Raw genomic sequence first — 55,852 nt, forward strand, 5'->3', positions numbered from 1 at the left:
AGTTTAAAAGGTTAATCAGCGAGTCGGAGCCGGAAATTGTTACTATGGAAAATGTTCCTGATGTAACAAAACACAAGGTTTACAGTGATTTTCATGATGCTTTGATTGCCATGGGATATCATGTATGGGCTAGTAAAGTTGAATGTGTCGATTACGGTATTCCGCAAAGCCGGACAAGGCATGTATTGTTAGCGTCAAAACTAGGGGAGCTGTCGCTAATAGCTAAAACGGTTACTCAACCAATCACGGTCAGGGAGTCGATTGGCCATCTTCAGGCTATAAATGCTGGAGAGGTAGCGCATGATGATCCAATACATCGTGCAAGTAAGCTTAGCGCCATAAACAAACAACGTATTATTCACTCTAAACAAGGGGGAAGTTGGCGTGACTGGCCAGAGGAGTTAATTGCTGCTTGTCATAATAAGCTTTCTGGGAAAGGTTACGCTAGCGTTTATGGTCGTATGTCATGGGATAAGCCGAGCCCAACTATCACCACTCTTTGCTATGGTTTTGGCAATGGTCGCTTTGGCCACCCAGAACAGGATCGGGCCATATCGCTTAGGGAAGCGGCATTACTCCAAACTTTCCCAATTACATATTCATTCTCTAAGCCAGATGAACAAGTTAAAATGAAAAATGTTGGAAGAATGATTGGTAATGCCGTACCTGTTAACCTAGGGAAAGCTATAGGGTTATCGATTTTGGAACATCTGAAGCTACATCAAGCAGTTGCTCTCAAATAAGCCTTCGTATCTAAGTACTCTTGTATGTTTTCAAGGATGCGGTTTAAATATTGATGAACCTCATCCTTCATTTCCTTGAGGGTGTCAATGGATGTCTCCCTTCCTTTGTTTCTAAATGAATCAGAACCATGAGCTAAATCATTTCTTGCTTTTTTTATCGGCAATAAATTGTACCCATTTCTGGTTGCTTCACTATCAGTGTCTGAGGAAAAACCATATCGCTCGGCAACTTCCCTTATTTTCTTTGCATCAACATTCCCAGAGAAAAGAGGGTTTTTATTTGCGTCGATTAGTTTCTTGTGCGCGTCAAGCCAAGTTTTTAAAATTGTTTTTGCTATGTCACCTTGTGAGAAATCTATTTCACTCTGTATCGATTTTATGTTTTTAAATGCAAGCTTTGTTAGGTTTTCGTTAATTGTGTCAACGCAGAGGTTGGCGTCGGAAGTAAAAACTGTATGAATGTCTTCGATTGCATTGGATATTGTTGCTTCAATCAAATTGTAGAGGATAATGAAAGCGTTAGCCTTTAAAATATGGGTCATCTCCTTATCTATAGGCATTATCGTTGGATTATCTTCCGGGGTTTCCTTGAAAACTAAGTTGGGCTTTTTATTAATAAGAAGATCGATGAATTCAAAATATTCATTGATATCCTGCATTCTTTCTGAAAAAAGTACTTTACTTGTCATGTTTACCATTCAAATAGCCTCACTCAGCATCTGCTTCTTCTGAATCATCATCATCATCAGTAGCTTCATTGACTGGTTCGCGACCAAGTAACTTATCTCTAACGTACTCAATTCTTGCTTTGACTTTAGGTTTGGAGTTACTTGCGTCTGATCTGGTGTGAGTAATAAACTCTTTGGAGTTTAACCATTCTTGTATATTTTCAGGTACAAGCTGAGGGTTTTCTCGTAGTGCTAATGTTGTTCCTACAGCTAATGCCTCAAACCTAATTCTAGGAACAGTGGTAGCACTTTTTGTTTTTCTGAATCCATGAGGGAAATGGGTGTTAATGAAATTACACATCTGGTGGAATTCACTGGCTAAAGCAGTGCTGTCATCACCATTATATTCTTTATTTTTTCTTATTAAGTAAGTGGTTAGGAATTCGTCAACGCTTTTCCTAAACTCAAGATATTCTTCAATATATGCAAAGTAGCGCAGTGCGAGCTCGGGATATTCTGAGCGACGTTTTCGGGCGTCACCAAGTGGGCAAATGCTTTGGAAGGTTTGATCTTCAGAAATACCGTTAACAAAGGCTAGGAATGGCCCGTCATTACTACCCTGTCTTTGCTCCATTGTTGTGAGCTTTTTACCGCCAGTATTTAGACGATCAAAAATTTCCCTTCGGGTTTCTTCATCACAATGCTCTGTTAACTCAATCATTCGAATTGTTTTTCTATCAAATCTTAGCTTTCTTGGTACGCTAAAATCAGAATATTTGAATCCGTTTGCTGAGGTTAGTTTATTTAATCCTTCCAATTCGAACATGTCAGTTTTAAATTGGTGTAGTGTCCTGATTCTTTGACTTCCATCAACTATTTCTAATCGTCCTTCATTGTCGCCTGAGCCAATGTCTGCAACAAAGATGTATGGGATTGGAAGGTTTAGAAGCAATGACTCAATAAACCTTGATTTCTGTTTGTTATTCCAGACAAACTCCCGTTGATAATCTGGGATAAATAATTCCGCTGAATCTTCTTCAATACCGTTTTGGAATTTGTCAACTATTACACTGATAGGGAACTCCCTTATTTCATGATCGGTAATTTTCTGCATTTCAACGATCATTTCATCTAAGCGGTTTTTTTCATCTATATTCTTGGGTTGATGTTCTGCCCTTCTTCGTGCCATAGCTTCCTCTCATATTGGTTTGCATGTGATTGCATTAAAATGCATGTAAAACAGAGCATTAAATTATACCACCCCTGCCCAATGTGGCAAGGTCATACACTACGAATGCAACTGCATTAAAACCGGCCCATGAAGCGGGCAGGCGTGGCGGGGATAGCATTGCGCGCAGGCATGTATTTAATTATCAGAATTGACGGCGTCAGCGCGTCGTGATGGCGTTGCGGGTCTTTGATTTGATTCGCGGGTACGTGCGGTGGCGCGTGCCGTGGTGGGCGTCTGAGGGCGTTTGCGGATGGGTATGAAAAGGCCGCCAATCTGGCGGCCGGTTTATCATTCGTCGTCGTTGTCGAGGCTGTACTTTTTAAACCGGATGACCTCGACGCCGACCCAGTCATTCACTTCTTTGATGCGCTGCTGGAGCGGTGTCAGCTCATTGCGGACAAACACCTTTGCGGCCTTTTCCACGTCACCTACTGACCCGACGTTCTCCGGCTTGCCGCCCATCAGCTGGTAGGGGATGCGGTGGGCGTCCAGCAGGTCGGCGGCGCTGACCTTTTTGATGTTGAAGAAATCATCCTTTGTCGCTACCTCGCTGAGCGGCACAATCTTGATACCGTCGGGCTTCCCGTTCGGTGCGTAGAAGAACAGGTTTTTAAAGTTCCCCATGCCTTTAGAGTCGCTCATGGCTTCGCGCAACGCCTCAACATCGGTATTGTTCTGCGCGGCGTCGGTCACATACATGATGTAGCCCGCGTGCGCGCCGTTCTGGTAATACTTGCGGCGGAACAGCGTGGCGGACTCGTTCAGCCACGCGGAGTTGAGCGCCGACAGATATTCCGGCATCCCATACAGCTCTTGATTGATATCCGGCTCCAGCAGGTGAAAAACGCTGTCGGGCGCGAACGGATGCGGCTCAGCGAACGATTGCACGAACCAGTAAACGCTCGGGTCAACGCCGCGCCGGGTGTATTTGGCCGGGGAGGTCTCCAGCTTCAACAGCTTGCCGGTCACGCTGAAGCGCTTTTCTAAAAAGGCGTTGCCGAACACCAGATAATCCAGCACAAACCGGCTGAAATCCTGCTGTGATAGCAGCGGGTGCGGGATGTAGGTGCTCGCCAAAATATTGCGTTTCACGTAGATGGGCGAGCTGTGGTGAACAGCGGCGCGCAGGCTTTTTGCCAGCCCGGAAAAGCTGATGGGCGGCTCAATCCATTTACCATTACCGACACATTCCGTGTAATCCAGAATGTCGCGGCGATCCAAAACGGCCGACGGCTCACCAAAGGTGAACGCCTGCATTTTCTGGTCCGGCTCGGTGGCGGCCAGATTTCCTTTTGCCTTGCGGCGATTGCGTTTGCTCATCGGTTGAAGTCCAGAATGGATTTAGACGGTTGGCCGTTGGCGGCGGTCAGCGGTTCATTCAGCAGGGCGTGCATGGTGGCCCACGCGACATCGGCGTGACTGGCTTCTTCGCTGCGGCTCGCTTCGTAGGTCATGCCCCTGCCGCTGGCGGTCATGGTTTTGCGGATGGCCATAAACGATTTGGTGATGTCGGTATACGCGGTGTCGTATTCGAGCCTGCCGCTGCCGATGGTATCTTTCGCCTTCAGTACCATGGCGGTCTTCACCTCGGCGCTGTAGCGGATTTCGCGGGCGGCCGGGTAGAACGCGCGCACCAGTTGGAAAACGCCTTGCCCGATGCCGGTGGCGTCGATACCGATGTATTCCACGTTGTATTTTTCGGTCAGCCTGCGGATGGATTCGGCCTGCGTGGCGAAATCCATGCCTTTCCACTGGTGGCGCTCCAGTATGCGGAATTTGCCGCCGGTGACCATCGGCGGGGCCAGCACCACGCAACCGGCGCTGTCGCCGGAGTGCGCCGGGTCATAGCCGACCCACACCGGCCGGTCACCGAAAGGTCGGCCTGCATAGGGGTTAACGTCCGTCCACTCGACCAGACTGTCGACCATGCAGCCCTGCAACTCTTCAAAGGGAAATACTGACGCGCTGTCGTCGACAAATTCGCACATGAACAGGTTGCGGAAGTCCTCGGCGCTGTTCTCCCGCTTCAGCACGTCGAGGTCAAACAGGTTACAGCCGCCGCGCAGGGCGTCCTCAATGGTGACGATTTGCCGCCACTGGCCGTCATCGCACAGCTTCCCGGCCGCTAATGCGCTGTGGCTGATATCGATCTCGACGTGTTCGCTGGCGCTTTTGCGGCCCTTGTTAAACAACTCGCCGGACCAGAAAGGAAACGCGCCATGCCCCAGCGTTGACGGGGTAGAAAAGTAGGTCGACCGGAGGTGCTTTTGCGAGGCCATGCCGGAAGCGACTTTGCGCAGTTTCTGGAAGTTGGGGATCCAGAAAATCTCATCGACCAGCAGGTCGCCGTTATGGCTTTGCGCGGTGTTGGAGTTGGTGCCGAGAAAAATCAGCTTCGCGCCGTTGTTGCCGAGCACAATCGGGTCGCCGGTCAGCTCAACGTCAACCCGCCGGGCAAACTGAATGATGTACTCGCGGAAGACATACGCCTGCGTTTTGCTCGCGGAAAGAAAAATCTGGTTGTGGCCGGTTTTCAGCGCGTGCAGCAGTGACTCGCGGGAAAAATAAAACGTGGCCCCAATCTGGCGCGATTTGAGGATGTCGCGAATACGGTGCTCAAGCCCGGCCTTGTGCCAGCCGAGTTGATATTCGAAAGACTCGTCATAAAAAATCTCCTCCAGCTTCGCAATAGCTTCCTCGCTGAAATAGTTCTTTGTCGGCTTTTTACGCTCGCCTTTGTTGCGGTTGGCGACGTTGGGATTGAGGTCGGCTTCGTTGCCGGAGTTCATGTAACGGCTGACGCGCGCGAGGCGCTCAATCTGGCGGCCCAGCAGGTCAATTTCTTTGTAGTCGCTGCCCTCTTTTTTTGTCTTGAGAACGAGCTGCACCATTCGCGCTTCAATGCTGGATTCGACGCGGGAAATCGGCGCGATATCGTCCCATTTTTCCCGTTGCTTCCAGCTCTGCACCGTGGGCGCTTTTTGCTTCAGCATTTCGGCGATTTGCTTCACGGAGAAGCCTTGCCAGTACAGCAAGGCGGCCTGCCTGCGTGGGTCGCTGAGTAAGGATGTATCTGTCTGGATTTGCATGGTATGCCCTCATTTGCATGACGAGGGCAAGGCTACGCAAGCCACGCCGGGCGTGCGCTAAGGTGCTGTTGTCTGAGGGATAGTCCGTCGGCAGTCGCTGGCCGCGAGGGTGATCAGTCGGGAAACTAGCCCCGACCTTAACCACTCAGGACAATGGCACATGGCAAAGAAAGTATCGAAATGGTTCCGCATCGGCGTCGAGGGCGACACCTGCGACGGCCGCGTGATTGACGGCAACGACATTCAGGAGATGTCGGAAATCTTCGACCCGCGCGTCTACGGCTGCCGCATCAATCTGGAGCACATCAAGGGACTGTTTCCCAACGGCGATTTTAAGCGTCTCGGCGACGTGGTCGAGCTGAAAGCCGAGAAGATTAATGACGACTCCATCCTTAACGGCAAATGGGCGCTGTTCGCCAAAATGACCCCGACCGACGAGCTGGTCTCCATGGTCAAGGCGAGCCAGAAAGTTTACACCTCCATGGAAATCCGTCCGAACTTTGCCAACACCGGCAAATGCTACCTCATCGGTCTGGCGGTTACTGACGACCCGGCCAGCCTCGGCACCGAATACCTCGAATTCTGCTCCCGCGCCAAAACTAACCCGCTGGCAGGTAAAAAAGCCGAGCCGGGCGATCTGTTCTCGGTGGCGACTGAGGTGCTGCTCGAGTTTGAGGAACAGCCTGACAGCCTGCTGACCAATCTGACCGAGCGCGTGAAGGGCATGTTCAGCCGCAAACAGGCCAGCGACGACGCGCGCTTCAGTGATGTGCATGACGCAGTCACCGCCGTCGCCGAGCAGGTTCAAACCAACGGCGACAGCGCCGAGCAGCGTTTTGCGCAGCTTGAGCAGGAAATCGCGGGGCTGAAAGGTGAAGTGACGACCGGTCAGGAAGCGCTTTCCGAGCTTCAGGCCGCGCTCGATACCACCGAAAACCTGAACCAGCAGCGCCGCCCGAAAGCGCCCGGTGGCAATGGTGAAGACAGCCTGTTGACCAACTGCTGAGAACAGTCAGGGCGGGGCGCACGGCGCGCCGCTGAGAGACGACCCGAATTTATCGAATCAGGACAATTCAATGAAAAAAACGACCCGCTTTAAATTTAACGCCTATCTGCAACAGGTGGCCAAGCTGAACGGCATCACAGACGTCGGCGACGTCGGCAAAAAATTCAGCGTAGAGCCGTCGGTGACGCAGTCGTTGATGAACGTCGTGCAGGAGTCTTCCGAGTTCCTGACCCGCATCAACATGACACCGGTTGCTGAGCTGAAAGGCGAGAAGGTCGGCGTGGGCGTCAATGGCTCGATTGCCAGCACCACCGACACCGACGGCGGCAAAGAGCGCCAGACCGCTGATTTCACCTCGCTGGAGTCCAATAAGTACGAGTGCCAGCAGGTGAACTTTGATTTCCATATGCGCTATAACCAGCTCGATTTATGGGCGCGTTATCAGGACTTCCAGTTGCGCATCCGCAACGCCATCGCCAAGCGTCAGGCGCTGGATTTCATCATGGCCGGATTCAACGGTATCAGCCGCGCCGCCACGTCTGACCGGGCCAAAAACCCGATGTTGCAGGATGTGGCGGTGGGCTGGTTGCAGAAATACCGCAACGAAGCCCCGGCGCGCGTGATGAGCAACATCACCGGCGAGGATGGTGCGGTGATTTCCCCGGTCATCCGCATCGGTAAAGGGGGCGATTATGCCAACCTTGACGCCGTGGTCATGGATGCGACCAACAACCTGATTGCGCCATGGCATCAGGAATCCCCTGACCTCGTGGTGATTTGCGGCCGTAAGCTGCTGGCCGACAAATACTTCCCGCTGGTTAACCAAGAGCAGCCGAACACCGAGGCGATGGCCGCCGACGTGATTGTCAGCCAGAAGCGCATCGGCAACCTTCCCGCCGTCCGCGTGCCGTTCTTCCCGGCCAACGCGATTATGGTCACCACGCTCGAGAATCTGTCGATTTACATCATGGATGAGAGTCACCGCCGCCATATCGAAGAGAACGCCAAGCGTGACCGCGTCGAAAACTACGAGTCGATGAAAATTGACTACGTCATTGAGGACTACGCCGCCGGTTGCCTGATTGAAAATATCGAGCTGCTGCCTGCGTCGACAGAAAAGTCGGGCGTACGGGTATCCAAAGAAGACCCGCAGCCATCGGGGGCCGATATCAGCGCCTTGGCTGACGCTATCGTGCTGGCAGTGAAAGGGGCGGCTGCGCAACCTGCGCCAGCCGGTGAGGAAACGCCAAAAACTGAAGGCGAAGCGTAACCATGACGAGTCCCGCACAGCGTCACATGATGCGGGTCTCGGCCGTGGAGGCTGCGCAGCGGGTGGATGACCCGCTGCGCCATGCCACCGCCTACGAGCAAATGCTCGTCAAGCTGGCCGCAGACCGCACCAAGCTGAAACAGATCCATTCCGTCGAGAAAAAGGCTGAGCACAAACGCGCCATGTTGCCGTTCTACGCGCCTTGGGTGGCCGGGGTATTGGCCGAAGGGCGGGGGGCGCAGGACGACATCCTGATGACCGTCATGCAGTGGATGCTCGACGCCGATGACATTCCCGGCGCGCTGGAAATTGCGCCTTATGCGCTGAAATACCGTCTCAAAGTGCCGAACAACAAGCGCCCGGTGGCGTACTTACTGGCCGAAGAGGTGGCGCTGTCGGCGGAGCGCAGCCGCAAGGCGGGCAACCCGGCCAAGATGGATGACCTTCGCGCCGCCATCGAGATGACGGCCGCCGAGGATATGCCCGACATGGTCAAGGCCAAACTGTTCAAGGTGACCGGCCTGATGTTGAGCGACTGCGGTGACTATGCGCAGGCGCTGGGGCACCTCGCGCGCGCGATGCAGCTCGACGGTCACGCCGGGGTGAGAAAAGAGATCCAAAAATGTGAAAGCGCCCTCAAGCCGAAGCCGGCGGCCGCCGCCAAAAGAACAACCACGCGCCCGCGTAAGGCCGCCACGCCGGCCAAGCGCGGACGCCCACGCAAGGCGGTAAAAACCGCCGGTTAACAGAACGCGCCCCGCGCCGGGCGGCACGGTGGCCGCGAGCGTCTTTTGACGTATCAAGGCCGCCGTCCACCGCCCCCTATTTTTGAGGTCGTCATGACGACAGTGATTATGCGTAACCCGATTAAGCCGCCGGACGAGCCGACGGCCATTATCCCGCAACCGGATGTACCGGAGCCGGTGATTAAAAACACGTTCTTTTTCCCGGATGTTGACCCGAAGCGCATCCGCGAGCTGATGCGTCTTGAGTACACGGTATCGCCGGAGCGTCTGCGCTTTGCCATTCGCAGCGGTATCTCGGAGACGAATGCCGAGCTGTATCTCTATCGCGAGCAGCAACTCGCCGCCGGTTTCAAAACGCTGGCCGACGTACCGGCCGACGAAGTCGACGGCGAAAGTGAGAAGTGCTTTCACTACCTTAGTGCGGTCTGCGCCATGACAACCGCCACGCTGTACGAGCGCTACCGGGGTGCGGATGCCAGCGCCAAGGGGGATAAAAAGGCCGACAGCGTCGAGGTGTCCATTGATGAGCACTGGCGGGATATGCGCTGGTCAATCGCCCGGTTGCAGGGTAAGCCGCGCTGCATTGTCGGGCAAATCTGATGAACGTCATCGCGCTTCAGGGGGACACGCTCGACGCACTGTGCTATCGCGTCTACGGCCGCACCGGGGGCGTGCTCGAGGCGGTGCTGCTGGCGAATCCGGGGCTGGCTGAGCTGGGTATCATCCTGCCGCATGGCACGGTGGTCACGCTGCCGGTCATTGATACCGCCCCGGCATCCGAAACCGTTCAGCTATGGGATTAACCATGGAGAAAGTCACATCGTTCATTGCTTATGCCGTCGCGGTGCTGCTGGCATGGGTCGGAAAGTATTCCGCGCAGGACATCGCACTGATTGTCGGTGCGGTGGTCGGCGTCGGCACCTTTGTCACCAACTGGTACTACCGCCGCAAAAGCTATTTGCTGCTGAAAAATGTCGGCATTCGACGGGAGGTTTTCGATGAAATCAATCGTTAAACGTTGCAGTGTCGCCGTCGTGCTGGCGCTGGCGGTGTTGTTGCCGGATTTTACCCGGTTGCATACGTCAATGGCGGGCCTTGAGCTGATTGCCAATCTGGAAGGGTGCCGCCTGAGCCCTTATCAGTGTAGCGCGGGCGTCTGGACGAGCGGTATCGGCCACACTGCCGGGGTGAAACCCGGCGGGGTTATCACTGAGCGCGAAGCCGCGGTCAATCTGGTGGCCGATGTCATGCAGGTCGAGAAACGCCTTGCGCAGTGTATGCCGGTGACCATGCCGCAGCCGGTCTATGACGCCGTGGTCAGCTTTGCGTTCAACGTCGGCAAGGGCGCTGCGTGCGCGTCAACGCTGGCGCATTTCATCAATAAAAAGCAGTGGCCCGCCGCGTGCAATCAGCTTCCCCGCTGGGTATTCGTCAACGGCGTCAGGTCTGCCGGGCTGGAGAATCGCCGGGCGCGCGAGCTGGCGCTGTGTATGACGGGGGTATTATGAGTCGCGGTAATAAGCTTTTTCTGTCGCTGGTGTTGCTGGCGGTCATTGCTTTGTTGAAATGGCAGGTCATTACGCTCGGCGACAGTCTGGATGCCGCGAAGCTGGAAAACGTCAGGGTGGCGGCAGCGCTAACCGAAAGTCGCGCGGCTATCGCTGCGCTACAGGATAGCGCTCTGCGCAACGAGCGCGAACAGGTCATGTTGCGCCAGCGCATCGCCGCCGCTGACCAGTTGGCCACCCGCCGCAATCACACCATTACGAGGCTGCTCAATGAAAATGAAGCGCTGCGCCGCTGGTATCAGTCTGCTTTGCCTGATGACGTTATCCGGCTGCATTCCCGCCCCGACTTCGCCACCCCCGACGATTATTTACGCTGGCTGTCCGAAGGTCAGCAGTTGCCCGCTGCCCGGCAGCAACCCGAAGACCAACGGTGATTTAAGCACCGATATCTTCAATCTTGAGCGCGCGCTGGCAAGCTGTGCGCTTCAGGTGGAGACCGTGAAAAAGTGTCAGGAGGAACTCGATGTTAAAGCCGAAAAGTCTGCGCAAAGCGCTTTATGACGCGGTGCCGAAGCTCAGGGCTAATCCGGATATGCTGCGCATATTTATCGACAGCGGCGTCATCGGGGCTACGCTGGCCGCCTCTCTGTCATTTGAGAATCGCTATACGCTCAATGTGATAGTCCAAGATTACCCGGATGATGTGGATTTGCTGCTGGTGCCGATTGGGGCGTGGTTGCGGGAGAATCAGCCCGATATCATGACCACGGACGAGGGCAAGAAAAAGGGGTTCACCTACTTCGCCGACATCAACAACGACGACAGTTATGACATCAGTATCAGCCTGCAACTGACTGAGCGCACGCTGGTGAAGGAAGTTGACCGGGCGCTGCATGTGTCCCATGTGCCGGAGCCGCCGCTGCCTGAGCCGGTAGCGCGCCCGATGGAGCTTTACATTAACGGTGAGCTGGTGAGCGCGTGGGATGAGTGAGCTTAAGCCTTTTGATGACAAACTCGCCGGGCTGATTGCCGGGCTATCGGCTTCCCGTCGTCGCCAGATGGCGGCCGAGATTGCGAAGCGGCTGCGCATCAGCCAGCAGCAGCGCATTAAGCGCCAGCAGGCACCGGACGGCACGCAGTATGCCGCCCGTAAGCGGCAGCCGGTTCGTAGCAAAAAAGGGCGAGTTAAGCGCGAGATGTTCGCCAAACTGCGCACCCATCGATACATGAAAGCCAAAGGCACCGCTGATGAGGCGCTGGTCGAGTTTGCCGGGCGCGTGCAGCGTATCGCGCGGGTGCACCAAGAGGGCTTACGTGACCGCCCGACCCGCCATAGTCGGGACGTGCAATATGAGGCGCGGCCGTTATTGGGCTTTGGTGACGTTGACCGGCAGATTGTGGAAGATGTTATCATTTCCCGATTGAACGGATAACGCGTTATAAATCCGTGGCGGACTATTCTAAGGATTGATAGTGGGATGAATTTGACAGCATTCATTGCTGTCTGGAAAAAAGGAGAAAAGGGATGAAGTTTGTGCTTTTTTTGGCTCTTGTAATTCCATCTTTATGGTCTTTGCGATGGTTTCAGTTTGGTAATCCGATAGATATGCTTGTCAGTATGTATCGGGATGGTCTCCCTAGTGTGACTTGGGGACTTGCTGTTTTGTATCTTTATGATTTTAGTATGGCGATGTTGAAAAAGAACTCACCGTACATGATAAGATTCCACAACACATTAAAAAAAGATTTTATTGTGCTTTTTTTACTTTCAGTGTTCACTGTTATCATTTATTCGTGCTCTCCACAGAAATTTACTGCTGTAAGTTTAGATATCAGTATGGCTGGGTTCAGCTTTATGATTATGGGGAATTTAGGTTTATTGCGTCTTTTTAAATATAAAGTTGGGGCAATCAAATATCCTAAGCTCCCGGCCTTTGTTATTTGCTTGGTGTCTATCGCTCTTTCCCTTTACTTTTTGAATGTGACGCTGAATGTTGCCAATGGTGTTTATGAAACATCACGTGCACTTTGGAATCAGATAACAGTCTTTTGTTTTTCTATTTCTCTTTTTTTCTTCTCGGGCCAAATTGTCTTTTTCATGGATAGTAAAACCATTGAGCCATCGCCGGTGATAATGGATTTGCTTAAGCGTTTTAGACCAACGAATAATCTGTATGAGATGAGTGCGAATGCAGCTGAGTTATGGAACGAGGCTGCGAAGAAGGAAAGGGCCAAGTTTAGTGCTCAATTAAGAAAAAATAAGAAGGGGAAGAAAAAAGGTAAGCGATAGGATTAGCTACATCTAACAAAGTACGCGTCAGACTGTTGTTTCCCCTGCCAAAGCACGCACGTCAATTGCCGCTGGATCTCTTCAGCGGCATCCTTCCCACCATGAACACACTCGAATCGATTTCAGAACTCGCTCGCGCTGTGCGCGACCTCATTCGCATAGGCGTCATCGTAGATGTTCAGTACGCTCCGCCGCGCTGCCGCGTTCAATTGGGCGGCAATACGACGGACTGGTTGCAGTGGTTGGCCTGCCGTGCCGGAGGTGCGCGCACATGGTGGGCACCCTCCATCGGTGAGCAAGTGGTTGTGCTGGCACTGGGTGGCGAGCTGGATGCCGCCTTTGTGCTGCCAGCTATCAACTCCGACGATTTTCCGGCTCCGTCAGTGTCGCCGGAGGCATATCACACCAGTTTTCCCGATGGTGCGGTCATCGAATATGAGCCCAAAACCGGCGCGCTGAGCGTTACCGGCATTAAAACGGCCAATATCAGTGCGCAAGTAGCCGTCGACGTTTCTGCGCCGAAGGTGACGATTATCGCCAGTCAAAAAATCACGCTTGATACACCGGAGGTGGTCTGCACCAACAAGCTGACCGCCGACACGCTGGAGCTGAAAAAGGGCGGGAAAATGTCGGGCGATATCGATCACGGCGGGGGTACTTTTAAATCCAACGGCGTGCAGGTGGATAAACACGGCCACGGTGGTGTGCAGCGCGGCGGAGACTGGACGGAGGAAACCCGATGACCGTGCGATATATCGGCATGAACCGGGACACCGGCCAGACCCTGACGGACAGCGAGCATATCAGCCAGAGCGTTCGCGACATCCTCATTACCCCTGTCGGCTCCCGAGTGATGCGGCGGGAATATGGCTCGCTGTTGTCTGCCCTGATTGACCAGCCACAAAGCCCGGCGGTGAACGGGCAGGTGATGGCTGCCTGCTACATGGCAATCCTCAAATGGGAGCCGCGCATCAGGCTAACGTCCATCACCTTCGAGAAGACCTTCAACGGTCAGATGTTCGTTGACATTACCGGCGTGCGCCAAGACACCACCGGCGGCACATTTTCGTTAACCGTCCCACTGAGCTGACACTATGGCCACTATCGATTTAAGCCAACTGCCTGCGCCGAACGTCGTTGAGCCGCTGGACTATGAAACCCTGTTTGCCGAGCGCAAAGCGACGCTGATTTCCCTGTACCCGGCCGACCAGCAGGAAGCTGTTGCCCGAACTTTGGCGCTTGAATCGGAGCCTATCGTCAAGCTGCTTCAGGAAAATGCGTATCGGGAGGTATTGCTACGCCAGCGCGTTAACGATGCCGCCAAAGCGGTGATGCTGGCGCACGCCACCGGCGAAGACCTTGACCAGCTCGGCGCGAACTTCAACACGCCGCGACTGGTGATTGCCTCGGCGGATGAAAGCACCATTCCGCCAACACCGGCAGTTATGGAAGCGGATGAAGATTACCGCCTACGCCTGCAAGACGCGTTCGAGGGGATGAGCACAGCAGGTTCTGCCGGTTCCTACCGTTTTCACGCCCGCTCGGCCGATGGTCGGGTGGCTGATGTGACGGCAATCAGCCCATCACCGGCTAACGTGACCGTCACCGTGTTGTCACGGGACGGCGACGGCAGCGCCAGCGCTGAGCTGTTGCAGGTGGTCAGCACCGCGTTGAATGACGAGGACGTGCGTCCTGTCGCCGATCGCGTCATCGTGCAATCGGCCAAAATTGCCCCGTATGGCATCGAGGCCGTTTTATACCTGTACCCCGGCCCGGAGGTTGCGCCGATCCTCTCTGCGGCAAAACAACGTTTACACAATTATGTGCTGACCATGCGCCGCTTAGGTCGCAGTATCCGGCGTTCCGGCATCATCGCGGCGCTGACCGTGGAAGGCGTTGAACGTGTTGAAGTTGCTCAACCGGTCGCCGACATCGTGCTTGATAAAACGCAGGCGGGCTACTGCACCGGCGTGAACATCACACCGGGGCGCGCCGATGACTAATCGCTTATTGCCTGTTGGCTCCTCAGTACTGGAAGTCGCTGCCGCTGCCGCGTGTGCCGAGCTGGAGCGCGTGCCGGTTCCGCTGCGTGACCTGTGGAACCCGAAAACCTGCCCGGTGCATCTGCTGCCTTATCTGGCGTGGGCGTTCTCCGTTGATAGATGGGATGAGGCTTGGCCGGAGGACGTCAAGCGGGGCGTTGTTTCGGCCGCGTTCTACATCCACCGGCACAAGGGCACCATCGGTGCCGTGCGCCGCGTGGTGGAGCCGCTCGGCTACCTGATTAACGTCATTGAGTGGTTTCACACCGAAGGTGCCGATCCGCCCGGTACGTTCCGGCTCGATATTGGCGTGCTGGAAACCGGTATCACCGAGGAAATGTATCAGGAAATGGAGCGCCTTATCGCCGACGCCAAGCCCCTGAGCCGCCACCTGATTGGCCTCAACATTTTGCAGGACATCCCCGGCCAGATTTACACCGGCGCGGCCGCCATTGATGGTGATGTCATTACCGTTTACCCCGGATAAGAGAAAATCATGAACAAATACAAAGCGATTATTACCACCGCCGGGGCGGCCAAGATTGCCGCCGCCAGCGTGGGCGGCACGCAGTTGAAAATCGTCTCTATGGCCGTCGGCGACGGGAACGGCATGCTGCCGACGCCCAATCCGGCGCAAACAAAACTCGTCAACGAGAAATACCGCGCGGCGCTCAACGGGCTGACTATCGATAAGGCGCTGAAAAATCACATTCTGGCCGAGATGATTATTCCGGCGAACGTTGGCGGCTTCTGGCTGCGTGAAATGGGCCTCTATGACGAGGCCGGGACGCTGATTGCCGTCAGCAATATGGCGGAGAGCTACAAGCCGAAGCTCGAAGAGGGCAGCGGCCGCACGCAGACGCTGCGCATGATTTTGATTGTCAGCAGCACCGAGGCGATTCAGGTAATTGCCGGTGGCGATACCGTGCTGGCGACAAAAGACTATGTTACCGACGCGATTACCGCGCATGAGAAAACCCGCAATCACCCGGACGCCAGCACCACGGCGAAGGGGCTGGTACAGCTGAGCAGCGCGACAACCAGTACCGACGAAACGAAAGCCAGCACACCCAAAGCGCTAAAAGCGGTCAACGAAGCCAGCATGAAGAAGGCCGCGAACCTCTCAGACCTTACCGACAAAGCCGCCGCGCGCGGCAATTTGGCGTTAGGCACGGCCGCGACGAAAAACGTCGGGGTGGATGGCGGGCAACTGATGGAGGTCGGCGCATTTGGATTGGGAAGCGGCTCACGTCATCGGGAAGATGCGTATTGCAATCAGGCTGAAATCTACCGGGTTAATAGTTCATCAAAGAATACGCCGGGCGGTGATGTTTATGGCGTGCTGAGTTTGCCCTGCGACGGTGGTCCGTCGGGCGCGTATATGGCGGTACAAAACAACGGCAACGCTTTCTTTGGCCGTTCGAACATCCCCAGTAATGGGGTGGTATGGTTTCAGGCTTACACGACGAAGTTTAAACCGACGGCGGCAGACGTTGGCGCATGGAGTAAAACAGAGTCCGATGGCCGATTTGTAAAACAGACCGGCGACACGATGAAAGGGGCGTTAACTCTGCCGCGTATCGTATTCCCGAACGAAAATACCGCCAATGCTGACGATGACTTAAATCGCGAAAATGGCTTTACCGTAGAATCACTGGTTGCCACTGCCAATAAGGGCTATCCCGTGCCGGGCGGCATGGGGGTGTTGTTTACCGGCAAAGTGAACGAGTTCCGCAATGTGCAATTTGCCGTAGGCTCCGGCGATATGGCGTTTTATTTGCGCTCGATGCGAAAAGACAGCGCGGCTTCGCTCCGCTGGGCGCGAGTTTATACGACGGACTACAAACCCACTGCGGCAGAAGTCGGCGCGCTGACCGACGCGCAGGCCGCCCAGAAATACGCGCTCCGTTCCATCAAGGTGAACGGTAAGCCGCTGTCCGCTGATGTGAATTTGTTGGCCGGTGACGTCAACGCATGGAATAAAACCGAAGCAGATGGCCGCTATCTGGCGAAGACCGGCGGGCAGTTAACCGGGACGCTAAAGACCAGCGCGGAGATCCAATCTACCCACATTGATAATTATCGCATGGTCGGCGGCGGGTTCGGCTCCTTCTGGCGCAATGACGGCAACCGACTTTACCTGCTGCTGACAAAAGAAAACGACCAGTACGGCACATTCAACAACCTGCGCCCGTTTTCTGTGGATGTCAGAACCGGTGCCGCCGCCTTTGAGTCGGGTATGCACATCGGCGGTAACTGGCCCGCGATCACCACATCAAGCGGTACGACGTGGCACCCTGACGGCAACGTTCAAGGCAGTTGTTGGGGCGGTTATCTCAGCAACTGGCTTAATCAAAATATCTCGGCTGCGCAAAACAATGCGCAGAATTGGGCCTATCAGCATTTGGTTCAGGGTGTGCGCATGGCCGGGCGCACGGTTATCGCGGATACCGGCGGGCGCATCGATTTACCGTCGGGCTGTGTTTATACGGGTATGTCCGGCTCAAACTACAACCCCTCAATCTGGGGCGCTTATTCAGCGGTTCAGGTGCTAATTAACGGCACATGGGCAACAATTGGAACGGTGTAAAATGCAACACATTAAGAATTTGAAAAGATACACGCCGGAAGAATTATTCCTCGGCGAGAACGTGATTTATCTTCAGGATGATAACGGTATTGACTGGTACGCCGCGCAAAAATTGTTTTCGCCGGACACCGTAAAACTGGCTTATGACGAAAGCGGCATTATCTGCGCGATTAATAGCGATGTGTCGATGCTGTGGCCGATTGGCTTATCGGTTATTGAGCTGAACCCAACGAAACTACCAAAGCGCTGTCTGGCTAATGGTGAGTGGGTGTTTGACGGTAAGAAGGTGAGCCAGCGCATCTATTCCGCTGAAGAAAGGATGGCGAGCGCCGAAGCCAGAAAAAATGAATTGCTGGCGAGCGCGGGTAAGGCTGTCGCGCCGCTTCAGGATGCTGTTGATTTGGATATGGCGACCGAGGCAGAAAAAGCGCTGTTGGCGGACTGGAAAAAATACCGTGTGACGGTGAATCGTCTTGATATGTCAGCCCCGGAGATTAACTGGCCAGTGGTTCCCGGCCTCTAAGAAAAAAAGCCCGCAGCGATGCGGGCTTTGGTATTTGCGGCTTTCCCTGATGTTGCCGCGTCTACTCTTCGACCTTACCCCGCCCGGCTAAAATCCGTCCAATTGATTGCATAGATCAATGCAGCGTTATTGATCGGCGCAAACGATCGTTATTCCCGCCAAGCTCGCCAATCCGGCCCGGTCTGTTGTCTGGTCGGCCTTCCAGCGCCCACCGCGTGCGGCCCGGTGCGCTGGGCGTCATCATGCCTGCACCTACTCACTATGGAGCAAGTTAATGGGCGATTATCATCACGGTGTGCGCGTCGTCGAAATTAATGACGGCACGCGCGTCATCTCTACCGTATCGACGGCTGTCGTCGGCATGGTCTGCACCGGCAAAGATGCCGACCCGAAGCTTTTCCCGCTCAACACCCCGGTACTGATTACCGATGTGATAGCCGCTGCCGGTAAGGCCGGGAAATCCGGCACGCTGACGAAAGCGTTGTCAGCCATTGGCGACCAGTGCAAACCGGTGACGGTTGTTGTGCGCGTAGAAGAGGGCAAAGATGCGGCGGAAACCACGTCAAACATCATCGGCGGCGCGGACGAAAACGGCCGCTACACCGGCATGAAAGCTTTGCTCACTGCGCAGGCCGTCACCGGTGTGAAACCTCGCATTCTGGGCGTGCCGGGGTTGGATTCGCTGGAAGTGGCGACGGCGCTGGCCGGGATTTGCCAGCAGTTGCGCGCGTTCGGTTATATCAGCGCGTACGGCTGCAAAAGCATTTCCGAGGCCATCGCCTACCGCGACAATTTCAGTCAGCGTGAGCTGATGCTCATTTGGCCGGATTTCCTCGCGTGGGATACCACCGGCAACGTCAGCGCCACGGCTCATGCCACCGCTCGCGCGTTGGGGCTGCGCGCCAAAATCGACACAGAAACCGGCTGGCATAAAACGCTTTCTAACGTCGGCGTCAATGGCGTGACCGGCATTTCCGCCAGCGTGTTCTGGGATTTGCAGGCACCCGGCACCGATGCCGACCTGCTCAATGAGGCGGGGGTCACCACGCTGGTGCGCAAAGATGGTTTTCGCTTCTGGGGCAACCGCTCTTGCTCTGATGACCCGCTGTTCCTGTTCGAAAACTACACTCGCACCGCGCAGGTATTGGCTGACACCATGGCCGAGGCGCACATGTGGGCGGTGGATAAGCCGGTCACTGCGACGCTTATCCGCGACATTGTCGAGGGCATCAAAGCCAAATTCCGCGAGCTGAAATCCAACGGCTACATCATCGATGCGGATTGCTGGTACGACGAATCGGCCAACGATAAAGAGACCCTGAAAGCCGGGAAACTGTATATCGATTATGACTATACCCCGGTTCCCCCACTGGAAGACCTGACCCTACGCCAGCGTATCACCGATAAATATCTGGTGAATCTGGCCGCTGGCGTCAACAGCTAAGAGGACGCGTTAAACCATGGCACTCCCGCGCAAACTGAAGTACCTCAACCTGTTTAACGACGGCCTGAGCTATATGGGTGTGGTCAGCTCTGTGACGCTGCCGAAACTGACGCGCAAGCTGGAGAACTATCGCGGCGGCGGTATGAACGGTGCGGCCCCGGTCGATATGGGGTTAGACGATGATGCCCTCAGCGTCGAGTGGACTATCGGCGGTTTCCCCGATGACCAGCTCTGGGCGCAGTACGCCGCCGCCAGTGCTGCATCGGTGCCGCTTCGTTTTTGCGGTTCTTACCAGCGCGATGACACCGGCGATATGGTCGCCGTTGAGATTGTGCTGCGTGGCCGCCACAAAGAGTTTGATTTTGGCGACCAGAAACAGGGCGAGGACACCGAGACAAAAATCTCGACGCAATGCACCTATTTCAAACTGACCGTCGATGGCAAAGAGCGCATCGAAGTGGACACCGTCAACATGGTTGAACGCGTGAACGGCGTCGACATGCTGGCGCAGCACCGTCGCAATATCGGGCTGTAATCACCGGGCGGTCGGCAGGTCCGGCCGCCATTCCCCTGACTGAACCGGAATCACATCATGAAAGACGAAAAAATCATCGCCACAACCGAAAACCCGAACGTCGTGAAGTTGGATACTCCCGTCAAGCGCGGCGAAACCTTTATCGATACGGTGACGCTGACCAAGCCCAATGCCGGTACTCTGCGCGGCGTCGGGCTGGCTGCGCTGGCTAACTCTGAAGTCGATGCGCTGATTAAGGTGCTGCCGCGCATGACGTATCCGCCACTGACCGAAAGTGAAGTCGCAGCGCTGGAGCTGCCTGACCTTGTGGCGCTGGCCGGGAAGGTTATCGGTTTTTTGGCACCGAGTTCGGCACGCTAGATTTTCCTGCCGGTTTGTCGGTTGATGACCTGATGGCGGATATCGCGACGATTTTTCACTGGCCGCCGTCAGAACTTTACCTGATGACACCGCAAGAACTCCTCAACTGGCGCGACAAAGCGCTCCACCGAAGCGGACAAACGAATGAGTAACAACGTCAGGTTGCAGGTGCTACTCAAAGCCGTTGACCAAGCGAGCCGCCCGTTTAAAAGCATCCAGACAGCGAGTAAATCGCTGTCTGCACAAATCCGCGACACCCGGCAAAACCTTAAAGAGCTGAACGCACAGGCCGGGCGCGTCGAGGGATTCCGTAAATCGAGTGCTCAACTGGCGGTCACCGGTCAGGCGCTGGCAAAAGCCAAACAAGAAGCCGCCGCGCTGGCGGTGCAGTTTAAAAATACCGAGAAGCCGACCCGCGCACAGGCGCAACTGATGGAGGCGGCCAAGCGCTCGGCCGCCGAGTTGCAGCTCAAATATAACGGGCTGCGTCAGTCGGTGCAGCGTCAGCGCCAAGAGCTGGCGCAGGCCGGGATTAACACGCGCACCCTCGCCACCGACGAGCGCCGCCTGAAATCCTCCATCAGTGAGACCACCGCCCAGCTCAACCGCCAGCGGGAGGCGTTGTCGCGCGTCAGCCAGCAGCAGGCAAAACTCAGTGCAGTGAGCCAGCGCTATCAGGCCGGAAAGCAACTGGCGGGCAGTGTGGCGGGCGTGGGCGCTGCGGGTGTCGGCGCTGCAACCGTGGGCGGTTTTGCCGCCAAAAAGCTCCTGACGCCGGGGTATGATTTTGCGCAAAAAAACTCCGAGTTACAGGCCGTGCTCGGCGTGGCAAAAGACTCGGCTGACATGTTGGCGCTTCGCACGCAGGCGCGGCAGCTTGGTGATAACACGGCAGCGTCGGCGGATGACGCTGCCGGGGCCCAAATCATCATTGCCAAAGCGGGCGGCGACAAAGATGCGATCACCGCCGCGACGCCGGTCACGCTCAATATGGCGCTGGCCAACCGTAAAACTATGGAGGAAAACGCCACCCTGCTGATGGGAGTGAAATCCGCATTTGGGCTGGCAAACGACCAAGTCGCACACATTGGTGATGTGATTTCACAGACCATGAACAAGAGCGCCGCCAACTTCGAAGGGCTCAGCGACACCCTGACCTATGCCGCGCCGGTGGCTAAAAATGCCGGTATCAGCGTCGAGGAAACGGCGGCCATTGCCGGGGCGCTGGCGGATGCCAAAATTACCGGCTCTATGGCCGGTACGGGGAGCCGCGCGGTGATTACCCGGTTGCAGGCTCCCATGGGTAAGGCGAATGACGCATTGGGCGAGCTGGGCGTCAAAACCGCCGACCGCAAAGGCAATATGCGGCCGCTGTTCACCATCCTGAAGGAAATGCAAAGGAGCTTCGATAAAAACAAGCTCGGCACCGCCCAGCGCGCGGAGTACATGAAAGTCATCTTTGGCGAAGAAGCGTCGTCGGCCGCCGCGGTGCTGATGGGGGATGCGGCTTCCGGCAAGCTTGACCGCCTGACCAAGTTGCTCCGGGAGTCTGACGGCAAGACGGAGGAGCTGGTCAAAGTCATGCAGGACAACCTCGGTGGGGATTTGAAAGAGCTTCAGTCCGCCTATGAGGCCATCGGAATCGACATGTATGACCAACTGGAAACGCCTTTCCGTGAGCTGACAACCCGCGCGACAAAGTTCCTGCTGAAAATTGACCTTTGGATCAAAAACAACAAAGAGCTTGCCGGGACGCTGGCCAAAGTCGCGCTCGGTGGCCTTGCGATTGTCGGCACGTTGGGGGCGATTGGCTTGGCATCGTGGCCGGTCATCATGGGGATTAACGGCATCATTGCGGTTGCTGGCGCGCTGGGAACAGCCTTTAGCGTGGCGGGAGGGGCCATCATGGCCGTGCTCGGCGCGCTGACGTGGCCGATTGTGGCGGTGGGTGCGGCCATCGTAGCCGGGGCGCTGCTGATTCGTAAATACTGGCAGCCTATCAGTGCCTTTTTCAGTGGCGTTATTGAGGGGCTTATCAGTGCATTTGCGCCGGTTGGCGAGTTGTTCAGGCCGCTGAAGCCGGTTTTTGACTGGCTCGGCGAGAAGCTAAAGGCTGTCTGGCAATGGTTCAAAGATTTAATCGAGCCGGTGAAATCGACGAAGGAGACCCTCGACAACTGTAAAAACGCCGGGCTGGCGTTTGGCCGCGGATTGGCCGACGTGCTGATGCTGCCGCTCAGGGCATTCAACAAGCTGCGTCAGGGCATTGATTGGGTGCTGGAAAAGCTTGGCGTCATCAATGCTGAATCCAGCGACCTCGACAAGAAAGCGCAGAAGGCCAATGACTACTCCAACGGGGCGAACGGGCGCGGGTATTCTCCGTCGGGTGGCTTGCTGACGGGCGGTTATGTACCGGTTACGGCCGGGGGCGGAAAATCTTATGTGGATAACAGCGTCAATAATTTCCACGTCGGCAGCCAGCACCCCGGCGGAGCCAGCGCGGCGGAAACCAAGCGGATGTTGCTGGACGTGGTGGAAGAACGGGAGCGCAAGCGCCGCGCGGCGCAACGCTCAAATATGGCGACGGATTAAGGGGATGTGCTGATGATGCTGATTCTTGGGCTGTTTGTGTTCCAGTTGCAGACGGTGCCGTATCAAACGCTGGCGCGCTCGGTAGATTATCGCTGGCCGTCAAACAGCCGCGTCGGCCAGCGGCCTGCGCTGCAATTTCTCGGCGTGAATGAGGAAAAAATCACGCTGTCCGGCGTACTGCTGCCCGAAATCACCGGCGGCAAAATCTCGATGCAACTGCTCGATGCGATGGCGGCCGAGGGCAAGGCGTGGCCGCTGCTGGAAGGGACCGGCACGATTTACGGCATGTTTGTCGTGAACAGCGTCAGCGAAACCCGCACGGAGTTTTTCTCCACCGGCAGCGCCCGCCGCATCGAGTTTACGCTCACGCTCACGCGCGTGGATGAATCCTTTACGGCGATGTATGGCGATTTGCAGGCGCAGGCCGAGGGGGTGCTCGGTCAGGTGAGCGAGCTGGCGGCCAAGGTGGGGAACATGGCGGGAGGGTTGCTCCAATGATTACCGGGATGACGCTGGATGCCGGGGCAACCATCGCCCCGGCGTTTATGCTCAAAATGGGCGACAAGGACATCACGCACGATATCAGCGCCCGCTTGCTCTCCCTGACGCTTTCGGACAACCGCGGGTTTGAGGCTGACCAGTTGGATATCGAACTGGACGACGCCGACGGTCAGGTCATGATGCCCGGTCGGGGCGCAGTGCTGTCGCTTCATCTTGGCTGGCAGGGTGCGCCATTGTTCAACAAAGGCAACTTTACCGTCGACGAGATAGAGCATCGGGGAACGCCTGACACATTGACTATTCGCGCCCGCTCCGCTGATTTTCGCGGTTCGCTCAATGCCCGCCGGGAAGAGTCCTATCACGACACGACACTCGGTGCGGTGATTGCCAAAATTGCGGAGAGGAACAAGCTGACCGCCCGCGTTGCGAAAGAGCTGGCCGGGATTAAAGTCCCGCATATTGACCAGTCGCAGGAGTCCGATGCCAAGTTTTTGACGCGACTAGCCAGCCGCAACGGGGCGGAAGTGTCGATAAAAGCCGGTAGGTTGCTATTTATCCGGGCCGGTAATGGCGTGACCGCCAGCGGCAAGCCGATACCGCAGATGACCATCGAGCGCCGCGACGGTGACCGGCATCAATTTGCGATTGCTGACCGGGCCGCATATACCGGCGTGACGGCGAAATGGTTGCACACCAAAGACCCGAAGCCGCAAAAGCAGCGGGTCAAGCTCAAACGCAAACCGAAGCCGCAGCACCTACGCGCGCTGCAACACCCCAAGGCAAAACCGGTTACTGCCAAGAAGACGGCGGCCAAGCCGAAAGAGGCGAGGGAAGGGGAATACATGACCGGCGAGGCCGATAATGTGTTTGCCATCACTACAGTCTATGCCAGCAAGGCGCAGGCGATGCGCGCCGCACTGGCGAAGTGGGACAAGCTGCAACGTGGCGTTGCGGAGTTTTCTATCAGTCTCGCCATGGGGCGTGCAGATTTATATCCGGAAACGCCGGTAGCGGTGAAGGGGTTTAAGCGCGTCATAGATGAGCAGGCGTGGACAATCACTAAGGTGACCCATTCACTCAGCGATAACGGCTACACGACGGTGTTAGAGCTTGAGGTGAAGCTTTCTGATGTGGAGTACGAGGAGGAAATCCAACAAGATTGAATCGATAATAATTCATTGATATTAAAGATAAAAAGTCTAAAATCACTTTATCAATGTTGAATGGTGGAGGTGATAAATTATGTTTCATTGCAATATCTGCGGAACTGCTGCACACGCTCGCTCAAGTCGTTATCTCAGTGAGAACACCAAAGAGCGCTATCACCAGTGTCAGAACATCAATTGCAGTCATACATTTGTCACCATGGAAACCATCGAGCGCACCATTATGAAGCCCGGCCATGTGGTGCCGGTATTGCCGCACCCAAACAATTACGGTCAGCAAAGCATGTTGATGTAACCGAACGAACAAGCCCCGGAAATCCGGGGCTTTTTTTCGAAGTGTGGTCAATGCGTGGACACGCTTAGAAGTAAATCCTTTTACTTCAAATGACTAATGTATCTTTGCTAGGCCGCTTCGGCGGCCTTTTTTATCTCCGCAATCTCACCTCTCGTTTAACCTTTGTGTAAATTATTGTGGTTATTTGTATAGATTTTCGTTGAGTTAGCGTTAATGATTAATGGGTTCCAGATTGGCGCGCCGCTTGCCTGTGCCGCCAAAAGGACACTATCTGGGGTGTGCGCCGCGCGGCGCATAGCGTGTGGGTTTTTTGCTGCGATTCAAACATGAAATATATCATTCTGATTTTGCTTATTTTATGCGTCGTCTATGTGCATTACCGCGGGCGGGTGCGCTACAACGTGTGGCGGCAGCTGTCTGACCATTCCACCTTTACCGCACCGCTGAACGTCTTCATGTATCTGTTTTCTCGTGTGCCGACTACGCCGTACCTGAAGCCGGAGCAGTTCCCTGAACTGGCGGTACTGCGGGAGAACTGGGAAACCATCCGCGACGAAGGACAGAAGCTGATGGAGATCCAGCAGATCAAAGCGTCCGATCAATTCAACGATGCTGGTTTCAACTCGTTCTTCAAGACCGGTTGGAAACGCTTTTATCTGAAATGGTATGAAGACAGCCATCCCTCCGCCATGACCCTGTGCCCGCAGACCACGGAACTGCTGCGCAGCCTGCCTTCGGTCAAGGCGGCGATGTTCGCCGAACTGCCGGACGGCAGCCGGTTGCCGCGCCACCGTGACCCTTACGCCGGTTCGCTGCGTTATCACCTGGGGTTGATTACCCCCAACGATGACCGCTGCTTCATTGAGGTGGACGGTGAGCGCTACAGCTGGCGTGACGGTGAAGGGGTGATGTTCGATGAAACCTATCTGCACTACGCGGAAAACCAGAGCGGGCAGAATCGCCTGATCCTGTTCTGCGATATCGAACGGCCGATGCGCTACCGCTGGGCGCAGGCGGTGAATCACTGGCTGGGGCGCAATCTGATGAGCGCCGCCACCGCGCCGAATGAAGAGGGCGATCGCACCGGCGGCGTCAACAAGATGTTCAAATACATCTATGCGATACGCCGGGTGGGGAAACGGCTGAAGGCCTGGAACCGCACCGGTTATTACATCATCAAGTGGATTTTGTTCGGGGGGATCGCCGCGGCGATATTCTTCTCGGTATAAACGAAGGCAGGGGCGCACAGAGTGCGCCCCTTTTTGATCAGGCGAAGATAGTCATCATGTAGGCGGCGAACAGCGCCAGGTGGGCGGTGCCGTTCAGCACGTTGGTGCGGCCGGTCGAGAACGACAGCTGGCACAGCAGCAACACCGTCAGCATCACCACGATATGCGGCGTTTGCAGGCCGAAGATCAGCGTCTGCCCGGTCAGGGTAGCGATGATGGTGACTGCCGGCACGGTCAGGGAGATGGTCGCCAGCACCGAACCGAAGAACAGGTTCATGGCGCGCTGCACCTGGTTGTTCAGCACGGCGCGCAGCGCCCCCAGGCCTTCAGGCGAGAGGATAAGCAGCGCCACCAGGAAACCGGTGAACTGCGCCGGCGCGTTCATTTTGGTCAGCAGGCCTTCGAGCGGATTGGCATTGAACTTGGTGACGGCGATAACCGCGATCAGGTGCACGATGAGCCAGGCGGCGTGCCAGGCGCTGCTGTGCGAAGAGGGCTTGCCGTGATGCGGATCGCCATCGTCGTCTTCATGCTCGTACACGAACAGGCTCTGGTGGGTTTTGGTCTGGATCACCAGGAATACGCCATACATGGCGGCGGAAATCAGCGCCACCAACAGCGCTTGCCCGGTGCTGAAGTTGCCGCCTGGCAGCGCACTCGGGAACACCAGCACGATCACCGCCAGCGGGAAAATCGCCATCAGGTACTGCTTTATGCCGCCGAGGTTGACGTACTGGGTGGCGAACTTGCGCCCGCCGAGCAGCAGCGCGAAGCCGACCAGGCCGGCGGAAACGATCATGATGATGGAGTACAGCGTGTCGCGCATCAGCGCCGGCGCGGCGTCGCCGGTGGCCATCAACGCCGAGATCAGGCTGACTTCGAGGATCACCACCGACAGGCTGAGGATCAGCGAGCCATAGGGTTCGCCCAGTCGGTGAGCCAGCACGTCGGCGTGGCGCACCACGCTGAAGGCGCTGCTGAGGATCCCCACCAGCGCGAGAATATTGATGCCGACGATCAGCGGAAAGTTAGCGGTGCTGCCCCATAAATTCAACACCACCAGCGCGGCGATGGGGAAGATCAGCGAGTATTCGGTGTGGCGAGATTTGGTGGATCGGCCAGGATCGTGTTGCGACTTCATGAGGGTGGCACTCCTTCTCAAACAGCGTAGCCCGTCAGCGCCGGTCGCCGTGATGCGGCAACTCTGCGTTTCCAGTAGGTATTTTATATTAGGATACACCCGCGGCGCCGGTGTGATGTTGTTTTTATCTGAGAAAGCAATTGCTTGCTTTATGTGGTCAGAGTAACAAAAAAACCGCACGGGGTGCGGTTTTATTTACTTACTTTTACGCAATAACGTCAATTTACAACGCTAGATTTGAGAAAAGTCGTGTTTACTTATTTAGTGCGTGGTTAATCAAGGAAAATATGACCGCTAGTCGTCAATATTATCCATGATTTCATGCCGTTTATTATGATAACCCTCTTCATTTAGTCCCTCACGCCAGTAAGGTACGGCATAAAGACGATTACGATCGCATTGGCGTTCGCGGCGCAGGTAACGGCGCAGCTCCACCACCAGGCGATCTTCACCGGCGAGCCAGAAGTGCGCTTCCCCCTGGGGCAAGGACTGCGCGCGGAACAGTGCGATCAATTCGTCGGTTTTTTCCGTGCCGCCAACGACCCAGTTGACTTCAACGTCCGCCGGTTTCTTCAGCTCAATCACGTCGGCGGCGCTGTCAACGCGGACGAAAGCGCGTCCGGCACTGTGTGGCGGCAGGTTTTCCAGCAGCGCGGCCAACGCAGGCAGCGAGGAAGGATCGCCTGCCAGGCAGTAGAAGTCGGCGGCCGGCAGCATCGGTTTCGGGCCGCCTGGATTGCTGATGCCGATTTTATCGCCGATTTTCGCCTGGCGCGCAAAGTCGACCGCCGGGCCCTGGTGGTCATGGATGGCGAACTCGATGTCCACTTCCGCCTGCTCCGGGCGCACGGCGCGAATGGAATAGGTGCGCACGATCGGGCGCACGGCGTCCGCGGCCCAGCGCGGGCCGTTTTCGGTCAGCGTCGGCAGATCCGGCTGCGTCTGGCCGGCGAGCGGCAAAAAGACTTTGATGTGCGCAGCGGCGGCATTGGCCGGGTAGTAACGCAGGTCGGGAGCGGTAAAGGTGATGCGGCGCAGATGCGGGGTGATGTCCTGTACGGCGCTGACGGCGATCAGGTAGGGGGCGCGTGAGCGGGGGGCTTCGGTAGTCACGAGGATCTCCTTATAGGTCGTTTGGCGGTGAGTATACCATGCCGTTTGATAATGAGAATTGTTTGCTCATTGAGGCGCAACCGCGTGTGAGCTAGGCTTAAGGTTCACGCAATACGCACGGGAGGACGTGATGCCATACCAAGACACGAGCGACTTGCCGGACAATGTAAAGCATGTGCTACCGGAACATGCGCAGGCGATCTATAAAGAAGCGTTCAACAGCGCCTGGCAACAATACCGGGATCCCGACGATCGGCGCGGTGACGACAGCCGGGAGGAGACGGCGCATAAGGTGGCCTGGGCGGCGGTCAAGCAAAGCTATCGCAAGGGCGACGACGAACGCTGGCATAAAAAGTAACGCCTTTATGCCCCGGTAAAAAACGCGCTGACGTTATGCTGACCTCGGCAATTAATATTATTGCTGCTCAGTACAAATACTTTTCCACGTTAACGCCGCTTTGCAACTTGATTGCGCGGCGGGAAAAGAATATGGTCATTATTAATCGGCGCGGTTATTGAATTAATAAAATTCCGCACCAAAAAATAAAATTGCAAAGGTTCAGTAGTGGCGAGGGAGGACGAGAAATCGTATTCCCGGGAGGTTGTAACAGTGTTAACGCGAGATTTTCTGCAAAAAGCGGATTGCAAAACCGCCTTTGGCGCTATTGAGGAGTCGCTGCTGCTGACGCCTGAACAGCGCGCAGCCTCGTTGGAATGCACGTTATCGCGCCGGCCGGATCACAGCCCGGTATGGGTATTCGGTTACGGTTCGCTGATGTGGAATCCGGTTTTCGAATCTGAAGAAGTGCGGCCCGCCATGCTGCAGGGCTGGCATCGGGCGTTCTGCATGCGTTTGACCGCCGGGCGCGGCACGCTGCATCAGCCGGGGCGCATGCTGGCGCTGAAAGAGGGCGGCCAGACCACCGGATTGGCGTTTCGTCTGCCGGAAGGTAAGCTGCGCGAAGAGCTGGAGCTGCTTTGGAAGCGCGAAATGGTGACCGATTGCTACGTGCCGACCTGGTGTGAACTGCAGTTGGATGGCGGCGAGGTCGTGACTGCGCTGGTGTTTGTGATGAACGCGCAGCACCCGTTGTTTGAAGCAGACACCAGCCACCAGGTGATCGCGCCATTGATCGCCAGCGCCAGCGGCCCGCTGGGTACCAACGCGCAATACCTGTTTGCGCTGGATAACGAGCTGAAACACCATGGCATGCAGGATGATTGCATCGGCGATCTGGTGCGCTATGTACAGCAGTGGTTGCAACAGAACCGCCCTGGCGCTTTCGGGGCTGAAGCCACGGCCTGAGGCGTTAGCAGGGCAGCAGACACTGAAGGGCTCAGCATGCTGAGCCCTTTTTCATATATCTAATACCTCTATTTAATAACTTTATTCTGCATGATGACTTAAGGCTCTTTATTTGTGTGGTTATTTATCTCGTTATTTTTAAAGCCATTCATCATTTTCCCCCGTCCTCACCTCCCGAGAGCCACGATGAATAATTCACTTAGTATTAAATTGCATAAGTAAAGGTTATTTCTTATTTGTTCAGCCCCGCAGGACTCCGTATCAATATGGCAGACGCTACTGCAAGTAACAGGGAGACGGGGATGAACTTTCAACAATTAAAAATTATTCGCGAATCGGCGCGCTGCAACTACAACCTGACCGAGGTCGCCAATACCTTATTTACTTCGCAGTCCGGCGTTAGCCGGCATATTCGCGAGTTGGAAGAAGAGCTGGGCATCGAAATATTCATTCGCCGCGGCAAACGGCTGTTGGGCATGACCGAGCCCGGCAAAGAGCTGCTGGTGGTGGCGGAGCGCATTCTTAACGACGCGAACAACATCCGTCGCCTGGCGGATGTCTTCAGCAGCAACGATTCGGGGCAGCTGCATATCGCGACGACGCACACCCAGGCGCGCTATAGCCTGCCGGGGGTGATCAAAGAGTTTCGCGCGCTTTATCCACGGGTGCGGGTGGTGCTCAATCAGGGCAGCCCGGAGGAGATCGTCTCGATGCTGGCCGCCGGTGAAGCCGATATCGGCATTGCCAGCGAACGGCTGATGAGCGACGAGTCGCTGGCGGCGTTCCCCTACTACCGGTGGCATCACACCATTCTGGTGCCGGAAGGGCACGAGTTGACGCGGCAGCCGCAGGTGACGCTGGAGATGCTCAGCACCTTGCCGTTGATCACTTACCGTCAGGGCATTACCGGCCGCGCGAAGCTGGATGCGGCGTTCAAATCAGCGGGCCTGACGCCGGATATCGCGCTCAGCGCGCAAGATTCCGACGTGATTAAAACCTATGTCGAGCTGGGGTTGGGCGTGGGCGTGCTGGCGGACATGTCGTATGAAAAAGAGCGCGATCGCGGGTTGGTCAGCCTCAACGCCGAGCATTTGTTTGAACCCAATACGGTCTGGCTGGGCCTGAAACGCAGCCAGCTGCAGCGCAACTATGCCTGGCGCTTTATTCAGCTGTGCAACCCGACGTTGTCGCTGACCGAAATCAAAGACAAGGTCTTCTCGTCGCAGCTGGATGCGGTGATTGACTATCAGATTTAACCGATAAGCGGCAGGCAATTCCTGCCGCGCATTCTGCATCGCCTGCCTAATAATCAAAATCCCATCTATATACATAAAAAGAATATCTATAGTGATTTAAGTACCTTCAGCTGCCGATCGTGCTCGCATACACTCGCAAAATTATTATAAATTCCATCCGCTTGGAGAGTTTCAGATGAAAGCGCTCGTTCCTTCTTTGCTGTTTTTGGCCGTGGCGGCCAGCGTTAACGTACAGGCGGCGACGCCGGCCAACACGCTGGTGATCGCGCAATCTATCGATGACGTGGTCAGCTTTGACCCGGCCCAGGGATTTGAGTTAACCACAGTGCAGTCGTTCAACAGCCTGTATCAACGTCTGATCCAGTCAGATCCGCACAATCCCATCGATCTTAAACCAACCCTGGCCAGCAGCTGGCAGGCCGGCGCCGACGACCGCAGCCTGACTTTCAGCCTGCGCCCGGACGCCAAGTTCGCCAGCGGCAATCCGCTGCGGCCGGAAGACGTGATCTTCTCGCTTTCACGGGTGGTGAAACTGAATCTGGAGCCGTCATTTATCCTGACGCAGCTGGGCTGGAACGCGAAGAACGTGGAGCAACACCTGAGCAAGGTGGACGAGCACACGGTAAAAATCAGCTGGAGTGAGAACGTCAGCCCGGCCTTCGTGCTCAGCCTGCTGTCGGCGCCGGTATCCTCGATCGTTGACGCCAAAGAGGCACTGGCGCACCAGCAGGGCGACGATCTGGGGCATCAATGGTTGAACAGCCACTCCGCCGGCAGCGGCCCTTACAAAATCCGCACCTATGTGCCGCACGAAGTGGTGGTGCTGGACGCCAATTCCGGCTCGCCGGAAGGGGCGCCGACGCTGAAAACCATCCTGATCAAAAACGTGCCCGATCCGGCGGCGCGCCGTTTGCTGATCGAGCAGGGCGATGCCGATATCGCACGCAACCTGGGGGCAGACCAGATGGCGGCTCTGAAGGGCAAGCCGGGCGTCAAACCGTTGGCCATTCCTTACGCCTCGCTTTATTTCCTGCAGTTCAATGCCAAGGCGTCGCCGGCGCTCGGCAATCCGGCGTTCTGGGAGGCGGCACGCTGGCTGTTTGATTATCAAGGCATCGCCGACGATCTGCTGAAAGGGCAGTTCCAGAGCCATCAGGCATTCCTGCCGGACGGTTATCTGGGCGCGCTCAAGGATCAGCCGTACAGCTTCAATCCGCAGAAAGCCAAAGAAATACTGGCCAAAGCGGGGCTGAGCAACGTCAGTTTCCGCCTGGACGTCAACAACCAGCCGCCGTATCTGGATATTGCCCAGGCGCTGCAGGCCAGTTTTGCCCAGGGCGGCGTGAAGGTCGAACTGGTGCCGGGCATCAGTTCGCAGGTCTCCACCAAGGTGAAAGCGCTTAACTACGATGCGACGCTGACCTCCTGGGGGCCGGATTACTTCGACCCTAACACCAACGCCGCCGCCTTCGCCTACAACCCGGAAGACGGCAGCAAGACGCTGGCCTGGCGCGCCAACTGGCAAATCCCGGCGCTGAGCAAGCTGACGCTGGCCGCCACTGCGGAAAACGACACCGCCAAACGGGTGGCAGACTACCAGCAACTGCAAAAACAGGTGCAGCAAAGCTCGCCGTTTGTCATCGGCCTGCAGGCACGCAGCCTGATTGCGGTGCGTGACAACCTCAAGGGCTATGTGCAGGGCATCAACCCTGACATGGTGTTCTACAGCAAGGTCAGCAAGTAATGGCCGCTGACCTGTCCGCCGGCGCCGGGGCGGCCCGGCGGTATTGGCGCTGGGGCGGGCGGCTGCTCGGTGGCGCGCTGTCTCTGGCGTTAACGCTGCTTGGCCTGCTGCTGTTCACCTTCATGCTGTCGCACCTGGCGCCGATCGATCCGGCGCTGCAGGTGGCGGGCGATCACGCCAGCGAAGCCACCTATGCGCAGGTGCGGCACGAGCTGGGGTTGGATCAGCCGCTGCCGGTGCAATTTTGGCGTTACCTGGTGCACCTGGCGCACGGCGATTTGGGCATTTCGCGTATTACCGCGCAGCCGGTGTTGAGCGATCTGTTGCGTACCTTCCCGGCGACTGTGGAGCTGGCCACCTGCGCCATTATCCTCGGCGCCCTCGGCGGCATTACGCTGGCGTTTCTGGCGGTGCTCAAACCGGGCAGCTGGCTGGATAACGCGGCGCGTCTGCTGTCGCTGATCGGTTATTCGGTGCCGATTTTCTGGCTGAGCCTGCTCGGGCTGTTGCTGTTCTACGCCACGCTGCATTGGTCGGCGGGGCCGGGGCGGCTGGACGACATTTACTTGTACAGCATGGAGCCGCGCAGCGGTTTCGTGTTGATCGACAGCTGGCTGTCCGGCGATCGTGAAATGTTCTACAACGCCATCGGCCACCTGTGGCTGCCGGTGGTGGCGTTGGCGCTGCTGTCGATGGCGGGCATTACCAGGCTGCTGCGGGCGGCGATGCTGGAAGAGTGCAACAAGGAATACGTGACGCTGGCGCGTTCCAAGGGCGCCGGCCGCCTGCGCATTCTGCTGCGCCATGTGTTTCCCAATGTGCTTGGCACGCTGATCACCGTACTGTCTCTCTCCTACGCCAGCCTGCTGGAGGGCGCGGTATTGACCGAAACGGTGTTCGCCTGGCCCGGCGTCGGGCGTTACCTGACCTCGGCGCTGTTTGCTGCCGACACGCCGGCAATCCTCGGCGCCACGCTGCTGATCGGCACCTGTTTCGTGCTGTTGAATGCGCTGGCCGACGCCTTGACCTATTTAGTGGATCCGCGAACTCGATGAGCCAATATCTCTCTGAACACGAACCGCAAAGCGAGCCAGCCGTCGGTTACCGCCGCGGTCGGCGTCTGACCACGCTGACGCTGGGCGCGGCGCTGGTGGCGATCCTGCTTGTCACCGCGCTGCTGGCTCCGTGGCTGGCGCCTTTCGACCCCAATCTGCAGCATATCGAGCTGCGGTTACTGCCGCCTTCGGCTGCACATTGGCTGGGCACCGACGGCTTTGGCCGCGATTTGCTCTCCCGCGTGATTTACGGCGCGCGGCCGACGCTGATCCTGGTGTCGCTAATTCTGGTGTTGACCATTCCCATCGGCCTGCTGGTCGGCATTTGCGCTGGTTACCTCGGCGGCTGGGTCGAGCGCATTTTGATGCGTCTGACCGACATTTTCCTGTCGCTGCCGAGTCTGGTGATCGCGCTGGCGTTCGTGGCGGTGATGGGACCGGGGCTGATGAACGGCGCGCTGGCGCTGGCATTGACCAGCTGGCCGGCCTTTGCCCGCCAGGCGCGGGCCGAAACTCTGGCGCTGCGCCGCAGTGACTACCTGGCGGCGGCGCGCATGCAGGGTATCAACGGGTTGCGGCTGATGGTCGGCCACATTTTGCCTTTATGCCTGCCGAGCGCGGTGGTGCGTGCGGCGCTGAGCCTGGGCGGCATCATCCTGTCCGCCGCCGGTCTGGGGTTCCTCGGCATGGGCGTCGCGCCGCCGACCGCCGAATGGGGTTCGATGGTGGCCGAAGGCAGCAAAGTGATTTTCGACCAATGGTGGGTCGCCGCCGCACCAGGCGGGGCGATCCTGTTCGCCAGCCTGGCGTTTAACCTGCTGGGCGATGGCCTGCGCGACAAAATGGATCCTCGTCATGGGCACTGATAACACTTTATTGACCGTCGAACGGCTGGCGATCGGCGTGCCGGGGCCGCAGCCGGCGGCGCTGGTGAAGAATATCTCGTTCAGCATGGGGCGGGAGCGGCTGGCGCTGGTCGGCGAGTCCGGTTCCGGCAAGTCGTTGACCGCGCGTGCGCTGATGGGGCTATTGCCGCCGCCGTTGCAGCTGCAGGCGCAGTGCCTGACGCTGGGCGATGAAGACTTGACGCGCCTGAGCGAACGCCAGTGGAGCCGCCTGCGCGGCGACCGGGTGGCGATGGTGATGCAAGATCCCAAACATGCGCTGAATCCCAATCAGCCGATCGGCCGTCAGGTGGAGGAGCCGCTGGTGCTGCATGCCAAGCTGAGCCGCGCCGAGCGGCGTGAAAAGGTATTGGAGATGCTGGCGGCGGTGGGATTGCCCGATCCGGCGGCGCTGTGGGGCCGTTATCCGCATCAACTCTCCGGCGGCATGGGGCAGCGGGTGATGCTGGCCATTGCGTTGATCAACGATCCGCAGCTGTTGATTGCCGATGAACCGACTTCGGCGCTGGATCACCAGATGCGCGATCAGGTGCTGCAACTGATAGACAATCTGGTGGCGCAACGCAACATGGGGCTGATCCTGATCAGCCACGATTTGCAGCAGGTGGCGCACCACTGCGAGCGAGTGCTGGTGATGTACAAAGGCGAGCTGTTGGATCAACTGCCGGCGGCAGAGCTGGCGCAGGCCACGCATCCTTACACTCGCACGTTGTGGGCGTGCCGGCCGAGCCGCGAGACGCGCGGCAAACCGCTGCCGGTGCTGGATCGCGCGCTGTTGGAGACGTTGAAATGAGCGTAATTGCACTGGAGAACCTGAGCGTCAGTCACCGCCAGGGCTACGAGCTGCGCACCGTGGTACATGAGGTTAACCTGCACATCGAACCGGGTGAGTGTTTCGGGCTGGTGGGGCCTTCCGGCTGCGGCAAGTCCTCGTTGCTGTGGGTGCTGGCCGGGCTGAATGGCAGCTGGCAGGGCGGTTTTGAGCTGCTGGGGCGGCGGCTGCAACCGGGGCAGGCATTTACCGGTGAGCTGCGGCGCGAGGTGCAGATGGTGTTTCAGGATCCCTATGCTTCGCTACACCCCAAGCACCGGCTGTTGCGTACGCTGTCGGAGCCGCTCAAGCTGCTGCAGGAAAGCGATATCGAACGCAAGATCAGCGCGGGCTTTCGCCAGGTGGGGTTGGATCCGCGCCTGCTGGATCGCTACCCGCATCAGCTGTCGGGCGGCCAGCGGCAGCGCGTGGCGATCGTGCGTGCATTGTTGCTGCGGCCGAAGTTGCTGCTGCTGGATGAACCGACTTCGGCGTTGGACATGTCGGTGCAGGCGGAGATCCTCAATCTGCTCAACGAGCTGAAGCAGGCGGGCGAGCTGACCATGGTGCTGGTCAGCCACGATGCGGACGTGATTGACCATATGTGCGATCGTTCGGTGGCAATGGCGCACGGCCGCATCATCATTTAAACCTGTGCCCGCCAACGCGGCGGGCATATCCATCTTGGTAATAAATAAAGCAATTTATCGTCGTTCTTCTGTTAATTCTTACCCCCTACACTCGAAAAACAGCGCAACCGCGTGATTGTGGAGAGTGTATCGATGAAACGGTTAATTCCAACCTTATTGTATGGCGCGCTGGCGGCCGCTTTCGGTGCGCAGGCCGCCACCCCGCAGGATACCTTGGTGGTGGTCAGTTCGTTGGAGGGCATTATCAGCCTCGATCCGGCAGAGAGCTTTGAAACCGTCAGTTCGGCCAATCTGGTCAACCTCTATCAGCGCCTGGTGGCGCCGGATCGCGCCGCGCCGCAAAAGCTGGCGCCGGACGCCGCAGGCAGTTGGCAAGCGGGCGCCGATGGCCGCAGCCTGACCTTTACCCTGAAACCGCAGCAGCGTTTCGCTTCCGGCAACCCGCTGCGGCCAGAAGATGTGATTTTTTCGCTGGTTCGCGCGGTGAAGCTGAACAAGGCGCCGTCGTTTATTCTCGGCGAGTTTGGCTGGACGCCGGATAACGTTGAGCAACAGCTGAAGAAGGTGGGAGATAACCAGGTGCAACTCAGTTGGCCCGCCAACATCGGCAGCGAGTTGGCGCTGCGGCTGCTGACGGCGAATGTGGCTTCGATCGTGGATGAAAAGCTGTTGAACGAGCACGCGCAGCAGGGGGACTACGGTAACGGCTGGCTGCGCAGCCATTCCGCCGGCGGCGGCCCGTATCGGGTGAACAACTATGTGCCGCATGAAGCGCTGCTGTTTGGCCGTAATGACTACGCTCCGTCGCCGGCAAGGTTGAAAACGGTGTTGTTCAAGAACGTCAGCGACGCCGGTACCCGCCGTTTGCTGTTGCTGAAAGGGGATGCCGACGTGGCCTACGATCTGGGGGCCGACCAGTTCGACTCACTGCGTAACGCGTCTGGCGTGCGTATCGAGCAGGCCGATGCGCCCCGGATCTATTACCTCGGTTTCAACACCGGCAGCAAAGACAATCCGGCGCTGGGCAATCCGGCGTTATGGCAGGCGGCGCGCTGGCTGGTCGATTATCAGAGCATCGCCGAGCAACTGCTGAAAGGGCAATATCGCGTGCATCAGGCTTTCTTGCCGCAGGGATTGGACGGGGCACTCGACGATCGGCCGTTTAAGCTCGACGTGGACAAAGCCAAACAGATCCTGCGCGATGCCGGCATCGCTGAAGGTACGCGCATCGATCTTATCGTCATCAACCAACCGCCGTATACCGACATCGCGCAGGCGCTACAGGCCAGTTTTGCGCAGGCCGGGCTGCGGTTGGATATCCATCCGGTGGTAGAAAGCGATCTGTGGGGCAAGATGCGCGGCCGCGATTTTCAGGCGATCTTCACCTACTGGGGCGCCGACTACCTGGATCCGAACACCAACGCCAGCGCCTTTGCCTATAACGTGCCCGGTGGGCCGAAAACCCTGGCCTGGCGCACCCAGTGGGTCATTCCCGCCATCAGCGCGGAAACGCGCGCCGCAGCTGCGGAAGGGAACAGCGCCGCGCGCAGCGCACGTTACGTCACGTTGCAACGGGAACTGCAGGCCAGTTCGCCCTATGTGGTGGCGCTGCAGGGGCAAACGCTGGTGGCATTGCGGGACAACGTCGAAGGTGCCCGGCTGGATATCGCCAACAGCATGCTGTATCTGGATCGGGTCAGCAAGTAGCGGCAATGCCGCGCGCCTGTCCGAGCTTTCTGTCACACCAAAGGCCAACAGCGAGTGAAATAGCTGGCTGTTGCCACCTCGGATCGTGAGATGTTGTGTCAGGGTGAAATAAAATGAAATTTCATAACGTACTCATATGACGGTGATAGATTGGCACTGAAAGGCGGCGTTGTTTACGCCTTTCACCGCGGCCGTCCGCAATGATGCGGACACATCACGTCAGGAGATATTATGGACAATAACGAAAACGCTTCAGGATCGCGCGCGGCAACCTTGCTCGCCACCGGTGAGGTTGTTACGCCGGAACAGTTTTATCAGGACAGCGACGGAAGCAACTGGGGGCCGGCGATCAACAAAGCGGCGGCGGCGGCGCTGCAAGCCGGCGGTACGCTGTCCCTTGGGAAGCGGGTGTATACGGTCGCCGGACACGTACTCATTCAGACGACAACGGACATCTACGGCGGCATCGGGTTGCGGGTGGTCGGATTGGGACGGGCAACCAAAATTGTCAAGACGGCGGACAGCAGTTACACCAACGAACAGGGCGAAACGAAGAAAGCGGTGATCGTGGTGAAAGGCTTCGCCAATCTGACGCTGCACGGTTTGACGTTGCGGGATGATACCGGCGTAGACGACACTCACGGCGTGTGGTTCAGCGATCGCAATATGACGAAGTTTGATATTCGCGACATCTACACCAAGGTCGGCGGTTATTCGCTGTTTGTCTCGGGCGACATGTTCATTAACTGGCTGGTGAACGTGCAGATGGAGGCAAATGCCAATCGCCCGGGCGATGGGGTGCTGTGGATGGACAAGTCCGGCACCACCAATTTTATAGACGGCCTCTACGCCGCTCGCGCCAAGGGGACTGCGTTCAGAATTTCAGGGTTTTATTCTACTATCGGCTCGTTGGCTGCGGATGACTGCATCGGCGATATCTACTCGTTCAAAGATTTTAACGGCACGATCAATTCGTTGGGTTGCGAGAACCGCAACACGCAGCGCGCCGCCAATGTCAGCGTGTTGTCCACCAACTTTGCCCAGGGCACGATAGGCAATATCAATATCCAGGACGCGCAGAATGTGGAGAGCGGGAGCGTGTTGTGCCGATTCATCAACGAATCTCGTTGGGACATCGGTCAGTTGACTCTTTACAGCGGTTCTAAGACGCCGTTCCCGGCGGCGATCGCCGCCTGCAGCAACAATACCGAGGTAACCTTCAGTAACGTATACAACGGCGGCGTCCCGGTGGCCGGTAAAAGCACCGTCGACGTTACGTCGTTTTTAAGCGGGGTCGAAGCGATGTACAGTCTGGGCGAGCGGGGAATTGCCCCTTCCGCCACCAGCAACCATTTGCCGCGCAATATCTCGAAACAGCAATCGTGGACTTTTTTAGGCACCCTGACCGCGCCGGATCGGCAACCTACAACGCGCATTACTCTTCAACAGGGCGTAAGCACCAAGGTGCTGGCGTGCGATTTATATATCACGTTCGATCTGTCTTCGCAGGCAACCGCCTTTGTCGTCAATAAAGGCAGCTATAGCGCGAAAGGCGCCTTTATGTTGCGGCGCACCGGGCCGTTAAGCTGCGAAATATATTACCGCGTCGAGAAAGATTTCGGCTTTGGCAGTTATCAGGTGCAGACTACGCGCGGCAGCTACTGGCGGCCGGACGGCGTTTCATTGAGCACGCCACCCTTCGATGCGTTGGAAATCCGCAGCGATGAGGTGTTATCCACCACCAGGCTCGCGGTGATCCAGCCACTGGCCAATCCGACAACGGCCAGCACTGCGGAAGTGGCAGGATTGCTCAATCGGCTGATCGAGACACTGAAGAACTAACCGAATAACGCCGGCGCGTTCTGGCCGGCGTCCATCAAGAGCAACAGCCAGCCGGCGGCCGCCAAGGCGATGCCGAAAGGTTGCCGCGTTCGCCAGGCGCGACGGTTGCGACGGCTGCGCGTCAATGCCATGCCTAATCCGAACATGGCCGCCAGACAGACCAGCAGTGGCAGCATCGTCCAACCGAGCCAGGCGCCCAGCGCCGCCAGCAGTTTGAAATCACCCTGGCCGATGCCGTTACGCCGCCGCACCTGCCGATAAAGTGCGTTGAGCAGCCACAACCCCCCGTAGCCGGCGGCGGCGCCGATAACCGCGTCGCCCAGCGTCGCCCAGCGAGCATCAAGATTGCACAGCATCCCGCCCCACAGCAGCGGCTGGGTTAACCGGTCCGGCAGCCACCGGTGGCGCCAGTCTAGCCAGGCCAGGGCGATCAGCAACGCCGCGGCCGGCGGTAACCACAGCCGGTGTGCTGCCGGCAGGTCGAAGGGCAGCGCCGTCAACGCCAAACCGAAGGCCGTCAGCAGCAGGCTACGGCGGCGCAATTTCGGTGGGCTGGCACGCACGGCCGCCGTTCGCTCCAATCGGGTGATGAGCGTGAAGGCGACCGCACCTGCCGACAGCAGCGCGGTGAAAAACAGCGCGGGCCACAGTAAGGAAAGAAACATCGGGGCTCCGTCAGTCGTGAAATAGATGTTTAAAATAACGGCAAAATACGTATTTCATCGGGGTGAAATGCGGTGGGCTATGAGGAATGCGCAGTTGTACGCATCGCCACTTCACGTATTGCAGAGTGAGGCAATGTCATGCGCGGAGGCGCGCAGCAGTGGGGTGTTGCGCTTTTTATCGGCAAAATCGGTGCTGAAATGGTGTGAATTCACCTGGCGGCCGGAATGGATCGGTAAATGGCGTAAGTGACGGCGTCACTGGGGAGTGATTGGGGTTTATCCTATTGTTTCTGTTCGTCAAGCCGTTAGACTTTAAGGGAGAGACGCCCCGGCCTGGACGGGGCGTAGGGTTTCCAGAACTGCCGCGGGAAAGGCGACAGCAAAGCAGTGGGTTGGCGTGCTCCAGGAAGGAGGGAAGCCAACGGTGTCATGAAAGACGTTATTCAGGCAGTACTCATCAAGACTAAAAAACGACTCTGGCGCCGACGCCAGACGGCGTGGCTGGCCGGGGCGCTGGTGTGGCTGGCCGGCGCGGCGCCCGCCTGCGCCGAATCCCCACCGGCGCCGGAGAGCGTTGTCTCTTCCGCACAGGCCGCCGCAGATCCAGCCGCGAATTTGCCCGAACTGGGCGGCGCGCCCGATGACGCCGCGCGCGAGAAGCAGTGGGCCGAGATGGCCAAGCAGTTCGGCGAAAAAGATCTGAATAACGTTTCCCGTCAGCAGATGCGCAGCCGCGCCGAGGATTATCTGCTGGGCCAGGCGACCGGCGCGCTGCAACAGCAGGCGCAGGAACTGCTGTCGCCGCTGGGCACCGCCCGATTATCGCTGAAGATGACCGGTGAGGGGGACTTTACCGGCAGCAACGGACAGTTATTCAGCCCGCTGTACGACGTCGACGGATTGCTGACCTACAGCCAGATCGGCTGGCTACAGCAAAGCGCCGGGGCGCTCGGTAATTTCGCGCTGGGGCAGCGCTGGATCGCCGGTGACTGGCTGCTGGGGTACAACACGGCGCTCGACAGCGATTTCGCCCGGCAGCGCAATCGCGGCAGCGTCGGCGCGGAGGCCTGGGGAGACTACCTGCGTTTCTCCACCAACTATTACTACCCGCTGTCGGCGCTGGCGCAACAGCCTGGCGATGGCGTGTTTTTCAGCCGCCCGGCGCGCGGTTACGACATTACGACGCAAGGCTATCTGCCGTTTTATCGCCAGATCGGCGGTTCGCTCAGCTATGAGCAGTATCTCGGCGATAATGTCGATCTGTTCGGCAGCGGCAAAAAACAAAACGATCCGCGCGCGATGCAGCTGGGGCTCAATTACACCCCGATGCCGCTGGTGACGATGAAGGCGCTGCATAAGATTGGCGCGGGCGGGCAGAGCCAGGATCAGATCGAGCTGGCGCTGAGCTATCGGCTCGGGGTGCCGTTGGTGAAGCAGATTTCGCCGGAGTATGTGGCGCAGGCCAAGTCGCTGCGCGGCAGCCGCTACGATCCTATCGAACGCAAGAACGTGCCGGTGCTGGAGTTCCGCCAGCGCAAAACGCTGCAGGTGTTCCTCGCCACGCCGCCGTGGAGCCTGCAAGCGGGGGAAACCGTGCCGCTGGTGCTGGAAATCAAGGCGCTCAACGGCATCGCTCACGTCAGTTGGCAGGGGGATACGCAGGCGCTGAGCCTGACGCCGCCGCACAACGCCAACGATCCGCAGGGCTGGACGGCGATCGTGCCGCCGTGGGACGATGCGCCGGGCGCCGCCAACAGCTACCGGCTATCGGTCACGCTGGAGGACGATAAACAGCAGCGCGTGACGTCCAACTGGATAGAGCTGAAAGTGGCGCCGCCGCTGACGGCGACCGCCGGTGATGACGCGGGCCTGCCGCCGATCAAAACCCTGACGCCGCCGCCGATCCCGGCACAAACCGGGCCGCTGTACGGCGGCGACTAACCGTTTTTACCCTGCAGCACCCACACGGCGGCCTCGACGCGGGATTTTAGCTTCATCTTTTTCAGCAGGTGTTTGACGTGTACCTTGACGGTGCTTTCGGTGATGGTCAGGCGGCGGGCGATCAGCTTGTTCGGCAGCCCCTGGGCGATCAGCTTCAGAATATCCCGTTCGCGCGGCGTCAATTGCTGAATATCGCGATCGGCGCTGGGGCGGTTTTCCCGCAGGCTGGCGGCGAGGATCGGCGTCAGCGTTTCGCTGAGCACCATCTGCCCGGCCGCCGCCTGATGCAGCGCCTTCAGCAGATCCTCCGGCTCCATGTCTTTCAACAAATAACCGTCGGCACAGCGTTTGAGCGCGCTGACGACGTCGTCTTCATGGTTGGACACGCTGAACACCACAACGCGCCCCGACAGGTCGGTCTGGCGCAGACGATCCAGCGTTTCCAGCCCGTTGATGCCGGGCATGTTGAGGTCGAGCAGGATCAGATCCGGATCGTGCTGCTCCGCCAGCGTGACCCCTTGTTCTCCGTTGCTGGCTTCGGCGATGACCTGCAGGCGAGCGTCCATGCCAATCAGCTGTTTTACGCCGTTGCGCAGCATCGGGTGGTCGTCGATCAGTAAGATGGTGGCGGCGGTTTCTGTCGTCATGGTGTCTCCGTTAGTCGATGGCGTGGTTATCCGGCGTGAAGCTGACTCGCACCTCGGTGCCGCCGCCGCTGCGCGGTAAAATGTCGCAACGGCCGTGCAGGCTCTTGGCGCGATCGCGCATGATGATCAAGCCGTAATGGTCGGGGCGGGATGTTTCGGCCGGCAGGCCGCGTCCGTTGTCGCATACGCTCAGGGTCACTTCGCCCCGTTTGTTGATGACCTGAATGCTCACCTCGCTGGCGGCGGCATGCTTAAGGATGTTGCTGAGCGCCTCGCGGGCGATCTGCAGCAGATGAATGGCCTGGTAGGCGGGCACCGTGCGCGGCCCCAGTTGGTAATCGAGGCTGATGTTCAGGCCCAGTTTGGGATTGAACTCCGCTACCGTCGATTGCAGCGCCGCCAGCAGGCCCGGTTCGGTCAACTGCAGGCGGAAGGTGGTCAGCAGCTCGCGCAGCTGGCGATAGGCGCCGTTCAGCTCTTCGCGCATCTGCTGCACCAGCGCCTGGCTGGCGGACGAGAGCGTTCCGCCTTGCATCTGCAGGCAGGCGATCTGCATTTTCAGGCAGGAAAGCGATTGGGCGATGGAGTCGTGCAGCTCGCGGGCGATCGCCGCCCGTTCTTCCATCAGCATCAGCTGCTGCTGGTGGTCTACCTGCCGTTCGATGGCCAGCACGCTGGTCAGTTGCTCCACCAAAGTGTTGACCAGCTGGTGGTGCTCATCGTTCAGCGGCTGTTGCGGCGCATGTTGCGCCACGATCACGCCGTAGTCGCCAAGTTTGTCACTCAGGCTCCAGCTCAGCGACGGGTTGTCGGGATGCTGGCGGTCGCTGTCGTGCAGGCAGGCGCTGCACACCGGATTATGGCAATGCTCCGGCCGCAACGGCTGGTTACCGCTCAGCTGCAGCAGCGGCTCCCGGCTGTCGTTTTCATACAGCCGCACCTGAATGGCGCGCAGCGGCGTCAGGATTTGCAGTTGGTTGAGCAGCGGCGTCAGGCGGCTGCACAATGGCTCGCTGGCGTGCAGCAGGCGGCTGGCGCGATAGAGGAAGCTCAGCATCTGATTTTTTTGCTGCAGGTCCGCGGTCTTCTCGGCTACGCGCTGCTCCAGCCCGCTGTAGGTGGCCGACAGTTCGTCGGACATGGTGTTCAACGCGCCGCCGAGCGACGCCATTTCATCCTGATGGCCGCGCTGCGCGAAGCGGCGGCTAAAGTCGCCGCGGCCCACCGCCAACGCCATTTCCACCAGCTGCCGCCACGGATGCAGCAACCGGCGGCGCAGGTAGCAGGTGGTGCCGATCAGCAGCAGCAGGGTCAGCGCGATAAAGCCGGCCTGCACCAGCGTCACCATCAGCAGGCGGCGCTCGGTTTGCCTGTCGATATCCGAGACCAGCTTATCCAACAGCTGCACGAAGTGCGCCACCTGCGGCGCGGCGTCGGCCGGGCGCTGCGCGCTGCGCAGGCGAGGTTGCAGGGTCTGTTGCCAGTAGTCGCGCAAGGTGTCGAAAGGTTGCGTCAACCCTTCCTGTTCCACCGAACGCTGCAGGTCGGGGCTGTTTTCGTCGCGCTCCAGTTCGCGGATCAACGCTTCATGCCGTTCATCCAGCGGCACCTGTGCCAGCAGACGGTAGCTTTGCATACGCAGCGAGCCGGCCTTGTTGATGGCATGCGCGTTGCCCTGAATGCTTTGCGACATCCAGGCGGAAATCCCCATGCCGGCCACGCCCAGAATGCCCGACAGCAACATCAGCAGGGCGACCTGATTCACGATCGAAAGCGGGGCCAACAGGCGTTTCATAAGCGCGGGTTCCTGGCATTTGGCGCCGCTGAAGCTCAGGGGCGAAGGCGGCGACGGGCTAAACAAGTAACGATTCAGCCGTATTTTTGATTATCCCTGAGCATAACCCCATACCTCGAATGAAGTACCCATTAGTTTCCAGCGGGGCGGCGAAGCGGTGAGGATGACGAAGTGGTTAATTGTAATTTATTGATTATAAATGATTTAATTTTTATCCGGTACGTACCCCTAAGGGGATGAAGGCGCTATTTGTGCCGCCAACTACTTGCATTCGGGTTGATATACATCAACTTTGCCGCCGGGGCCGCCCCCTAGGGTGTCGGAATAATCCCCCGTGTCTGAGGTTTTTATGTCGCAACTTGCAACGCCTTCATCAAAGAAAACCGGTGCGCTGATTCAGGATTGGCATCCTGAAGACAGCGCCTTTTGGCTGCAGCATGGCCATCGCATCGCCACCCGCAACCTGTGGATTTCCATTCCCTGTCTGCTGCTGGCCTTCTGCGTCTGGATGCTGTTCAGCGCCGTGGCGGTCAACCTGAACAAGGTTGGCTTCAACTTTTCCACCGATCAACTGTTCTTGTTGACAGCGCTGCCGTCGGTCTCGGGCGCTATTTTACGCGTGCCTTATTCCTTCGTGATCCCGCTGTTTGGCGGCCGCCGCTGGACCGCTATCAGCACCTGCTTCCTGCTGGTGCCGTGCTTGTGGCTGGGATTCGCGGTGCAGGACAGCAGCACGCCGTACAGCGTGTTCGTCATCATTTCCCTGCTGTGCGGTTTTGCGGGCGCCAACTTTGCCTCCAGCATGGCCAATATCAGCTTCTTCTTCCCGAAAGCGCGTCAGGGCGGCGCGTTGGGTCTCAACGGCGGGTTGGGGAATCTGGGTGTCAGCGTCATGCAACTGGTCGCGCCGCTGGCGATCTCTTTCAGCCTGTTTGGTCTGTTTGGCGGCACGGCGCAAGATCAGGCAGAAGGGGGGCAGCTATGGCTGGAAAACGCCGCCTGGATCTGGGTACCGTTCCTGCTGGTTGCCACCTTGGCGGCCTGGTTCGGCATGAACGATCTGGCGGCGGCCAAGGCATCGCTGCGCCAGCAACTGCCAGTGCTCAAACGTGGGCATTTGTGGATGCTGAGTTTGCTGTACCTCGCGACCTTCGGTTCTTTCATCGGTTTCTCCGCCGGTTTCGCCATGCTGTCGAAGACGCAATTTCCGGAGGTCGTGATCCTGCATTACGCTTTCTTCGGGCCGTTCCTCGGGGCGCTGGCGCGGCCGGTCGGCGGCGCGCTGTCTGACCGTTTCGGCGGCGTGCGGGTGACGTTGATCAACTTTGTGGTGATGGCCGTGTTCGCCGCGCTGTTGTTCCTGACCTTGCCGACGGCGGGCGAGGGCGGTTCGTTCATCGCCTTCTACGGCATCTTTATGGTGCTGTTCCTCACGGCGGGGCTGGGCAGCGGATCGACTTTCCAAATGATCGCCGTCATTTTCCGTAAAATCACTGTCGATCGCGTGAAAGCGGCCGGCGGCAGTGACGAGAGCGCACAGCGTGAAGCGGTGACGGACTCCGCCGCCGCATTGGGCTTTATCTCGGCGATCGGCGCCGCAGGCGGCTTCTTTATTCCCCAGGCATTCGGTACCTCGCTGGCGCTGACCGGCTCACCGGCGGGGGCAATGAAAGTATTCCTGGTGTTCTATATCTTGTGTGTGGTCATCACCTGGGCAGTGTATGGCCGCAAGAAAAAGGCCTGAGTATCAAACTGCTTTCTCAATCCCTCCCGCCAGGGGAGGGATATTTCTCTCATTCCGAGTCATCTCTCCTCACCTCCTCAGTGAAATTTTCTGTCTTTAGGTAAAATTCTCATCTTCGCTTGCCGTTTTTTTCTTTTTTTATAGCACTATCTCTCAATGTGAGAATGTTTTCGCCAAAACGGATTATATTATTTGCACGTTTTTTTCGTTTTATTGAGAGTATTCTTACATTAAGGCGTTAATGTCTTTTCGCAGATTAAATGAAATTTCCGGGAGGGCAAAGCATAATTAGTGCGATTGTTATAAAATCAGTAATAGGCTTTTGTCTTAGATGCAGCACACACCGAGTGGAATGTGTAACGGGGTTAAATCAGATAACTCTCATTCTGTTTTTTTCGGCTTTTTGTAGTCTATCTGACAATCAGATTAGGTGGGAAAACACAATGAATTCACGGATAAGAATGAAATTTCACAATTTCATTCGATTAACAATCGAACAACATGGTTAGTTTTTTCTTTTTAAATCAATGAGGTGTTCATTTGAATTTTACGGTAACCATGAAAGAAATCCATGTTGCCAACAGGGAAAAAGAGTCATTTGGATAAACGGAACATCCTTAATATGGCCTAATGTAAAAAATGAAATCAGAAAATTTTTATAAAGGCCAATATCCGATGAATGCAACCTGTTGAGTTTACATTTAATTTCTTGAACATTTTTTGATATTTCTATACAAAGTGTGCAGGACAGGCACGCTAAGGAAATTAAAAGTGAATCTTGATAAAAGAATAAAGATTAGGAATCTCGATGTTCTGACTCCTGCCGGGGAGAAATTTCGTCTGCGTTGGAAGGAGTATCAAATTCTTTCGCTGCTTGTCGCCAGATCGCCAGAACTGGTTACCCGAACGGAAATTATAGAAAATATCTGGAAAGGAACCTATTGCTCAGATTCAACGATAAATCAAACAATTAAATCTATTCGCCAAAAGATTAGCGACACGGAACACACGCTTATCAGAACCATTCCTCGTTTGGGTTACAAGGTGGAAAATCAAGCGGCTTTTCACTTTATATCCGAGGATGAAGACTACGCTGATGATGATATATTAAATGGCGGTGAAGATATTGGCGTTGATATTCAAGCGGAACTTTCTGAAAGTGAAAATGAGTCGTCTGAAACAAACGATGAAAAAATAGATAAGCCGCATAAATCGACGCTGGTTGCTGCGCCTGTTGCAACGGTGGAGTCATCCAAAGAACCGGCGCGTGAAAAAAAGTCGGCGGCGGCGCGTCGCTTTTTCAGCATGCCCGCCAGCCGTGTAGTGAAATACCTGACGGTATTCGCCTCTTTGCTGGTTATTTCACATTTTTCATATGTGCTTGGCAACCAAACCCGCCCCCCGGTGATCAATGATATTCAGAACAACACGCGTGTGGTGTTGACGCTGACGCTGAATAATCCCCATACCAACAGCCCGCAAACTCTGTTCTGCCTGTACCAGGGCGAGAGCATGGAGCAGGCGACCATCGAATGTGTCGATCCTAAGCAAGGCCAGCTGAAATTGCCGGTAAAATATGAGACCTCTTCTTCCACCGGTAAAGGTCGGATTAATCTTATATTGCCGAATAAAACCTTGCAATATCAAGTTGCTTACGATGTTAAAAATTAGCGCTGAATGAGGTTTTATCTATAGCGATAATTTTACATTTGATGAAATCTTTTATTTCATTATTTGTTATTTGAAAGCCAGGTTCGATTTGTCCAGTCTGGAACTCATTACCTAACGCGTATTAGCGTCCTGTCCCAATCGGGTGACGGGAATAATGAGAACCTGCTGAGTGACAAATTATGGATAAGCGTAAAGTAGCTATTATCGGGGGTTCCGGTTTTATCGGAACACGCCTGGCGAAACGTCTCAGTAAGCGCGATGATCTGACATTGGTCATCGTCGATAAGCAACCCAGTGCACATTTTCCATCCCTTTATCAGTATGGCGATGTGACGCAACCCCAGACGTTGCAAGAACCGCTGGCGGGCTGCGACGCCATCATTAATCTGGCGGCGGAGCATCAGGACAATGTCGATCCCATTTCGCTCTATTATCAGGTCAATGTCGAAGGCGCGCGCCATGTCTGCATGACCGCCTCCGCCCTGAATATCCGTCAAATCATTTTCACCTCCTCGGTCGCTGTTTACGGCTTCGTCAAACAGGAGACCGGCGAGGAAGGACGTTTCGAGCCTTTCAACCATTACGGCAAGTCCAAGCTCGAGGCGGAATACGTTTATGAAGCCTGGCGCAAGGCCGATGAGGAAAATCGGTTGACTATCATCCGCCCAACGGTGGTATTCGGCGAAGGCAACCGTGGCAACGTGTATAACCTGTTCCGTCAGATCGCCAGCGGACGTTTCGTGATGATTGGCAGCGGCAATAATATGAAGTCGATGGCCTACGTTGAAAATATTGCCGCGCGGCTGGAATATGCGCTGGATCAACAGTCAAGTTATCAGGTCAGCAACTACGTCGATAAACCGGACTTTACGATGAATCAATTGGTTGACGTAATTTCCTCTTCATTGGGGAGAGAAAATAAGACGATTCGCATTCCTTATGCCGTAGGCATATGCGGCGCAACCGCATTGGATGTTGTGAGTAAAATAAGTCGCAAGAAATTCCCAATCAGTCGCGTCAGAGTACAGAAATTCTGCGCCAGAACGCAGTTTAAAAGTAATGTGCAAAATAATTTCGTGGCGCCTGTTGAACTTGATTCGGCAATCGAAAGAACCATTAAACATGAGTTTTCTGATAGATAACTTAATCGCACGCTGACGTTATTTGATTATTCCGCCGACAAGCGGATAAATCTGTATTTTTCAGGATAAATTCATGCTGACTTATATCCTGGCAGGATCAATTTTGTTTTTGTTAATAGCGCATTGGGAGCTGTAACTCAAGGGCGGTAGCGTGCTTATTCGCTGGAGGAACGATGTTATATCAACTGAGCGTGATATTTGTGCTGGCGGTCGCGTGGATCCTTATTGCCCGCCGGGTCGCCTTGACGGTGGGATTAGTGGATAAGCCCAATGCGCGCAAGCAACATCTGGGACATATTCCGTTGGTCGGCGGCATCGCCGTGTACCTGACGCTGATGCTGATGACGCTGTGGCAACCCGCCTGGCTGCCCGACAACACCGTCTACCTGCTGTGCATCACGGCGCTGGTGGTGTTGGGCGTACTGGATGACCGCTTTGATCTGCCCGTGGCGCCGCGCGTCATGGTGCAGGGAGGGATCGCGCTGGCGATGATGCTGGCGGCAGGGATGCAGCTTTCCTCATTGGGCCATGCCTGGGGCCATCAGGAAGTGATGCTCGGTTATGGCGCGTTGCTGCTCACGCCGCTGGCGGTATGGGGGGCGATCAACGCCTACAACATGGTGGATGGCATCGACGGGCAACTGGGCGCCTTGTCCTGCGTGACCTTTGTTGCGCTGGCCATCGTGTTCGGACTGGGTGGCCGGGAAGATCTGGCGCTGTGGTGCCTGGGCATGATCGTCGCGCTGGCGGCTTATCTGCTGTTCAACCTGAGCCTGTTCGGCGCGCGTAACAAAATCTTTATGGGGGACGCCGGCAGCATGGTGATCGGCTTCAGCGTGCTGTGGCTGGTGTTGCTGGCGACGCAGGGGCAGCAGGCGGTAATGCGCCCGGTCACCGCGCTGTGGCTGATCGCCATTCCGCTGATGGACATGGTGACCGTGATGGTGCGCCGCCTGTTGCGCCGCCAAAGCCCCTTCAAGGCGGGCCGCGATCATTTGCACCATATTCTGATGCGTCGCGGGCTCAATGCGCGTCAGGCACTGGCGATGAGCACCATGCTGGCGGTGACGCTGGCCTGCATCGGCATTTGCAGTGAAGTGTTGCAACTGCAGGAAAGCCTGATGCTGGTGGCGTTTCTGTTCTGTTTTTGCGGTTATTTCGCCATGTTGCGCGAACCGCGTCAGGCGACGATGCTCAGCGATAATCCAACCGTCGGGCGTTAATCCTCTCACGGGCTGCGGCAGCAGCCCGTTTATCACGGTACTTCCATGAATTTTCATTTGCCTCTTTTGATGCCGTTGGCCTTCACCTCCGCGTTGTTGAGCGGTTGTACGGTGGTTCCCGGCTCACATTTACCGACCAGCGGAAAAGCCATCGTCGTGCAACAAGACGACGATTTCGATTTGAACAGCCAGGTACAGGTCTACCGCATGTCACCGATGCTGCTGCAGAAAATGCGGCGCGTTGAACCGGTCGCCCAGCCGAATCCGGCACTGGACCAGCGGTTGCAAAGCTACCAATACCGTATCGGCGTCGGCGACGTGTTGAACGTCACCGTCTGGGATCACCCCGAGTTGACCACGCCGGCCGGGCAATATCGCAGCGCCAGTGACACCGGTAACTGGGTGCATGCGGATGGCACGATCTTTTACCCCTATATCGGGCGCGTGGCGGTGGTGGGTAAAACCGTCACCGAAGTACGCAGCCTGATCGCCGGCCGTCTGGCGCAGTATGTGGAAAGCCCGCAGGTGGATGTCAGCATCGCCGCGTTCCGCTCGCAGAAGGCTTATGTGACCGGTGAGGTGAAAACCTCTGGTCAGCAGGCGATCACCAACGTGCCGCTGACCATTCTGGATGCGATCAACGCCGCCGGCGGCCTGACGGACAATGCCGACTGGCGCAACGTGGTGCTGACCCATCAGGGCAAAGAGCGGGCCATCTCGCTGCAGGCGCTGATGCAGCGTGGCGACATCAGCCAGAACGCGCTGCTGCAGCCGGGCGACATCCTCTACATTCCGCGCAATGACAACTTGAAAGTGTTCGTGATGGGCGAGGTGGGCAAGCAATCGACGCTGAAGATGGATCGCAGCGGCATGACCCTGACCGAAGCCCTCGGATCTTCCGAAGGGATCAGCCAGACGGTGGCGGATGCGACCGGGGTGTTCGTGATCCGGCCGAGCGGCGGCAATCCCCCGCAGCGGCTGGCGACGCTGTATCAGTTCGATCTCTCCGACGCCAGCGCGCTGGCGATGGGCGCTGAATTTCAGCTGCACCCTTACGACGTCGTGTACGTCACCGCGGCGCCTATCGCGCGCTGGAACCGTTTGATCAGCCAGCTGGTGCCGACCATCAGTAGTTTTAACGATCTCAGCGAGGCTACCTTGCGCGTGCGCAACTGGTAACTCCGCAGGGTGAATAAGGAACAGAAGATGAAAAACAATGCGCTGTCCGTGATGGTGGCCGAACAAGATGAAAAGCTGGAGTGGGAGCGCCTGGTAGGGCCGCTGTGGGATAACCGCTGGCGGATCGCCGTCGTGACCGGCGTGGCGGGTGCGCTGGGCGTCGCCTACGCCCTGTTGGCTACCCCGGTGTACCAGGCCACGGCGGTGGTGCAGGTGGAGAATCAGCTGTCCGGCGATTCGCTGCTGCGTGAAACGCTGGACAGTTCGCTGGGGCAAAATTCGGCGACGCAGGATGAGGTGACGCTGGTCAAGTCGCGCTACGTGCTCGGCAAAACGGTGGATGCCCTCGGCCTGACGGTGCGCGTCGAACCGGACTATTTCCCGGTATTCGGTAAAGGCTTTGCCCGACTGAGCGGTGAAAAGGCGCCGGTATTGGACATCGCCACGCTGACAACGCCGGCGGACATGCAGGGCGAAGCGCTGACGCTGACGGTGCGCGATGGGCAACATTATGAGCTGAGCCATGACGGCGCCAAATTGTTCAGTGGCGTGGTTGGGCAACCGGTGGCGCAGGGCGAGTGGGGCATGACCGTTTCGGCGCTGGACGCGGCGCCGGGCACCAGTTTCACCGTGGTGAAAGTCGCGCGTCAAGAAGCGGTGGACGATCTGCGTAAATACCTGGGCGTAGTGCCGAGCGGCAAAGACAGCGGCATCATGACGTTTACGCTGCCGAGCGAAGATCCGCAGCGTGCCGAGGCGGTGCTGAAGAACATCACCGATAACTACCTGCAGCAGAACGTGGATCGCAAAACGGAAGAGGCGCAGCGGATGCTGGCCTTCCTGCAGGAGCAGTTGCCGCAAACGCAAACCTCGCTCAACAACGCCGAAACCCAGCTCAACCAGTTCCGCCAGCAAAACGACTCGGTGGATCTGTCGCTGGAAGCCAAGTCGGTGCTGGACACGCAGGTACAGCTCGAAGCCCAGCTCAACGAGCTGACCTTCAAGGAGGCGGAGATTTCCAAGCTTTATACCCGCGTGCACCCGGCTTACCGGGCGCTGCTGGAAAAGCGCGCCACGCTGGAGGCGGAAAAGGCGCGGCTCGGCAAACAAGTACAGACGCTGCCGAAAATGCAGCAGGAGATCCTGCGTCTCACCCGCGACGTGCAGGTGGATCAGCAGGTTTACATGCAACTGATGAACAAACAGCAGGAGCTGAGCATCAGCAAGGCCGGCACGGTGGGCAATATTCGCATCGTCGACGAGGCGGAATCCGCTATCCGACCGATTCAGCCGCAAAAGATGCTCATCGTGTTGTTGGCGTTGATATTGGGCGCTGCAGGCTCCGCGGCCGTGGTGCTGCTGCGCACGGCTTTCCACCGCGGCATCAATGATATCGATACGCTGGAGAAGCGAGGCATCAACGTCTACGCCACCGTGCCGCTGTCGCCATGGCAGGCGAAACGCAATCGCGAACAACGCCTGCAGTTGCCCAAATCCGGCGGTCGTCGCCTGCCGATCCTGGCGGTGGCCGAGCCGGCGGATCTGTCGGTGGAGGCCATTCGCAGCCTGCGTACCAGCCTGCATTTCGCCATGCTGGAGGCCAAAAACAACATTTTGATGGTCTCCGGTGCCAGCCCGGAAAGCGGCAAGAGTTTTACCAGCACCAACCTGGCGGTGGTGGTGGCGCAGGCCGGGCAGCGGGTGCTGTTGATCGACGCGGATATGCGTAAAGGATTTTTGCATCGTTGGCTATCGGACGACGCTCATCAAGGGCTGTCCGACATGCTGGTGGGCAAAGTGACGACGGAACAGGCGGTGCGGAAAACCGCCATTGCCAATCTGGATTTCGTACCGCGTGGCCAGGTGCCGCCGAACCCGTCCGAGCTGCTGATGCATCGCCGTTTCGCCGATTTCCTGCGCTGGGCCGGGCAAAACTACGATCTGGTGCTGATTGATACGCCGCCGATTCTGGCGGTGACGGACGCGGCCATCGTCGGCAATCACGCCGGTACGTCACTGTTGGTGGTGCGTTTTGAGGTGAACACCGTCAAACAGATCGAAACCAGCATGCGCCGTTTCGAACAGAATGGCGTGGCGATCAGAGGCGTAATCCTCAACGGCATCGTGAAGAGGGCGGCGACCGACATGAGCTATTACAACTTCGCCTATCCAAGCCATCGGGAAGATCACCGGCAGGCAGAGGAATAAGCGGGTGAAGGCCATTATCACCAACGCCCTGTGGCTGATGCTGGAACGCGTTTCGCTCAGCCTGTCCGGCATCTTCGTCTCCATTTACGTTGCGCGCTATCTGGGGCCCGCCCAGTTTGGCGCTCTCAACTATCTATTGGCGACGATCGCCATCGTGGTGCCGCTGGTGCAGCTGGGCGCCGACAGCATCATTTTCAACCGCGTCGCCCGCCGCCAGCCGAGCGGCATTCGCCTGATGTTGGCTTCGATGCGTTTGCGCCGCCGGCTGTTCCTGGTGGTGGCGCTGCCGATGCTGATATGGAGCTATTTCAGCCAGCCGCCAGCCAGTCAACTGATGACGCTGTTGCTGCTTATCAGCGCCTATTTCTCGATTCAGGACGTGTACAAAATTTATTACGATGCCCGCCTGCAGTCGAAACGCAATACGCTGATCAACAACCTGGCGCTGCTGCTGTCGATCGGGCTGCGGCTGGCGCTGGTGAGCGCCGCGCTGCCGCTGGTGTGGTTCGCGGTACCCTACATCCTCAGCAGCGCCGTACCTTATCTGGCGCGCCTCTGGCTATTCCGAGGGGAAGCTGCGGCCACGCCGCGGGTTACGCCGCGCCAGGCCGGGCGCTATGGCCGTTATTTGCTGAAAGTGGGCCTGCCGTTGGCCATCTCCAGTCTGGCGATAGTGATTTATACCCGCATCGATCAAATCATGCTGGGCAATCTGGTCGGCGAGCAGGCGGTGGGCTGGTTCAGCGCCGCTACCACCCTCAGCCAGGGGTGGGTTTTTGTGCCGATGGCGCTGATCACCTCGTTGATGCCGGGTATTGCCAACTGTCGCGATCCGTTGGAGCAGGAGTACCGCATCCGGGTGCTGTATCTGGTGGTATTGGGCCTGTCGTTGCCGGTGCTGCTGGGGCTGTGGTGGTTCGCCCACCCGGCTATTGCGCTGCTGTATGGCGCCGCTTTTCAACCGGCCGCCGACATCCTGGCTATTTGTACGCTGACCTCGCTGTTCTCGGTGATGGGGACGGTTTCGTACCGCAGCATCGTGCTGTTCGCCGGTTATCGCTTTATCGCCATCAAGATGCCGTTGGTGGCTCTGATGAACGTGGCGATGAATCTGCTGCTGATCCCGCGTTACGGCCTGACCGGCGCTGCGGTGTCTACGCTACTGGCGGAATTCATTTCATTCTTCGTTCTGAACAGTTTATTCCGTGGCGGAAAAATTACCCGACTGCAGCTGACCTGTTTTTACTGCCTGCCGCGTCTTGTCAGCAAATTAAGGAGAGAGCATGTTAAACACCCTGGTTAAAAGCATTTCCAAGCGCCTGCCCGATGCCTGGCACCATCAGGTTAAATACGCGCTCTATTTCAAAAAACTGCCGCACCTGTCAAAACCGACCGGCTTCAGCGAAAAGATCATGCGCCGCAAAATTTATCCGCGCAGCATCTACACCACCTTGTCGGACAAATACAAGGTCCGTGAATTTATTGCCGGCCTGTGGGGCGAAGAGTATCTGGTGGAGCTGTATGCGCATGGCACTGAGCTCAGCTACGACACGTTCAGGCAGTTGCCCGACGCCTTCGTGCTGAAGGCCAACCATGGCAGCGGCTATAACCGGTTGGTGTTCGACAAGCAACAGGTTAGCTACGCGGAATTGTACGATCTCAGCAGTTCATGGATGCGCAGCAACTTTTACGAGCAGAGTCGCGAAAAGCATTATCTGGACATCGAACCCTGCATCATGGTGGAACGCATGTTGCTGGATGGTGAGCAGGTGCCGAACGATATCAAGTTTCATTGTTTCAACGACAACCATGAAATTCGCATGTTTATCCAGGTGGATTACCAGCGTTTCGGCACCCATCGGCGCGACATTTTTGATATCGACTGGAACCGCACCGAAATCCGCATCAGCTTGCCGAATGCCGACGAACCGATGCCGCGGCCGACGCGGCTGGAAGAAATGACGCGCTTGGCTCGCCAGGTTGCGCAGCAGTTCTCTTATGTCCGCGTGGATTTCTACCAGGTCGGTGAGAAGGTCTATTTCGGTGAATTGACGTTTACGCCTGGTGCGGGGTTAAGCAAGCTTAAGCCGGAAAACATCGAGCAGGAATGGGGCAGTTATTTTACTGAGTAAACGCTTATGCAGAGAGTCGCCTCCAATTTTCACATGCATGCCAATGACGGTTATAATCAGTCGCGGGATTTGGTCAATCAATCAATCATATTGACCTTCCTGTTGCTATTTTTCGTGAAAACTTTCCTGACCTCGGGATCGTTCAAC

The 55,852-nt window shown here is 57.1% G+C and carries 57 protein-coding genes (2 of these 57 cut by a window edge); 48 read left to right on the forward strand and 9 right to left on the reverse strand.

The features are described from left to right. A protein-coding gene (locus ACJ8PN_RS09850; protein WP_442534856.1) for a DNA cytosine methyltransferase crosses the window boundary here: on the forward strand, positions 1 to 743 show its 3' portion. 304 nt of this gene lie to the left of the window's left edge; only the last 743 of its 1,047 coding nucleotides appear in the window; its start codon lies off the left edge, out of view; its stop codon occupies positions 741 to 743. Here the strand turns inward: ACJ8PN_RS09850 and ACJ8PN_RS09855 are convergent. The 4 genes from ACJ8PN_RS09855 to ACJ8PN_RS09870 form a co-directional block, all read right to left on the reverse strand. Beyond that, a complete protein-coding gene (locus tag ACJ8PN_RS09855) occupies positions 722 to 1,432 on the reverse strand; it encodes an MAE_28990/MAE_18760 family HEPN-like nuclease (RefSeq protein ID WP_442534857.1) in 711 nt (236 codons plus the stop codon). The genes ACJ8PN_RS09850 and ACJ8PN_RS09855 overlap by 22 nt on opposite strands. A 19-nt stretch (positions 1,433 to 1,451) precedes the next feature. Further along, a complete protein-coding gene (locus tag ACJ8PN_RS09860; RefSeq protein ID WP_442534858.1) occupies positions 1,452 to 2,600 on the reverse strand; it encodes a DUF262 domain-containing protein in 1,149 nt (382 codons plus the stop codon). A 330-nt stretch (positions 2,601 to 2,930) separates the two neighbouring features. Further along, entirely contained in the window at positions 2,931 to 3,962 is a 1,032-nt protein-coding gene (locus ACJ8PN_RS09865) for a phage portal protein (RefSeq protein WP_049198385.1), read from the reverse strand. Next, positions 3,959 to 5,731: a terminase ATPase subunit family protein gene (locus ACJ8PN_RS09870; protein WP_442534859.1), complete on the reverse strand. Its 1,773-nt coding sequence runs from the start codon at positions 5,729 to 5,731 to the stop codon at positions 3,959 to 3,961. Before ACJ8PN_RS09870 ends, ACJ8PN_RS09865 begins: the two co-directional genes overlap by 4 nt. A 160-nt stretch (positions 5,732 to 5,891) precedes the next feature. On the opposite strand from ACJ8PN_RS09870, the gene ACJ8PN_RS09875 reads away from it, so the two are divergent. The 27 genes from ACJ8PN_RS09875 (at position 5,892) to lpxO (ending at position 25,828) form a co-directional block, all read left to right on the forward strand. Further along, complete coding sequence (locus ACJ8PN_RS09875) at positions 5,892 to 6,737, forward strand: GPO family capsid scaffolding protein (protein ID WP_033643481.1); 846 nt, start codon at positions 5,892 to 5,894, stop codon at positions 6,735 to 6,737. A 70-nt stretch (positions 6,738 to 6,807) separates the two neighbouring features. After that, the gene (locus tag ACJ8PN_RS09880; protein ID WP_080280884.1) at positions 6,808 to 8,007 is read left to right on the forward strand and encodes a phage major capsid protein, P2 family; all 1,200 of its coding nucleotides are present in this window, start codon (positions 6,808 to 6,810) and stop codon (positions 8,005 to 8,007) included. A 2-nt stretch (positions 8,008 to 8,009) separates the two neighbouring features. Then, positions 8,010 to 8,753 (forward strand): phage terminase small subunit, encoded by a 744-nt coding sequence (gpM, locus tag ACJ8PN_RS09885; protein WP_442534860.1) that lies wholly within the window; start codon positions 8,010 to 8,012, stop codon positions 8,751 to 8,753. Positions 8,754 to 8,846: 93 nt separating this feature from the next. Next, entirely contained in the window at positions 8,847 to 9,353 is a 507-nt protein-coding gene (locus tag ACJ8PN_RS09890) for a head completion/stabilization protein (RefSeq protein ID WP_021504058.1), read from the forward strand. Next, a complete protein-coding gene (locus ACJ8PN_RS09895) occupies positions 9,353 to 9,556 on the forward strand; it encodes a tail protein X (RefSeq protein WP_442534861.1) in 204 nt (67 codons plus the stop codon). Before ACJ8PN_RS09890 ends, ACJ8PN_RS09895 begins: the two co-directional genes overlap by 1 nt. Before the next feature lie 2 nt (positions 9,557 to 9,558). Beyond that, positions 9,559 to 9,768, forward strand: a complete 210-nt coding sequence (locus ACJ8PN_RS09900) for an HP1 family phage holin (protein WP_033652228.1) — start codon at positions 9,559 to 9,561, stop codon at positions 9,766 to 9,768. Beyond that, positions 9,752 to 10,261, forward strand: a complete 510-nt coding sequence (locus tag ACJ8PN_RS09905; protein ID WP_442534862.1) for a lysozyme — start codon at positions 9,752 to 9,754, stop codon at positions 10,259 to 10,261. Before ACJ8PN_RS09900 ends, ACJ8PN_RS09905 begins: the two co-directional genes overlap by 17 nt. Further along, positions 10,258 to 10,695 (forward strand): Rz-like lysis system protein LysB, encoded by a 438-nt coding sequence (gene lysB / locus ACJ8PN_RS09910; RefSeq protein WP_253296631.1) that lies wholly within the window; start codon positions 10,258 to 10,260, stop codon positions 10,693 to 10,695. Before ACJ8PN_RS09905 ends, lysB begins: the two co-directional genes overlap by 4 nt. Continuing rightward, positions 10,577 to 10,822, forward strand: coding sequence for an Rz1-like lysis system protein LysC (gene lysC, locus ACJ8PN_RS09915; RefSeq protein WP_230199809.1), 246 nt, complete (start codon positions 10,577 to 10,579; stop codon positions 10,820 to 10,822). Before lysB ends, lysC begins: the two co-directional genes overlap by 119 nt. After that, positions 10,785 to 11,252, forward strand: a complete 468-nt coding sequence (locus ACJ8PN_RS09920; RefSeq protein ID WP_130054782.1) for a phage tail protein — start codon at positions 10,785 to 10,787, stop codon at positions 11,250 to 11,252. Before lysC ends, ACJ8PN_RS09920 begins: the two co-directional genes overlap by 38 nt. Beyond that, positions 11,245 to 11,694, forward strand: a complete 450-nt coding sequence (locus tag ACJ8PN_RS09925; protein WP_172904699.1) for a phage virion morphogenesis protein — start codon at positions 11,245 to 11,247, stop codon at positions 11,692 to 11,694. The genes ACJ8PN_RS09920 and ACJ8PN_RS09925 overlap by 8 nt, the downstream gene beginning before the upstream one ends. Positions 11,695 to 11,786: 92 nt before the next feature. Next, a complete protein-coding gene (locus tag ACJ8PN_RS09930) occupies positions 11,787 to 12,551 on the forward strand; it encodes a hypothetical protein (protein WP_342178831.1) in 765 nt (254 codons plus the stop codon). Positions 12,552 to 12,652: 101 nt separating this feature from the next. After that, the gene (locus ACJ8PN_RS09935) at positions 12,653 to 13,294 is read left to right on the forward strand and encodes a phage baseplate assembly protein V (RefSeq protein ID WP_198772300.1); all 642 of its coding nucleotides are present in this window, start codon (positions 12,653 to 12,655) and stop codon (positions 13,292 to 13,294) included. Beyond that, complete coding sequence (locus ACJ8PN_RS09940; RefSeq protein WP_033643469.1) at positions 13,291 to 13,641, forward strand: GPW/gp25 family protein; 351 nt, start codon at positions 13,291 to 13,293, stop codon at positions 13,639 to 13,641. The genes ACJ8PN_RS09935 and ACJ8PN_RS09940 overlap by 4 nt, the downstream gene beginning before the upstream one ends. 4 nt (positions 13,642 to 13,645) lie before the next feature. Further along, positions 13,646 to 14,554, forward strand: a complete 909-nt coding sequence (locus tag ACJ8PN_RS09945; RefSeq protein ID WP_442534863.1) for a baseplate assembly protein — start codon at positions 13,646 to 13,648, stop codon at positions 14,552 to 14,554. Beyond that, complete coding sequence (locus ACJ8PN_RS09950) at positions 14,547 to 15,080, forward strand: phage tail protein I (RefSeq protein ID WP_197796653.1); 534 nt, start codon at positions 14,547 to 14,549, stop codon at positions 15,078 to 15,080. Before ACJ8PN_RS09945 ends, ACJ8PN_RS09950 begins: the two co-directional genes overlap by 8 nt. A 9-nt stretch (positions 15,081 to 15,089) precedes the next feature. After that, positions 15,090 to 17,183, forward strand: a complete 2,094-nt coding sequence (locus tag ACJ8PN_RS09955; RefSeq protein ID WP_442534864.1) for a phage tail-collar fiber domain-containing protein — start codon at positions 15,090 to 15,092, stop codon at positions 17,181 to 17,183. Position 17,184: 1 nt separating this feature from the next. Beyond that, positions 17,185 to 17,706, forward strand: a complete 522-nt coding sequence (locus ACJ8PN_RS09960; RefSeq protein WP_033643466.1) for a tail fiber assembly protein — start codon at positions 17,185 to 17,187, stop codon at positions 17,704 to 17,706. A 274-nt stretch (positions 17,707 to 17,980) separates the two neighbouring features. Beyond that, positions 17,981 to 19,150: a phage tail sheath protein gene (locus tag ACJ8PN_RS09965; protein ID WP_442534865.1), complete on the forward strand. Its 1,170-nt coding sequence runs from the start codon at positions 17,981 to 17,983 to the stop codon at positions 19,148 to 19,150. Between the two features lie 16 nt (positions 19,151 to 19,166). Next, positions 19,167 to 19,685 carry a phage major tail tube protein gene (locus ACJ8PN_RS09970; RefSeq protein WP_021504042.1) on the forward strand — a complete coding sequence of 173 codons (519 nt, stop codon included), beginning with the start codon at positions 19,167 to 19,169 and terminating at the stop codon, positions 19,683 to 19,685. Positions 19,686 to 19,742: 57 nt separating this feature from the next. After that, positions 19,743 to 20,045 (forward strand): phage tail assembly protein, encoded by a 303-nt coding sequence (locus ACJ8PN_RS09975; protein ID WP_021504041.1) that lies wholly within the window; start codon positions 19,743 to 19,745, stop codon positions 20,043 to 20,045. Positions 20,046 to 20,077: 32 nt separating this feature from the next. Continuing rightward, the gene (locus ACJ8PN_RS09980; RefSeq protein WP_342185137.1) at positions 20,078 to 20,197 is read left to right on the forward strand and encodes a GpE family phage tail protein; all 120 of its coding nucleotides are present in this window, start codon (positions 20,078 to 20,080) and stop codon (positions 20,195 to 20,197) included. Next, positions 20,190 to 22,637: a phage tail tape measure protein gene (locus ACJ8PN_RS09985; RefSeq protein WP_442534866.1), complete on the forward strand. Its 2,448-nt coding sequence runs from the start codon at positions 20,190 to 20,192 to the stop codon at positions 22,635 to 22,637. The genes ACJ8PN_RS09980 and ACJ8PN_RS09985 overlap by 8 nt, the downstream gene beginning before the upstream one ends. A 12-nt stretch (positions 22,638 to 22,649) precedes the next feature. Beyond that, on the forward strand, positions 22,650 to 23,135 hold the full coding sequence (locus tag ACJ8PN_RS09990; protein WP_442534867.1) for a phage tail protein: 486 nt from the start codon (positions 22,650 to 22,652) through the stop codon (positions 23,133 to 23,135). Further along, entirely contained in the window at positions 23,132 to 24,301 is a 1,170-nt protein-coding gene (locus ACJ8PN_RS09995; protein ID WP_442534868.1) for a phage late control D family protein, read from the forward strand. The genes ACJ8PN_RS09990 and ACJ8PN_RS09995 overlap by 4 nt, the downstream gene beginning before the upstream one ends. 79 nt (positions 24,302 to 24,380) lie before the next feature. Then, the gene (locus ACJ8PN_RS10000) at positions 24,381 to 24,599 is read left to right on the forward strand and encodes a DNA-binding transcriptional regulator (RefSeq protein ID WP_033643461.1); all 219 of its coding nucleotides are present in this window, start codon (positions 24,381 to 24,383) and stop codon (positions 24,597 to 24,599) included. Positions 24,600 to 24,925: 326 nt separating this feature from the next. Then, complete coding sequence (gene lpxO / locus ACJ8PN_RS10005; RefSeq protein WP_025303230.1) at positions 24,926 to 25,828, forward strand: lipid A hydroxylase LpxO; 903 nt, start codon at positions 24,926 to 24,928, stop codon at positions 25,826 to 25,828. A 37-nt stretch (positions 25,829 to 25,865) separates the two neighbouring features. Here lpxO and chaA read toward each other — a convergent pair whose 3' ends face one another. Both chaA and ACJ8PN_RS10015 read right to left on the reverse strand, forming a co-directional pair. Continuing rightward, on the reverse strand, positions 25,866 to 26,969 hold the full coding sequence (chaA, locus tag ACJ8PN_RS10010; RefSeq protein WP_004934723.1) for a sodium-potassium/proton antiporter ChaA: 1,104 nt from the start codon (positions 26,967 to 26,969) through the stop codon (positions 25,866 to 25,868). A gap of 294 nt (positions 26,970 to 27,263) precedes the next feature. Further along, on the reverse strand, positions 27,264 to 28,082 hold the full coding sequence (locus tag ACJ8PN_RS10015; protein WP_171454231.1) for a siderophore-interacting protein: 819 nt from the start codon (positions 28,080 to 28,082) through the stop codon (positions 27,264 to 27,266). Positions 28,083 to 28,212: 130 nt separating this feature from the next. Here ACJ8PN_RS10015 and chaB point away from each other — a divergent pair, with 130 nt between their 5' ends. The 10 genes from chaB (at position 28,213) to ACJ8PN_RS10065 (ending at position 39,358) form a co-directional block, all read left to right on the forward strand. Next, positions 28,213 to 28,440, forward strand: a complete 228-nt coding sequence (gene chaB / locus ACJ8PN_RS10020) for a putative cation transport regulator ChaB (RefSeq protein ID WP_004934720.1) — start codon at positions 28,213 to 28,215, stop codon at positions 28,438 to 28,440. A gap of 252 nt (positions 28,441 to 28,692) precedes the next feature. After that, positions 28,693 to 29,388: a gamma-glutamylcyclotransferase gene (locus ACJ8PN_RS10025; protein ID WP_131164811.1), complete on the forward strand. Its 696-nt coding sequence runs from the start codon at positions 28,693 to 28,695 to the stop codon at positions 29,386 to 29,388. A 302-nt stretch (positions 29,389 to 29,690) separates the two neighbouring features. Next, a complete protein-coding gene (gene cbl, locus ACJ8PN_RS10030; RefSeq protein ID WP_004934716.1) occupies positions 29,691 to 30,644 on the forward strand; it encodes an HTH-type transcriptional regulator Cbl in 954 nt (317 codons plus the stop codon). A gap of 175 nt (positions 30,645 to 30,819) precedes the next feature. After that, entirely contained in the window at positions 30,820 to 32,388 is a 1,569-nt protein-coding gene (locus tag ACJ8PN_RS10035) for an ABC transporter substrate-binding protein (RefSeq protein ID WP_171454230.1), read from the forward strand. Further along, a complete protein-coding gene (locus tag ACJ8PN_RS10040) occupies positions 32,388 to 33,443 on the forward strand; it encodes an ABC transporter permease (RefSeq protein ID WP_004934713.1) in 1,056 nt (351 codons plus the stop codon). The genes ACJ8PN_RS10035 and ACJ8PN_RS10040 overlap by 1 nt, the downstream gene beginning before the upstream one ends. Beyond that, positions 33,440 to 34,309: an ABC transporter permease gene (locus ACJ8PN_RS10045; protein WP_004934710.1), complete on the forward strand. Its 870-nt coding sequence runs from the start codon at positions 33,440 to 33,442 to the stop codon at positions 34,307 to 34,309. Before ACJ8PN_RS10040 ends, ACJ8PN_RS10045 begins: the two co-directional genes overlap by 4 nt. Next, positions 34,299 to 35,141, forward strand: coding sequence for an ABC transporter ATP-binding protein (locus ACJ8PN_RS10050; RefSeq protein ID WP_442534869.1), 843 nt, complete (start codon positions 34,299 to 34,301; stop codon positions 35,139 to 35,141). Before ACJ8PN_RS10045 ends, ACJ8PN_RS10050 begins: the two co-directional genes overlap by 11 nt. Beyond that, a complete protein-coding gene (locus tag ACJ8PN_RS10055; RefSeq protein ID WP_171454228.1) occupies positions 35,138 to 35,809 on the forward strand; it encodes an ABC transporter ATP-binding protein in 672 nt (223 codons plus the stop codon). Before ACJ8PN_RS10050 ends, ACJ8PN_RS10055 begins: the two co-directional genes overlap by 4 nt. Positions 35,810 to 35,941: 132 nt before the next feature. Further along, entirely contained in the window at positions 35,942 to 37,516 is a 1,575-nt protein-coding gene (locus ACJ8PN_RS10060) for an ABC transporter substrate-binding protein (protein ID WP_442534870.1), read from the forward strand. 231 nt (positions 37,517 to 37,747) lie between these two features. Further along, positions 37,748 to 39,358 (forward strand): hypothetical protein, encoded by a 1,611-nt coding sequence (locus tag ACJ8PN_RS10065; RefSeq protein ID WP_442534871.1) that lies wholly within the window; start codon positions 37,748 to 37,750, stop codon positions 39,356 to 39,358. Here the strand turns inward: ACJ8PN_RS10065 and ACJ8PN_RS10070 are convergent. Beyond that, positions 39,355 to 40,023 carry a prepilin peptidase gene (locus ACJ8PN_RS10070; RefSeq protein ID WP_442534872.1) on the reverse strand — a complete coding sequence of 223 codons (669 nt, stop codon included), beginning with the start codon at positions 40,021 to 40,023 and terminating at the stop codon, positions 39,355 to 39,357. The genes ACJ8PN_RS10065 and ACJ8PN_RS10070 overlap by 4 nt on opposite strands. 429 nt (positions 40,024 to 40,452) lie before the next feature. Between ACJ8PN_RS10070 and ACJ8PN_RS10075 the strand changes: the two genes are divergently transcribed. Continuing rightward, a complete protein-coding gene (locus ACJ8PN_RS10075; protein WP_411260854.1) occupies positions 40,453 to 41,964 on the forward strand; it encodes a YchO/YchP family invasin in 1,512 nt (503 codons plus the stop codon). Here the strand turns inward: ACJ8PN_RS10075 and narL are convergent. Together narL and narX are read right to left on the reverse strand one after the other, a co-directional pair. Further along, positions 41,961 to 42,611, reverse strand: a complete 651-nt coding sequence (gene narL, locus ACJ8PN_RS10080; RefSeq protein WP_442534873.1) for a two-component system response regulator NarL — start codon at positions 42,609 to 42,611, stop codon at positions 41,961 to 41,963. The genes ACJ8PN_RS10075 and narL overlap by 4 nt on opposite strands. Positions 42,612 to 42,621: 10 nt before the next feature. After that, entirely contained in the window at positions 42,622 to 44,406 is a 1,785-nt protein-coding gene (gene narX, locus ACJ8PN_RS10085; protein WP_171454224.1) for a nitrate/nitrite two-component system sensor histidine kinase NarX, read from the reverse strand. Positions 44,407 to 44,755: 349 nt separating this feature from the next. On the opposite strand from narX, the gene ACJ8PN_RS10090 reads away from it, so the two are divergent. From ACJ8PN_RS10090 to ACJ8PN_RS10130, 9 genes are all read left to right on the forward strand, one after another. Then, the gene (locus ACJ8PN_RS10090; RefSeq protein ID WP_442534874.1) at positions 44,756 to 46,150 is read left to right on the forward strand and encodes a NarK family nitrate/nitrite MFS transporter; all 1,395 of its coding nucleotides are present in this window, start codon (positions 44,756 to 44,758) and stop codon (positions 46,148 to 46,150) included. Between the two features lie 771 nt (positions 46,151 to 46,921). After that, positions 46,922 to 47,821, forward strand: coding sequence for a winged helix-turn-helix domain-containing protein (locus tag ACJ8PN_RS10095; RefSeq protein WP_442534875.1), 900 nt, complete (start codon positions 46,922 to 46,924; stop codon positions 47,819 to 47,821). 179 nt (positions 47,822 to 48,000) lie between these two features. Then, on the forward strand, positions 48,001 to 48,963 hold the full coding sequence (locus ACJ8PN_RS10100; RefSeq protein ID WP_031299729.1) for an NAD-dependent epimerase/dehydratase family protein: 963 nt from the start codon (positions 48,001 to 48,003) through the stop codon (positions 48,961 to 48,963). Between the two features lie 173 nt (positions 48,964 to 49,136). Continuing rightward, on the forward strand, positions 49,137 to 50,186 hold the full coding sequence (gene wecA, locus ACJ8PN_RS10105; RefSeq protein ID WP_004934672.1) for a UDP-N-acetylglucosamine--undecaprenyl-phosphate N-acetylglucosaminephosphotransferase: 1,050 nt from the start codon (positions 49,137 to 49,139) through the stop codon (positions 50,184 to 50,186). A gap of 45 nt (positions 50,187 to 50,231) precedes the next feature. Beyond that, on the forward strand, positions 50,232 to 51,365 hold the full coding sequence (locus tag ACJ8PN_RS10110) for a polysaccharide export protein (protein WP_171454223.1): 1,134 nt from the start codon (positions 50,232 to 50,234) through the stop codon (positions 51,363 to 51,365). 27 nt (positions 51,366 to 51,392) lie between these two features. Continuing rightward, positions 51,393 to 53,573: a polysaccharide biosynthesis tyrosine autokinase gene (locus ACJ8PN_RS10115; RefSeq protein WP_442534876.1), complete on the forward strand. Its 2,181-nt coding sequence runs from the start codon at positions 51,393 to 51,395 to the stop codon at positions 53,571 to 53,573. A 4-nt stretch (positions 53,574 to 53,577) separates the two neighbouring features. Next, on the forward strand, positions 53,578 to 54,876 hold the full coding sequence (locus ACJ8PN_RS10120) for a flippase (protein ID WP_004934664.1): 1,299 nt from the start codon (positions 53,578 to 53,580) through the stop codon (positions 54,874 to 54,876). Further along, a complete protein-coding gene (locus ACJ8PN_RS10125) occupies positions 54,857 to 55,705 on the forward strand; it encodes an ATP-grasp fold amidoligase family protein (RefSeq protein WP_015378198.1) in 849 nt (282 codons plus the stop codon). The genes ACJ8PN_RS10120 and ACJ8PN_RS10125 overlap by 20 nt, the downstream gene beginning before the upstream one ends. Before the next feature lie 6 nt (positions 55,706 to 55,711). Beyond that, positions 55,712 to 55,852, forward strand: the beginning of a protein-coding gene (locus ACJ8PN_RS10130) for a hypothetical protein (protein WP_171454222.1). It continues 1,014 nt past the right edge of the window; only the first 141 of its 1,155 coding nucleotides appear in the window; it begins with the start codon at positions 55,712 to 55,714; its stop codon lies off the right edge, out of view.

Source organism: Serratia sp. CY76391 (assembly GCF_052166695.1).
Classification (GTDB): domain Bacteria; phylum Pseudomonadota; class Gammaproteobacteria; order Enterobacterales; family Enterobacteriaceae; genus Serratia; species Serratia nematodiphila.

What these genes read in the sequence shown, in the direction of transcription:
- ACJ8PN_RS09855 (WP_442534857.1), bottom strand. Translation starts at nt 1,432, where the DNA reads ATGACAAGTAAAGTACTTTTTTCAGAAAGAATGCAGGATATCAATGAA.
- ACJ8PN_RS09860 (WP_442534858.1), bottom strand. Translation starts at nt 2,600, where the DNA reads ATGGCACGAAGAAGGGCAGAACATCAACCCAAGAATATAGATGAAAAA.
- ACJ8PN_RS09865 (WP_049198385.1), bottom strand. Translation starts at nt 3,962, where the DNA reads ATGAGCAAACGCAATCGCCGCAAGGCAAAAGGAAATCTGGCCGCCACC.
- ACJ8PN_RS09870 (WP_442534859.1), bottom strand. Translation starts at nt 5,731, where the DNA reads ATGCAAATCCAGACAGATACATCCTTACTCAGCGACCCACGCAGGCAG.
- ACJ8PN_RS09875 (WP_033643481.1), top strand. Translation starts at nt 5,892, where the DNA reads ATGGCAAAGAAAGTATCGAAATGGTTCCGCATCGGCGTCGAGGGCGAC.
- ACJ8PN_RS09880 (WP_080280884.1), top strand. Translation starts at nt 6,808, where the DNA reads ATGAAAAAAACGACCCGCTTTAAATTTAACGCCTATCTGCAACAGGTG.
- gpM (WP_442534860.1), top strand. Translation starts at nt 8,010, where the DNA reads ATGACGAGTCCCGCACAGCGTCACATGATGCGGGTCTCGGCCGTGGAG.
- ACJ8PN_RS09890 (WP_021504058.1), top strand. Translation starts at nt 8,847, where the DNA reads ATGACGACAGTGATTATGCGTAACCCGATTAAGCCGCCGGACGAGCCG.
- ACJ8PN_RS09895 (WP_442534861.1), top strand. Translation starts at nt 9,353, where the DNA reads ATGAACGTCATCGCGCTTCAGGGGGACACGCTCGACGCACTGTGCTAT.
- ACJ8PN_RS09900 (WP_033652228.1), top strand. Translation starts at nt 9,559, where the DNA reads ATGGAGAAAGTCACATCGTTCATTGCTTATGCCGTCGCGGTGCTGCTG.
- ACJ8PN_RS09905 (WP_442534862.1), top strand. Translation starts at nt 9,752, where the DNA reads ATGAAATCAATCGTTAAACGTTGCAGTGTCGCCGTCGTGCTGGCGCTG.
- lysB (WP_253296631.1), top strand. Translation starts at nt 10,258, where the DNA reads ATGAGTCGCGGTAATAAGCTTTTTCTGTCGCTGGTGTTGCTGGCGGTC.
- lysC (WP_230199809.1), top strand. Translation starts at nt 10,577, where the DNA reads ATGACGTTATCCGGCTGCATTCCCGCCCCGACTTCGCCACCCCCGACG.
- ACJ8PN_RS09920 (WP_130054782.1), top strand. Translation starts at nt 10,785, where the DNA reads ATGTTAAAGCCGAAAAGTCTGCGCAAAGCGCTTTATGACGCGGTGCCG.
- ACJ8PN_RS09925 (WP_172904699.1), top strand. Translation starts at nt 11,245, where the DNA reads ATGAGTGAGCTTAAGCCTTTTGATGACAAACTCGCCGGGCTGATTGCC.
- ACJ8PN_RS09930 (WP_342178831.1), top strand. Translation starts at nt 11,787, where the DNA reads ATGAAGTTTGTGCTTTTTTTGGCTCTTGTAATTCCATCTTTATGGTCT.
- ACJ8PN_RS09935 (WP_198772300.1), top strand. Translation starts at nt 12,653, where the DNA reads ATGAACACACTCGAATCGATTTCAGAACTCGCTCGCGCTGTGCGCGAC.
- ACJ8PN_RS09940 (WP_033643469.1), top strand. Translation starts at nt 13,291, where the DNA reads ATGACCGTGCGATATATCGGCATGAACCGGGACACCGGCCAGACCCTG.
- ACJ8PN_RS09945 (WP_442534863.1), top strand. Translation starts at nt 13,646, where the DNA reads ATGGCCACTATCGATTTAAGCCAACTGCCTGCGCCGAACGTCGTTGAG.
- ACJ8PN_RS09950 (WP_197796653.1), top strand. Translation starts at nt 14,547, where the DNA reads ATGACTAATCGCTTATTGCCTGTTGGCTCCTCAGTACTGGAAGTCGCT.
- ACJ8PN_RS09955 (WP_442534864.1), top strand. Translation starts at nt 15,090, where the DNA reads ATGAACAAATACAAAGCGATTATTACCACCGCCGGGGCGGCCAAGATT.
- ACJ8PN_RS09960 (WP_033643466.1), top strand. Translation starts at nt 17,185, where the DNA reads ATGCAACACATTAAGAATTTGAAAAGATACACGCCGGAAGAATTATTC.
- ACJ8PN_RS09965 (WP_442534865.1), top strand. Translation starts at nt 17,981, where the DNA reads ATGGGCGATTATCATCACGGTGTGCGCGTCGTCGAAATTAATGACGGC.
- ACJ8PN_RS09970 (WP_021504042.1), top strand. Translation starts at nt 19,167, where the DNA reads ATGGCACTCCCGCGCAAACTGAAGTACCTCAACCTGTTTAACGACGGC.
- ACJ8PN_RS09975 (WP_021504041.1), top strand. Translation starts at nt 19,743, where the DNA reads ATGAAAGACGAAAAAATCATCGCCACAACCGAAAACCCGAACGTCGTG.
- ACJ8PN_RS09980 (WP_342185137.1), top strand. Translation starts at nt 20,078, where the DNA reads ATGGCGGATATCGCGACGATTTTTCACTGGCCGCCGTCAGAACTTTAC.
- ACJ8PN_RS09985 (WP_442534866.1), top strand. Translation starts at nt 20,190, where the DNA reads ATGAGTAACAACGTCAGGTTGCAGGTGCTACTCAAAGCCGTTGACCAA.
- ACJ8PN_RS09990 (WP_442534867.1), top strand. Translation starts at nt 22,650, where the DNA reads ATGATGCTGATTCTTGGGCTGTTTGTGTTCCAGTTGCAGACGGTGCCG.
- ACJ8PN_RS09995 (WP_442534868.1), top strand. Translation starts at nt 23,132, where the DNA reads ATGATTACCGGGATGACGCTGGATGCCGGGGCAACCATCGCCCCGGCG.
- ACJ8PN_RS10000 (WP_033643461.1), top strand. Translation starts at nt 24,381, where the DNA reads ATGTTTCATTGCAATATCTGCGGAACTGCTGCACACGCTCGCTCAAGT.
- lpxO (WP_025303230.1), top strand. Translation starts at nt 24,926, where the DNA reads ATGAAATATATCATTCTGATTTTGCTTATTTTATGCGTCGTCTATGTG.
- chaA (WP_004934723.1), bottom strand. Translation starts at nt 26,969, where the DNA reads ATGAAGTCGCAACACGATCCTGGCCGATCCACCAAATCTCGCCACACC.
- chaB (WP_004934720.1), top strand. Translation starts at nt 28,213, where the DNA reads ATGCCATACCAAGACACGAGCGACTTGCCGGACAATGTAAAGCATGTG.
- cbl (WP_004934716.1), top strand. Translation starts at nt 29,691, where the DNA reads ATGAACTTTCAACAATTAAAAATTATTCGCGAATCGGCGCGCTGCAAC.
- ACJ8PN_RS10035 (WP_171454230.1), top strand. Translation starts at nt 30,820, where the DNA reads ATGAAAGCGCTCGTTCCTTCTTTGCTGTTTTTGGCCGTGGCGGCCAGC.
- ACJ8PN_RS10040 (WP_004934713.1), top strand. Translation starts at nt 32,388, where the DNA reads ATGGCCGCTGACCTGTCCGCCGGCGCCGGGGCGGCCCGGCGGTATTGG.
- ACJ8PN_RS10045 (WP_004934710.1), top strand. Translation starts at nt 33,440, where the DNA reads ATGAGCCAATATCTCTCTGAACACGAACCGCAAAGCGAGCCAGCCGTC.
- ACJ8PN_RS10050 (WP_442534869.1), top strand. Translation starts at nt 34,299, where the DNA reads ATGGGCACTGATAACACTTTATTGACCGTCGAACGGCTGGCGATCGGC.
- ACJ8PN_RS10055 (WP_171454228.1), top strand. Translation starts at nt 35,138, where the DNA reads ATGAGCGTAATTGCACTGGAGAACCTGAGCGTCAGTCACCGCCAGGGC.
- ACJ8PN_RS10060 (WP_442534870.1), top strand. Translation starts at nt 35,942, where the DNA reads ATGAAACGGTTAATTCCAACCTTATTGTATGGCGCGCTGGCGGCCGCT.
- ACJ8PN_RS10065 (WP_442534871.1), top strand. Translation starts at nt 37,748, where the DNA reads ATGGACAATAACGAAAACGCTTCAGGATCGCGCGCGGCAACCTTGCTC.
- ACJ8PN_RS10070 (WP_442534872.1), bottom strand. Translation starts at nt 40,023, where the DNA reads ATGTTTCTTTCCTTACTGTGGCCCGCGCTGTTTTTCACCGCGCTGCTG.
- ACJ8PN_RS10075 (WP_411260854.1), top strand. Translation starts at nt 40,453, where the DNA reads ATGAAAGACGTTATTCAGGCAGTACTCATCAAGACTAAAAAACGACTC.
- narL (WP_442534873.1), bottom strand. Translation starts at nt 42,611, where the DNA reads ATGACGACAGAAACCGCCGCCACCATCTTACTGATCGACGACCACCCG.
- narX (WP_171454224.1), bottom strand. Translation starts at nt 44,406, where the DNA reads ATGAAACGCCTGTTGGCCCCGCTTTCGATCGTGAATCAGGTCGCCCTG.
- ACJ8PN_RS10090 (WP_442534874.1), top strand. Translation starts at nt 44,756, where the DNA reads ATGTCGCAACTTGCAACGCCTTCATCAAAGAAAACCGGTGCGCTGATT.
- ACJ8PN_RS10100 (WP_031299729.1), top strand. Translation starts at nt 48,001, where the DNA reads ATGGATAAGCGTAAAGTAGCTATTATCGGGGGTTCCGGTTTTATCGGA.
- wecA (WP_004934672.1), top strand. Translation starts at nt 49,137, where the DNA reads ATGTTATATCAACTGAGCGTGATATTTGTGCTGGCGGTCGCGTGGATC.
- ACJ8PN_RS10110 (WP_171454223.1), top strand. Translation starts at nt 50,232, where the DNA reads ATGAATTTTCATTTGCCTCTTTTGATGCCGTTGGCCTTCACCTCCGCG.
- ACJ8PN_RS10115 (WP_442534876.1), top strand. Translation starts at nt 51,393, where the DNA reads ATGAAAAACAATGCGCTGTCCGTGATGGTGGCCGAACAAGATGAAAAG.
- ACJ8PN_RS10125 (WP_015378198.1), top strand. Translation starts at nt 54,857, where the DNA reads ATGTTAAACACCCTGGTTAAAAGCATTTCCAAGCGCCTGCCCGATGCC.